Consider the following 57,671-nt stretch of genomic DNA (forward strand, 5'->3'; position numbering starts at 1 on the left):
ATGAGGTTATATCATAACATGAAGTTTTGAATATGTCCTGCATGCAGGACATATTCAACTTTGATACATTGAGACAATATCATATTTGAATCAGATTGAATCAGAAAAAAAGTCGGATAAGATTGAATGATATCAAAAAATAATGTATAATAAAAAATGATATAACTTTAAATAAGTTGTATAAGGAGGTGCATTTATGCAAATGGAAAAAGTTGGAAAAGTTGTACTTTCTTTAGGGATGATTTTATCATTATTAGCAGCCTATAATGTTAAAAATAATATTAAAGCTGAAGAAAGTGATACAAATACAATTGAAGAAAACAAGAACGGTCCTCAACAGAACCGTTATTATACAATCATTGATGAAAATGGACAGGTTATTGTTGAAGAATATGAAAGTGAAGATGATGAACCAAAAACTTTAGAATCCAATGATTATAAAGTTGTTAAGACAAGAGGTAATGATACTTATGAAGAAGCTAAAAAAAATGTAGATAAATTAAAAATGTATCGTAGTCCTGGTGAATATGATATTGAAGCAATTGCTGATACAAAAGATATTCAATATGGTGTCGCAAGAATTGTCGGTTACGTCAAGTATAAAGAATATGATGGTACTGGTAAAGGACGTAGTGGTTATACTCATGGAACATCAGCAAATGATGCAGCTTATATTTCTACAAGCAGTGATGGAAAAACAGTGAGAGTTAAACAAGCTGGAGTTTATATGGATATTCCTGCTTCAAGTGTCAAAGTGAGTGAATATACGAGTAACTCACAAGTAAGTTATTATTATGGGAAAGATGGCAATTTTTATCATTATTATTATACAGGAAGCTATGGGAGTAAATCAAAATTATCTGGAACTAGAGTAGGATATACGCCAAGTTATTTAAAGAATCAAACAAAATATTATAGTTATGATGGACATTATTTTTATAGTGATTACATATCAATGTTGAAAGATTATCAAACAGGTGTTAATTATCATAATCGTGCAATTAATGCATCCCAACCATATTATAACTATTATCAATATTTATCTTTTAGAGCAACAACACATTTTAGTGCTGCGAACTTTAATCAATTGATTGATAATGCAATTAAGAATTATGATAATGTAGATGATACTACAAAACTAAAAAATCAAGGACAAGCTTTATTAAATGCTCAAACTAAAAATGGAATCAATGCATCATTAATGCTAGGTGTAACGATTAATGAAAGTGCTTGGGGAATGAGTTATTATGCAAAAGATAGAAATAATTTATTTGGAATAGGGGCAGTTGATTCTGATCCAGATAAAGCCATACGTTTTGATTCAGTGGAAGAATGTTTTAAATATTTTTCATATAATACAATTTCATCTGGTTATTTGAATGGTATGGATTGGCGATATAGAGGCCCTCATTTAGGAGATAAGCTAAGTGGAATAAACGTACAATATGCTTCTGATCCATACTGGGGAGAGAAAGCTGCTTCTTTTAGTTATACTTTAAATGATAATAACAGCAATAAGGATTATCAAAAATATGATATAGCTATTTCTAAAAAAGGAGAATTAGATTTCTATAAAGACGAAGCTACAAAAACAAAGATTTATGATTCAACATCTACAAGTACTGTTAATTATTATGTTTATGAGGGACCAGCAACGATTATTGGAACTTCATCAAATAGTTATAAAGTTTTATCTGATACTGTTCTAAATGCTAAGAGAACTGGTCAAAATGCAAAAGGTTATTTTGATATAGATAGAGACTATGTTTACATAAAGAAAGCTGATGTCAATTTAAGAGGTGCAATTCATTCAAATTCACCTGATCCAACACCTACTTATAAAAAAGGTGATGTAAATATGGATGGAAAAATTACTACAAGTGACTTATTAAAACTCGAAAAAAGTATTGTATATCCAAATACTAATAAATTAAATAATACACAAATAGTTTTGGCAGATGTGAATAATGATGGAAAAGTAGATTCTAGAGATTTGTTAAAATTGGAAAAACATTTATTATATGGTACGGCATTATAAGAATAAAGGAGATTTTATGAAAAAAATTATATATATATTTATTTTAACTGCGTCATTTCTTCTTAATACAACGAATATAATGGCTGCTTCGTTAACAGCGAGTCTTTCTAGTAATAAATCTACTGTTACAGTAGGAAGTAGTGTTAAAATAACTGCAAAAGTTTCAGGAAGTAAGATTTATATAGTACAAGGAAATGTATCATCAAATAATCCATCTGTCTTATCTGGTGGGGGAACAATTTATAGAAAAGCTGATTTAGGAAGTGAGCCTAATGGTTTTTCGAGTACCAGTAAAACTTTTACATTTACTGCACAAAAAGTTGGGACAGCAACTATATCTATTTCAGATACAGGAATCGGGCTAACAGTAAATGATAGTCCATTAAGTTTTAGTGGTAAATCAATTGTGATTAATGTTGTTGAAAAAAATGATAGCTCTACAACAAATAATCAGAATTCAAACAGTAATACAAATACTAATAACAATAACAATTCAAATTCTTCTAATAGTGATTCATCAAAAAAAGAAGAAAATAAATCAAATGATAACAAGTTATCATCTTTGACGATTTCTAAAGGAACATTATCTCCTAAGTTTTCAGCAAATACAACTTCATATAAAGTTGATTTGACAAGTGATATAGAAACTGTTGATATTGCTGCTAAAGCGAATGATAGCAAAGCAAAAGTAACTGGTACAGGAAAAAAAGATCTTGTGATTGGCAGTCAAACTTATTCTGTGACTGTTGTTTCAGAAAGTGGTATAAAAAAAGTTTATTCTATTACTTTTAATGTAACAGAAAAACCAACAGTGTTTACTCAATTTGGTGATCAGAAATTAGGAATTTTAAAAGATGTAGCAAAAATTGAAGTGCCAGAGGGTTATAAGGAAACAACAGTAACTCTTGAAGGCGAAGAAATTCGTGGATGGAAAAATGATAAAACAGGATTAACTTTAGTTTATTTAGCAGATGAAAGTGGTCATAAAAGTTTTTATATTTATAGTGATGGAAAAGTTGCTAATAAATATGAATTGATAACTATAGCTGGTAAAAAATATACCCTTTTAGATATTCCATCAGATATGAAGGAACAAGAAGGATTGAAAGCTGATAAAGTAAAGATTGGTGATATGGAATTAGATGGCTGGTCTTATGAAGATAAAAATCATGCAAATTATGCGGTTGTTTATTTGATGAATGAGGCAGGAGAAAAGAATTTATATTCATACGAAAAAACTGAAGGAACATTACAAAAATATGTTGTAAGTGAAGAAAAGAAAGCAAATAATACTTTAACTTATGTTTTAGCTGGAACGACTGCTCTCTTTGCTTTGTCTACTTTAGGTGTATATATGATGTATACGAATTTTAAAAAGAAATCTATTGCGACAATTAAAGATTATTATGATAGAAAAAATCAAGGCTAATAAACCTTGATTTTTTAATACATTATGAAGTAGCATTTTTTTAATTAAAAAGTTTCATCTTCTTCAATATGCATCAGTTCATATTCTTTAAGAGTTAAAATGATATCATCATATATTTTTTTATCTAAATAGTTTTGTAAATCATCGATACTGACAAATTGATAGTCAGTATGTTCATGAGAAATTGTGACATGATCATTTGTTGGAATTGTTAAAAAACCAATGCCAACAGTTTGATAATCAGGACGAATAGCTGTAAATGTATAAACTGGCTTAATGATTTTAATATCAAGGTTTGTTTCTTCTTTTAATTCTCTAATTAATGCTTCGTGTGGTGTTTCTCCATATTCTAAACCACCACCAGGTAATTCCCAATACCCCAAACCATCACTAGAAGGGCGAATTCTTTTTAAGATAAGTATTTTGTGATGATAAACGACAATTGCTTTCACAGTAATATGAAATCTGATATTTTCCATTATAATTAATCCTCCATTTAATTTAATCATAGCACTTTTTTATAAAAAAGTATCGTTTTATTAAAATTTTTGATATAATAGTTTACGGGGTGATTTTATGATCGATTTTTTAGAAGAAGTTTATAAAAGAAAAGACGATATCATTGCTGATATTGAGAAGCTTTGTCGCATACCTTCAGTTTTAGATGAAGCAACTGCGAATGAAGGACAACCATTTGGTGCAGCGTGTAAAGAAGCATTAGATGCAATGTTGGAAATTGGTGAAAGAGATGGCTTTGTCTGCGAAAATGTTGACGGATATGCTGGTCATATTGATATTGGTGATGAAGAAGCTGCTTTTGGGATACTAGGTCATTTGGATGTAGTGCCATGTAATAAAGAGGGGTGGAATACTGATCCTTATGAAGTGACAATAAAAAATGGAAAACTCTATGGTCGTGGAGTTGCAGATGATAAAGGTCCTTTAATTGCGGGATATTATGCTGCTAAAATTATTCATGAACTAGATTTACCAGTGAAAATGAAAACAAGAATTATTTTTGGATGTAATGAAGAAAATGGTTCTAAGTGTATGAAATATTATTTTGCTAAGAAACCTTATCCAGCTATGGGATTTACCCCTGATGCTGAGTTCCCAGTTGTTTATGGTGAAAAAGCTGGGGTCAATTTTCAAATAACTGGGGAAATTGAAAGAGGTAATATTATAGGAATTTATTCTGGTACAAGATCAAATATTGTTCCAGAAGTTTGTGAAGTTTATATTGAAGGAAATTATAAGCAATATAAAGATTCTTTCCATCAATATTTAGCTACACATCATTTAAAAGGTTCTGTTGAAGAAGAAGGAAACCATACTAAATTAACTTTAGTCGGTAAGTCTGCACATGCTTCAACACCTGAACAAGGAATAAATGCTACAACAGCAATGTGTCATTATTTAATCACAGTAAGTGAAAATAAACTTGTTCAATTTATTGATGAATGTTTCTATCAAGATCATTATGGTGAAAAGTTAGGAATTGCTTATACTGGTTTGATGGGGCCTTTAACTGTGAATTTAGGTGTTTTAAATTATAAAAATGGTCATGTTTCAATGATTGTAGATATGCGTGTTCCTCATGAAGTCAATGATGAACAATTAACAAAACCAATTCAAGCACATCTTGATGGATATGGTTTATTAGAATCACATGAATTAGGAAAGGCATTATATATTGATCCACAAAGTGATTTGGTTCAATCATTACATAGTGCTTATGTTGAATTTACTGGAGATCATACGCATCAACCACAAGCTATTGGTGGTGGAACTTATGCCAAATCAATGCCAAACTGTGTTGCTTTTGGAGTGGAATTTCCAGGTACTGACAACAAAATTCATCAAAACAATGAAGAAATCGCAATTGAAGATTTATTAAAAGCTACTGCAATTTATGCGAAAGCTATTTATAATTTAATAAAGAAATAGGGAAACTCCCTATTTCTTTATTGCCTAATGAAATTATTTTGTGCTATAATATAAAAGCAATATGCGGACGTGGTGGAATGGTAGACACGCCATCTTGAGGGGGTGGTAGACGTATGTCTGTGTGAGTTCAAATCTCATCGTCCGCACCATTTTTTATTAAAATGAAAATTATATTGATTTAATCAGAATAAAATGTGATTTTATGAACTGTTTTTGAGTGGTTCGTATATAAATTTATGATTAAAGTGACATCAGAGTGATTGTAATATTGATTATGATCATTTTTTATTTAGAAGATATTTGTTGAATATTTAAAAAAGATGAAATACTTTATGGTTATTAAAATTTATTTTTGAAAGAATATACATTTTGTGTGAAGGCATTATCATCTCAATTATTGATTATTTTACTTTTTTATGCTATACTTTTAACGAAAATAAATGGTATCCAATTAAAACAAGATGTAATTTGGTAAAAAGTAATTGTTGGGACTATTTATATAAATGATGCAGCTGTGGTGGAACTGGTAGACACGCTATCTTCAGGCGGTAGTGGATTTATCCATGTGAGTTCGAGTCTCATCAGCTGTACCAAATGAATGCAACATTGTGAAACAATGTTTTTTTTTGGAGGAAAATATGAATACTGAAATTATTAAAACAATGGCTAATGAATTAGCTATTAGTGAAAAACAAATTGAAAATGTATTATCTTTATTAGAAGAAGGTGCAACTGTTCCTTTTATTGCTCGTTATCGTAAAGAGAAAACTGGTGGATTGAATGAAGATCAAATTCGTGAAATTTCTAAGGTTTATGAATATCAGGTGAATCTTCAACAAAGAAAAGAAGATGTTATTCGTTTAATTGATGAAAAAGGTTTATTAACAGAAGAATTAAAGAATAATATTTTAAAGGCACAAAAATTAAGTGAAGTGGAAGATTATTATCGTCCATTTAAAGAAAAGAAGAAAACCAAAGCTTCTATTGCTAAGGCAAAAGGCTTAGAACCATTTGCCTTAAGTATCTTAAAATTACCAAGAGAATTTCATTTAGAATTAGAAGCTCAAAAATATTTGACAGAAGAAGTTTTAACAATAGAAGATGCTATTCAAGGAGCCAAAGATATTATTGCTGAACAAATCAGTGATGAAGCACGTTATCGTAAATATACCAAAGATATGATTTATAAAACTGGTTTAATGACAACGCATGTGAAAAAGAAAAATCCTGATGAAGATGGAGTTTATCAAATGTATTATGAGTATCAGGAAAAAGTTCAATATATAGCTTCACATCGTATCTTAGCTATTAATCGTGCAGAAAAAGAAAAAGTATTAACAGTTGCTATTGAAATTGATCAAGAGCGTTTTATGACATATATTTATAATGGTGTTATGCGTAAAAGAGAATCAACATTAAGTGAATTGATTATGGAATGTGTAAAAGATGCATTTAAGCGTTTGATTTTTCCTTCAGTTGAAAGAGAAGTGAGAAGTGAATTAACTGAAAAAGCTCAAGAACAAGCTTTAAAAGTCTTTTCTATTAACTTAGAAAAACTCTTATTACAAGCACCACTTAAAGATCGTTATGTTTTAGGTGTGGATCCTGCATTTAGAACAGGTTGTAAACTAGCAGCTATTGATCCAACTGGTAAAGTCTTAGATATTAATAAAGTTTTTATTACTTTACCAAAAGCTGATTATAGTAAAGATGAAAAGGTTCTTTTATCAATGATTCAAAAGTATAAAATTGAAATCATTGCGATTGGAAATGGAACAGCAAGTCGTGAAACAGAAAGCTTTATTGCTGAGTTTATTAAGAAATATCAATTAAATGTTCAATATGTGATTGTTTCAGAAGCAGGAGCAAGTGTTTATTCAGCAAGTGGGATCGCAAAAGAAGAATTCCCAACATATCAAGTAGAAGAAAGATCAGCAGTTTCGATTGCTCGTCGTTTACAAGATCCGTTAGCAGAACTTGTTAAAATTGAACCTAAGGCGATTTCTGTAGGACAATATCAACATGATATGAATCAAAAGAAATTAACCGAACAATTAGACTTCGTAGTAGAAAAAGTAGTCAATCAAGTCGGGGTTAATATCAATACTGCTTCTCCATCACTTCTGCAATATGTTTCTGGTTTATCAATGTCATTAGCAAAAAATATTGTTAAATATCGTGAAGAAAATGGAAAATTTACATCAAGAGAACAAATTAAAAATGTTAGTAAACTTGGTGATAAGACATATGAATTATCAGTTGGGTTCTTAAGAATCTTAGCTGGTCAAGAAAAATTTGACGAAACAAGCATTCACCCAGATAATTATCAAGATGCTTCACGTTTACTTCAATATCTTCATTTAACTAAAGAAGATATTGGAACATCATCGGCAAAAGAACAAATTAAAAAATTAAATCGTGAACAAGCGCAAATTGAATTAGGTTTAGACGAATATCTTTTCAATGATTTATTAGATGCTTTTGTCTCACCACATCGTTCACCACGTGATGAATATAATGCCCCAATTTTAAGACAAGATGTTTTAAAGATTGATGATTTAAAAGTTGGTATGAAATTACAAGGGGTTGTTAGAAATGTTGTTGATTTTGGAGCCTTTGTTGATATTGGTTTAAAGAATGATGGTTTGGTCCATATCTCTAAAATGGCTCATCATAAAGTACAACATGCTTTAGATGTTTGTAATGTTGGAGATATTGTGGATGTTTATGTTTATGAAATTGATCTAAAGCGAAAAAGAGTTGCTTTATCAATGATTGAAAATGCTTAAGGAGAATCGTTATGGAATTGATCTATTATCCAAAATGTAGTACATGTATGAAAGCTTTAAAACATTTAGAATCAAAGAACTTATCATTTGAAAAACGTCATATTGTTGAACAAACTCCAACTGCTCAAGAATTTCAACATTGGATTGAACAATATGGACAGGGAATAAAACCTTTCTTTAATACTTCAGGTCAAGTTTATCGGGCAATGAATCTTAAAGATAAAATAAATGATCTATCAGTAGAAGAAGCTAGTCAGCTGCTCTCATCCAATGGAATGTTAGTGAAAAGACCATTACTGATTTTAGATGATCAAATTATTATTGGTTATAAACAAGAACTCTATGAGAAATTATAGAGTTCTTTTGTATTTCATAGGGAGAATAATGCAACTAAACGATATTCGATAGTAAAAAATATAAGATATGTTATACTGCAAAAAGAGGGGTGGGAAATTATGAAAATTATTATTGAAGAATCTGATGATTATCAAGAAAATGAAATCCTGATTAAATGTCAAAATCAAAATGATGAAGAAATTCAAAGAATCATACAAAATATCCAATCTTTACAAACATCACTTATTTGTAAAAAAGAAAAAGCTTATCTACGTATTTATTTAGAAAACATTTTATATATTGAATCCATTGATGAAAAAACATTTCTTTATACAATAGATGATGTCTATGAAGCTTCACAAAAGCTCTATGAATTAGAACAAAATCTTCAATCACAAGGATTTTTAAGAATTAGTAAATCATGTATTTTAAATCTTGAATATTTACAACATGTACGAGCTTTATTTAATGGAAAGTATGAAGCAACATTAACTAACAATGAAAAATTAACTATTAATAGAAGTTATGTACCAGCTTTTAAGAAAGCTTTTGGCTTATAGGAGGGTTTTATGAAAATATTAAAATATATTCTTTTAGTGACATGCTTTTCTTTTACATTGGTTACTCTTTGCAATGCAGGTTTGATAGGTTTATCAATGAGTCATCTCTCGTTTACACCAATCTATATTTTTGAAATCTTTATTGTCTGTTTGATTATTGCTATTTTCATTGTCATTGGAGCACAATGGAAGATAGTGAGAAAGTATTCATTTCTTTATAATTATTTTGTTGTTTTGTTGGTTGCTTTATTTGGGGTATGGATAAGTTTTGATAATATTTATTGGATGAATTTGCTTGTTGAAGTTGTTTTTTTAACAATTATTTATCTAGGCGTTTGTGGCATGATTTATGTGATTGATTATAAAGATGCTAAGACAATTAATAAAATCATTGAAGAACGAAAGAAAAGAAAGTAAAAGTTGCTGGTTTGCAACTTGAAGGTGGTAGTAGGAAACTTGATGGAAGGATATGATAAAGATGAGGAGGAAGTCTTATGAAAAATGTAATTGAAATTAATCATTTAACGAAATGTTATGGGGATGTAAAAGCTTTAGATGATTTTCATTTAGAAGTGAAAGAAGGAGAAATATTAGGTTTGTTAGGGCCTAATGGAAGTGGGAAATCAACGTGTATTCATACGATTTTATCGTTGTTGTCATTTGATGAAGGGGATATTCGTATTTTTAATCAAGAAATGTCACCCTCGGCTTATTCGATTAAAGCAAAGATTGGGGTGGTTTTTCAAGATGTTGCAGTTTTTGATGAACTTAATGTTGTGGAAAATATTGATTATTTTTGTGGGTTATATATCAAAGATAAAAAAATTAGACAACAATATATCAAAGAAGCAATTGAATTGGTAGGATTAGAGGAATTTAAAAAGTTCAAACCAAAACAATTAAGTGGGGGTTTGTTAAGACGATTAAATATTGCTTGTGGGATTGCTCATAAACCATCTTTAATATTTTTAGATGAACCTACTGTTGCAGTTGATCCCCAAAGTCGTAATCATATCTTAGAAGGTATTAAAAAATTAAATGAGCAGGGGGCAACGATTGTTTATACAACACATTATATGGAAGAAGTTGAACAGCTTTGTCATGAAATAGTGATTATGGATAAGGGACGTGTCATTGCAAGAGGGACGAATGATGAATTGAAAAATAAGATAAGTCTAGGTGAAAAGATTACCATCGTCTTAAATCAAAAAGAGGAAGAACTCATTTCACTTTTAAAAGCAGATCAACAGGTGATAAGTATTCAAAAAGAAAATCTTACTTTGCATATTGCTTATCAAGGAAAAGGAAATCATTTAGCTGATTTGATAGATGTTTTAAGGGAAAGCAACATTCAATATCAGACTTTGTTTAGTGAAAGACCAACTTTAAATGATGTCTTTTTAGAATTGACAGGAAAGCAGTTAAGAGATTAGTATGCAGATTTTTAAGTATCAGTTAAAACTTCTCGTTAGAGATCGCTCCATGCTTTTTTGGACAATTTTATTTCCCTTAATTTTAGCAACATTTTTTAATTTAGCTTTTGCTAAATTAAGTCGTACAGAAAGTTTTGAAGTCAGTCATGTTGCAATTGTTGAAGAAAAAGTTAATCTTAGCTTCAAAACTGTATTGAATGCTTTATCCCAAGGGGATGAGCCTATTTTATCAGTACAATATACATCTATTCAACAGGCTAAAGACCTTTTAAAAAATAATGATATTGATGGTTATATTCTTGTAAATGATGAACTTAAGTTAATCATTCGGGATAATGGAATTTCACAGACCATTCTTCAAAGTGTTATGGATAATTACCAACATAAAGAAAAAACTATGCAGTCAATTTCATTACTTAAACCACAAGCTATTAAAGATATTGTTGTTCAACAAAATCAAGATTATTTTAAAAGTCAAAAGCTTTCTTCATTAGATGTAACAGTGATTTATTTTTATACTTTGATTGGAATGACTTGCTTATATGGTGGTTTTTGGGGATTAAAAATAACCAATTTCACAGAAGCTAATTTATCACGTCAGGCAACACGTTTACAAATTGCTCCTACATCAAAATTAAAAGCAAGTTTAACAGGTGATTTGGCAGCTTTTATTTGTCAATATATTGCGATTGTGATTCTCTTGCTGTATTTGTATTTTGGCTTAGGGATAGGCTTTGGGAAACAAATTGGATATATTTTATTGATGAGTGCAATTGGTAGTTATGTAGGAATTGTTATAGGTCATTTGATTGGACGTTTATTTCATTGTCAAGAAAACACCAAAACAACAATATTAAGTTCATTTTCATTATTTTGTTCTTTCTTATCAGGAATGATGGTTGTTGATTTAAAATATCTTATTCAAGAATATGTTCCTATCTTAGCTTATATCAATCCAGTCAATTTAATAACTGATGGTTTATATGCTTTATATTATTATCCAACATATGAACGCTTTTTCTTGAATCTAACAATCCTTTGCTTCATTGGCTTTATTTTAACGGTTTTCAATATTCTTATTGCAAGGAGGAAAGTTTATGACAGTCTTTAAAAACTATTTTAAAATTGCAAAATCTTTCCTTCCAACAATTTTAATTTATACACTTATTTTTATGAGCATTACAACAATTACTTCCACCAGTGGTGCTAACCAGCAAGACTATCAGGCAAGTCGCAGTAAAGTAGCTTTCATTAATCATGATTGCTCATCGCCATTGTTAGACAGTTTTCAAAATTATCTTGAAGATCATGCTGATTTCGTCAAATTAAACGATACACAAGATGAACTTTTAGATGCACTGTTTTTTAGAAAAGTTGATTTTATTATGATTGTCCCAGCACATTTTACAGTAGATTTTTTAAAAGGCAAAGATGTTCATATTGAAACCATGGATGTTCCAGATTCCTATTCATCCATCTATGCTAAAAACCTATTTAACGAATTTTTCAATACTGCCCATTTATATTTACAAGCCGATATTGATGAAAAAGTTATGTTACAACAGATTGAAAGTGATTTACAAAGTCATGTTGATGTAGAACTGACAAATCAATCCTCTAATCATCAATTATCCCAGGTAAAACAATTTTACAATTTTGCAAATTACACATTACTAGCCATTATCATTTCAGTCATGTCAATGATTATGCTTTCCTTTCACAATGAAAACATTCAATTACGTCATTTATCTTCAGCTTTATCTTATCGACAAATCAATATTCAATTACTTTTAGGCAATATTGTTTTTACTCTAGCAATTTGGCTATTATATGTCATGATTAGTTTTATACTTTATCATCAAACAATGTTTTCAATCACTGGCTTACTCTTTATGGTTAATTCTCTAATCTTTTCAATCTTTATTCTCATTTTTGCTTTCTTTATTACAACCTTAACAAATAATCGGGAAATCGTTGGGATGGTTTCTACAGTCTTTAGTTTAGGAAGCAGTTTTATTGCAGGCGCTTTTGTTCCTCAAGAATTATTATCGTCTTTTGTTTTATCAATAGCTCAATTCACACCATCTTATTGGTTTATTTCAAATAACAATTTGATTGCTCAAATAAGTGAATACAATTTATCTTCATTACAACCAATATTCTTACAAATGGGCGTTATTCTAGCTTTTGCTTTCTTATTTTATATTTTATTACAAATTGTTTTTTATCTGAAATTAAAACGTTAAAGTTCAAGAGTTATCTTTTGAACTTTTTGATTATGTAAATAAATATTTCCAATTTGTTTTTTTTCGGTTATACTTAAGATAAGATGTAAAGGAGTTGGAAAGATGAAGGATATAGAAAACGTTATCGGGGAAATCAAAAAAGCGGTCATTGGGAAGGATGAAGTGATTGAAAAAATAATGATGACTTTATTAGCGAGAGGTCATGTTTTATTAGAGGATATTCCTGGAGTTGGGAAAACAAATTTAGCTTTGGCTTTATCTAAAAGTATGAGCTTGGATTATCATCGTATTCAATTGACAACGGATGTGTTACCTAGCGATATTGTTGGTTTTACAATGTATAATCCACAAAAAAATTGCTTTGAATACAAAGAAGGTATTGCTTTTTGTCATTTGTTATTGGCTGATGAAATCAATCGTACTTCAAGTAAAACCCAAGCTGCTTTATTAGAGCTAATGGAAGAAGGAAGAATGAGTGTTGATGGCACAACTTATGAATTACCTCAACCTTTTTTTGTCATAGCGACCCAAAACCCATTTGGTTCAGCAGGAACCCAATTGTTACCAGATTCACAATTAGATCGGTTTATGGTTCGTTTAAGTTTAGGTTATCCTAGCATTGTTGATGAAGTTGAAATTATGAAAACCCGTCAATTAAATAATCCATTAGAAAGTATTGAAGCAATCTTATCACCAGAAACAATGTGTGAATATCAAAAACAAGTGGATCAAGTTTTTATGAGTGATGAAATTTATTATTATATTGTAGCAATTGTTGATGCTTCTCGTCATCATGAATTGGTTGAACAAGGAGCAAGTCCTCGTGGTTCTTTAGCTTTAATGAAATTAGCTAAGGCATGTGCTTTTATGCATGGTAGAGATTATGTGATTCCTGGTGATGTTAAAGAGGTGGCACCAATGACATTGGCGCATCGTTTGATTTTAAATTATGATGCCAAAATGAAAGAAATGAATGCTTTGTCAATTGTTGAGGATATTCTTTTAAAGCTTAAAGAACCAGGAATACAATGATGTATAAGGGATTAATTCGATACATATTGATTGTTGTTTTTCTTTATGTTTTATGGAGTATTGTTTTAGGTTATTTTTCATTTCTTTTGTTTATTTTAGCGTTATTGTTATTTGTGTTTTCATGGCTTGTCAGTTTAACAAGTATGAAACATACAACTGTATCTATTGATATTGAACATCATATTTTAGAACGTCAACAATCATTTTATTTATCTTTTTTAAGACAAGATCAAAGTCGTTTTCGTTGTGGTCAGATTATTATTGATTATCATATTGAAGATTGTTTAGGACAAAGTGTTTATCAATCACGACTAACTCTATATGATGACATTTCTATGGATCGAATTGATTTTAAACATAGTGGCTGTTATTGGGTGATGATTGATAAAATCTATTGTTTTGATATTTTACAATGTTTATTTAAGAAAAATATTTGTTCATGTCATGAACAAATCTATGTTTTTCCTAAGATGATCCCTTTACAGATTAATTTATCTCAAATTGCTAGTTTTCATCAAGAATCACAAGAATACTCACCTTATCATAAAGGGGATGATTATTCTGAATTATTTGATTTACGTAGTTATCATGAAGGGGATTCATTGAAACATATTCATTGGAAAGCATCATTAAAGAAAAATGAATTGTTTGTTAAAGAAGGAAGTCAACCGATAATTAAAAAACTTCTTTTAACTGTTGATTTAAATCAAAATGCTTCCTACAATGATAAAAGTTTAGATACATTTTATTCATTATGTTTAAATTTATTACATAGACAAACACCATTTGAAATCATTTGTCCACAAACCTATCATCAGCCAGCAAAAGAATTAATAAGCAATGTTTCTCATCTTCAAACATGTTTAAAAAGGATTCTTAAAACACCAAACTTTTCTTATCAAGATGTTTATCAAAAAATGAATGGGATGAGTCTTTATGTGGTTAAGGGTGATAAGATTGAGGTGATTGAGCAATGAGATTATTAAAAGAAAAATTAAATATTGGTTTTGATTTTTTAGCTTTGATATTAGGAATCATAGGTCTTGTTGGTGGATTATTTCATGCGCTTTATTTTCCTTATCGGGTTATAGGTATTCTTTTGTTTTGTATTTATGGTTGCGGATTACTTTATTTTTCTCAAAATAATAATATTCATTATCGAAGATTAATGAGTATTGTATGTATTAGTGGGGTTGTTTTTATATTCATTCTATTTTCTAATGAAAGTCAAAATATTTTAAGATTACTTAAAGATGTTATTAGGTATGATTATTTTTTGAAATTTGATGAATTATTTAAGCAAGGAAAGATTGATAATGTCTTATTATCACTTGCTTTCATGTCTATTATTGGCATTCCATTGACTCATTTGATAGTTTCATTTTTTTATCAAATAAGAGGAAAGATTTTGAAAATGATTTTCTTTATTATATGTTTTGTATTTCCAATTCTTATCCATCATCAATTAGAAATCTATACAAGTTATTGTTTTTTAGTGTTTTTGATTTATATTTTTATATTTCATTATTGTTTAAAATATCAAAAACAAGTCTTTTCTTTAAAATGCCTTGTTTTATCTTTAGTGACAATCTTTTTAGTTGGTTCTCATTATTTCTTAGAGCCTAATCCAATTTTTAAACAGGGAACATCAACCGTTTTAACGAATATTACTAACTGGTTTGATCATCCTTATTTAGATGATGTCTTTGGTAATCATAATATCACAGGTATGAGTTCTTCGATTAGTGGTAGTCTACCAAATAATGATATTACTTTAGATAAAAGTATTGCCTTAACAGTTGAATCAAAGGCCTCCTTTACAGGTTATTTACGGGGGTATTCTCTTGCCCATTATCAAAATAATAAATGGCATGCTGTTAATGAGAATTATGATGATTTTGATTCTGGAAGTCTTGTAGGAAAAGCTTTAGATGAATATCATGTGATTTCTTCACTTGAAGTTTCAATTGAAACAATGAAACCGACCAGATATCAATTTGTCCCTTATTTCTCTTATAAAACATTAGATATGAAAGATGACTCTTATTATCCTAGTGATAATCAAAAGATATCTATAGCCAATATCGATATTGAAAATTGGGATATTTATGATGGTTTAAATAGTCCTATAGGTTTACAAAAATACAATGAATATGTCAAAGATGAATATTTAGATGTTCCAGATAATTTGAAAGATGAATTAACTCATTTGATTGAAGAAAAAACTTCAACAATGGGATTGAATATTAATGAATTACAAAATTATTATACACCTATTCAAAGAGCAAACATTATTAAAAAAATTTTAGATAAACAAGCTGTTTATAGCTTAAAAACTGGAAAATTACCAAATGATAAAGATTTTATTGAATATTTTCTTTTTGAAAATAAAAAAGGAAGCTGTACCCACTTTGCTTCTTCAGGAGCAATGTTGTTAAGATGTTTGGATGTGCCAACACGTTATGTGAGTGGGTATATTATTAAATCGTCAGATTTTGAAAATGGGAAAGCAGAAGTTTCGAATACGCGTTCACATGCTTGGATTGAAATATATGTTGAAGATTTGGGTTGGATTCCTGTTGAAATGACACCAGCTTCTTCAATTCGTTCACAAGGAACAATCCTTGATAATCTGGTGGAAAATAATCAGCCAGCTACGGATAACCAACCAACTCAGAATCCTCAAACCAATCAACCGACAAATCAAGATCAAAATAATGATATACAAGACAGCCAACAAGTTGTAGAAAAAGAAAATCCATTGATTGAATTTTTCAATGAAAATAGTCAAATCATCTATACTGTTGGAATTGTAGTCATTTTACTTGCTGGTTATCGATTAATAACAACACATCTATTGAAACTGAGATTAAAACGTCGTCATAACAATGAAAAGATTATTCTTTATTACAAACAGATGAAGAAGTTTAAACATTCATATGTGAAAGTGTATGATGATGCACTCTCTTTAGCAAATAAAGCAAAATTCTCACAACATCAAATAGATGATTTAGAAGTTGAAAAAATGGCAGAACTCTATCAAAGATATGTAAAAGAAACATATCAAAGTTTACCATTCTATTTAAAATTCTTATATAAATATATTTATGGGTATATTTAAGAATCAATTGTTTTTATAACTCTTTAAAATTCGATATTATCTGATTTTTTAAGGCATGAGTTATAGCACCAATAAAGCTAATTTAAAAAGGAAAAATCAATTCGTGATGAAAAGATTTTTCCTTTTTGTTATTGAGAATATTATAAGCTGTAATAAGTTACTCTTGAAAGTTAACTCATTACAGCTTTTTTTAGTCATTCTTTAAATGATTGATATTGGCATATTGAGGAATACCATTTTCATAAGAAATTGTGACTTCACCTTGAATAAGTGGGAATAAATAATCATAAAGTTCTTGAGTGATGTCATTATGTGCTTCATTAATCCAATGAATTGGAATACGCTGTTCAAGATTAGCAATTGAAGATACATCTTTGCTATCACAGCTAATTTCATAAGGGTAATTGTTAACACGGTTAAAGACCATCATAACTCCTGTTTTACCAGCCATTGATGTTTCAACTGCACAACGTCCAATTTCAAATGATTCATCTAAGTCAACTTGTGAAGCAATATGCATAGCACATCTTTGTAAAACATTTAATTCAATACTTCTTACTTTACATTTAAATTCTTGATAAACCATTGTTTCTAAGACTTTCCCTGTCCCTGAGTGAAGAATATGTCCAAAGGCATCACGTTTTGCATATTTAGAATCTGAGTCAAGGAATTCTCCGTTTTCATCTCTGATTCCTTCACTTACAGCAATAATGACACTTCTTTTTTTCTTAAATACTTCACGGATATCATTTAAGAAGCTTTCTTTGTTGAAAGGAACTTCTGGTAAATAAATCAAATCAGGGGCTTCGTTATATTGAGTTCTTGCAAGGGCACTAGCGGCTGTTAACCAACCAGCATTTCTTCCCATGATTTCAACAATTGTAACGGCATTTAATTTATAGATAGAACTATCATAGGCGATTTCTAACATGGATGTCGCAACATATTTTGCTGCAGAACCAAATCCTGGCGTATGGTCAGTTCCCATTAAGTCATTATCAATTGTTTTAGGAATTCCAATGAAACGAATAGGGGATTGAATTGTTGCAGCATAAGTTGATAATTTAGCAACGGTATCCATAGAATCATTTCCCCCAATATAATAAAAGTCAGTGATTTCTAATTCTTCAAAAGTACGGAATAATGATTCGTAGCTTTGTGGATCTTCTTGATATGTAGGTAATTTATAACGACAAGATCCTAAATACATCGCAGGTGAATGTTTGAGATGATTAATGTTTTCTTCAGTTTTAAAGATATCTAATAAATCCATATATTTATGTTCAATAAGACCTTTAATACCATTAATCATTCCATAGACATGTTCAAATTCTTGAGTTTCTATACACTTGGCAATAATCCCAGCTAATGAGGCATTAATAGCTGTTGTAGGACCACCAGATTGTCCAATAAAACAATTTCTTTTTTTCATGATTCGACTCCTTCTTTTCTATTCCACCATATTCTATCATCTTTTGCAGCATAAAAAAAGATGAATTTTTTTGAATTTGCACGATTCTATACAATTTTGAAAATGATGTTGAATTGTCATAGAAAAATCAAGAATAGATATGGAAATTTAGCTTAAAGAAGTGTATACTATACAATATAGGAGGAAAGAAAATTATGTCTAAAAAGTATTTATCTATGGATGGGAATACTGCTGCTGCACACGTAGCGTACGCTTTTAGTGAAGTTGCAAGTATTTATCCAATTACCCCATCTTCTCCAATGGCAGAAAATGCTGAAACTTGGGCTGCACAAGGGAAGAAGAATATTTTTGGGTCTGCTGTAAATGTTATTGAAATGCAATCAGAAGCTGGAGCAGCTGGGGCTGTTCACGGAGCTTTACAAGGTGGTGCCTTAGCAACTACATTTACTGCTTCACAAGGTTTATTATTAATGATTCCAAACCTTTATAAAATTCAAGGTGAATTATTACCTGGTGTATTCCATGTGGCTGCAAGAGCACTTGCAACACGTTCATTAAATATTTTTGGTGATCATCAAGATATCTATGCATGTCGCCAAATCGGAGCACCTATGATTTGTTCTCATAGTGTTCAAGAAGTTATGGATTTAGGTGGAATTGCTCACTTAACTGCAATTAAAGCAAGTGTACCAGTTATCCATTTCTTTGATGGATTCAGAACTTCTCACGAAATTCAAAAAGTAGAAGTTATGGATTATGATGTATTAGCTAAATTATTAGATAGAGATGCATTAAAGAAATTTAAACAAAATGCTTTAAATCCACATACAAATCCAGTTGAACGTGGTGGCGCTGAAAATGATGATATCTACTTCCAAGGTAGAGAAGCACAAAATAAACATTATGAAGCTGTTGTTGAAATCGTTGCTGATTACATGAAGAAAATTTCTGAAATCACTGGTAGAGAATATGCTCCATTTACATATTATGGTGCTGAAGATGCTGATAGAGTTATTATTGCCATGGGATCAGTTACTGAAACAGTAAAAGAAACAATTGATGAATTATTAAAACGTGGAGAAAAAGTTGGTTTAGTAAAAGTTCATTTATATCGACCATTCTCACCAAAATATCTATTAGATGTATTACCTGAAACAGTGAAGAAAGTAGCTGTCTTAGATCGTACAAAAGAAATGGGTGCAACTGGTGAACCATTATACTTAGATGTTGTCTCTGTATTAAAAGATAAAGACATCACAGTTGTTGGTGGACGTTATGGTATGGGTTCTAAAGATACAACTCCTCGTCAAATCAAGGCTGTTTATGATCATTTATTAGAAGAAAATCCATTTACTTCATTTACAATTGGTATCAATGATGATGTAACTCATTTATCATTAAAAGAAGATGCTGATTTCACTGTAGAAGCTGATTACACTTCATGCTTATTCTATGGTTTAGGATCTGATGGTACTGTATCTGCTAATAAATCATCTATTAAGATTATTGGTGACCACACTGATTTATATTCACAAGCATATTTTGCTTATGATAGTAAAAAAGCAGGTGGAGCAACTCGTTCTAACTTAAGATTTGGTCATTCACCAATTCGTGCAACTTACTATGTAAATAATGCTGATTTCATTTCATGTTCATTAGATAACTATGTATTAAAATATGATATGTTAAAGAACCTTAAAAAAGGTGGAACATTCTTATTAAATACAGAATTTAATGAAACTGAAATTATTGATTATTTACCAAATAAGTTAAAGAAACAATTAGCTGATAAAAACGCTAAATTCTATATCATTAATGCAACTAAATTAGCTGCTGAAATTGGTATGGGAAGAAGAACAAATACAATTCTTCAATCTGCATTCTTTGCTTTAAACCCACAAATTTTACCAATTGAAAAAGCTGTTGAATATATGAAAGCAATGGCTAAGAAAACATATGGTAAAAAAGGTGATGCAGTTGTTGAATTAAACTATAAAGCAATTGATGCTGGAAAAGATGCAATTGTTGAAGTTAAAGTTGATTCTGCTTGGTCTGAATTAACAGTTAATGAAACACGTCAACGTACTGGTGATGATCATTTTGATAACTTCGTATCTGTTATTAATTCATTAGATGGATATGATTTACCAGTATCTGCTTTCATGGATAAACTTGATGGTTCTATGCAATCAGGTGTTGCAATTAAAGAGAAACGGGCAATTGCGATTGAAGTTCCTCGTTGGGAAAAAGAAAACTGTATTCAATGTAATAACTGTGTAATGGTTTGTCCTCATGCAACAATACGTGCATTCTTACTTGATGATGAAGAAATGAAAGCTTTACCAGAAGATATTTCTAATGATGTATTAAAACCAATCGGTAAAAATGTTGATGGTTTAGTATATCGTATTCAAGTTTCACCTGATAACTGTGTTGGATGTGGTTTATGTGTAACTGAATGTCCTGGTAAGGGTGGAAAGAAAGCTTTAACTATGGTTCCTGTTAAAGAAGAATTAGAACATGCTCCTTTAGCTGACTATATGTATTCTAAAGTATCTTATAAAGCTGATCGTTATCCAACAACAACTGTTAAAGGTGTTGGATTCATGAGACCATACTTTGAAGTATCTGGTGCTTGTGGTGGATGTGGTGAAACTCCATATTATCGTTTAGCATCACAATTATTTGGTAAAGACATGAGAATTGCTAATGCAACTGGATGTAGTTCAATTTATACAGGATCAACTCCATCAACTCCATGTACTGTTGATGAAAATGGAGAAGGACCTGCATGGGCTAACTCATTATTCGAAGACAATGCTGAATATGGATTTGGTATGAAATTAGCTGAAAATTATATGTCTAAACGTATTTTAGAAATTATTGAAGCTCATAAAGCTGATTGTGAAGCTGAACTTCAAGAAGTTTTAAATGAATATGTTGCTGTGAAAGGTCAAAGAGTTGAAGAAAGAAAATTATATGATCGTTTAGTATCATTAGTAGAAGCTTCAGCTAATGAAGGTATTAAAGAATTATTAGATATGAAAGGTGAATTAGTCACTAAATCTCAATGGATCGTTGGTGGAGATGGTTGGGCTTATGACATCGGATACGGTGGAGTTGACCATGTTTTAGCAAATGATCAAAATGTTAATATCTTAGTTCTTGATACAGAAGTTTACTCTAATACGGGTGGACAATCTTCTAAATCTTCTCAAGCTGGTTCTATCGCTAAGTTTACAGCTGGTGGTAAAGCAGTTGCTAAGAAAGATTTAGCTCAAATTGCAATGGCATATGGACATGTTTATGTTGCTCAAGTAGCAATGGGAGCTAATCCAATGCAAACAATTAAAGCCTTTAAAGAAGCAGAAGCTTATGATGGACCATCATTAATTATTGCTTACTCTCCATGTATGGAACATGGTATTAAAGGTGGTTTAGCAAATCATCAACAACAACAAAAACGTGCTATTGAATGTGGATATTTCAACTTATTAAGATATGATCCTCGTTTAGAAGATGCAGGAAAGAACCCATTACAAGTGGATTCTAAAGAACCTGATTTCACTAAATTCAGAGAATTCTTATTAAGCGAAAATAGATTTGCCCAATTATCAAAAGTTAATCCAGAACATGCTGAAGCATTGATGGAAAAATGTGAAAAAGATGCTAAGAAACGTCGTGCTCGTCTTGACACAATGGCAGCTGAATAACAAATCAATGAAGAACAGTCGAAAGACTGTTCTTTTCTTATACAACCCAATCATAACAAAAACAGATAGGTGAGATTTCATGAATCTCATCTTTTTCTTTGACAATTTTTTTGACCATTTTTTTCTATAATAGAGAAGGGGTGAAATCATGGAGGTCTATTTAGAAGTGACTTATTTAATTAATGCATTAATGATTTTATTAACATTTGAATTATTATGTTATTTATTAAATATACAGATGAGTCAAAAAGAATTATTGAAATATGTGCTTACCTATAACCTTTCAGTTCTTTTTCTTTATATAGATTTCTTTGATGGGTTCCTCTTATTGTATGACTTACTCTTGAGTATTTTTTATTTTAAAAAGCTTACTTACATTTATTATCCTTTGTATCTTTTTATTTATATCTCATTGCTTTCTTTTTTGAGCTGGATTCTTCCTTCAGCAGTTATCTTTCAATCTGTTTTAATTGTTGAAGGAATCCATTTTATATCTTTACTAATCATTGGTATATTATGTCTTTTGATTTTTTATTTTTATATTTCTTTTTGTCAGCATAAGATTCATTCAGATGAATATGTAGATGTCAAAATTGAAAATCATCAATGTTTAGGTTTTATTGATAATGGTAATAAAGTTTTTTATAAGGGATATCCAGTTATTTTTATATCAAAGGAATTCTTAGGAGAATATCAAAAGATTGATAGAATTCTCATTGAAACAGCAAATCAAAAAGAATGGATAGATTTGATTATGATTGATGATATTGAAATTAATCATCAGCTTTTGCATCATGTTTATGTTGGAGTGATGTCATCTCATGAGTATGATTGTATTTTAAATTCGCAGTTATTAGGAGGCTTATTATGATTTTACAGAAATTAAAGGAATTGTTTTATCGTAGAAAGACACTTTTTTATATTGGCAGACATGATGTTTTAAAAGCACCTTTAAAAGGGAAAGAGGAAGAAGATGCTTTAACACGTTTGAAAAATGGGGATGAACAGGCGAGAGATTTGTTGATTGAACATAATTTGAGATTGGTTGTTTATGTGGCTAAGAAATATGATTCTTTGCAAAATGGGAGTATTGAGGATTTGATTAGTATTGGGACAATTGGATTGGTAAAAGCTGTTAATACATTTAAAATGGATAAAAATATAAAACTAGCGACTTATGCATCACGTTGTATAGAAAATGAGATTTTAATGTTTTTAAGGAAGAATAATAAATTAAGGCAGGAGATTTCTTTGGATGAACCATTGAATGTTGATTATGATGGAAATGAGCTGTTATTATCAGATATCATTGGTACTGATAAAGATATTGTTCAAGATGAAATAGAACATAATGATCAAAAGGAAAAGTTTTATAAAGCTTTACATCATTTAAATAAACGAGAACAACAAATTTTAATGATGCGTTATGGTTTAATTGGACATGAAGAATTAACTCAGAAGGATGTTGCGGATATTTTAGGAATTTCTCAGTCTTACATTTCGAGATTAGAGAAAAAAATTATCAAAAAATTAAGAATGAAATTAAATGATGATGAATAATGTCAAATAAAATGGTGAGACTTTATCTAAAGGAGTCGAAACTATGTCAAAGTACAAAGTTGAAATGAATGGATTTCAGATTCAGGATTGTGAAAAATTATCTCATCAACAAACAATGCAATTATTAGATGATTATCATCAAAGTCATGATGAAAAAATAAAAGAACGATTGGTTCTTGCAAATTTAAAATTAGTGTTATCATTAGTCCAAAAATATCATCAAAGAGTCTCTAATTTAGATGATTTATTTCAAGTAGGCGTTATTGGACTTATTAAAGCAATAGAGAATTTTGATACATCTTTAGATGTTCGCTTTTCTACTTATGCTGTTCCATTGATTATTGGAGAAATAAAACGTTATATTCGTGATAATTCATCGATGCGTATTCCGCGTTCGATGCGTGATATTGCTTATAAGGCTTTAATGGCAAATGAAGAATTTATGAAGAAAAATCAGCGTGAAGCTTCTACAAAAGAATTATCAAAACTTTTAAAGATTGATGAATATTTGTTAGTAGAAGCTCTCTCATCGACAAATAGTGTAACATCTTTATCACAGGAAGTGCAAAATGATGGCAATGGTCAAATTGACTTAGAAAGTCAGATTCCTGATCGTAAAAATCAGATGGAAGATATGCAAAATCGTATTGATTTACATTCTGCGATGAATCATTTAGATGAAAAAGAATTACAAATTATTTTAGAAAGATATTTTCTTGACCATACGCAAAGCGAAATTGCCAAAGAATTATTTATTTCTCAAGCCCAAGTTTCACGCTTAGAAAAACAAGCATTATCTCATTTAAAGAAATATATGAGCTAGTTTTTGCATATATTATAGGGGTGATATGATGCGATTTGTAACAATTCAAAGTAAAGATGTCATTAATGCGGCAACAGGATCGAAAATAGGCTATGTGTCAGATATAGAAATTGATCCGTTTTGTCGGACAATTCAAGCAATCATTGTTGAACGTTTTAATGCATTTAAGTTAGTTTGTGTATTCAAAGGTCCGCCGTGTTTAGTGATTCCAATTGAAAATATTATAACCATCGGGGAAGATGTGATTTTAGTAAATGTAGATTGTGATATTTAAAAAGAGTTTGATGAAGGAGGACAATTTCCTCTTTTTTTCATAGTTATGTTATGGTATAATAATAGAAGAAATATAAGGAGGTTACCTCATGGGATACGGACAAAAAGTAAAAAAATGGTTTTTTGAAGAAGAAGACGATGAAGATGACGTTTATGAAGATGTACAAATAGATAACGAAGAAGAAGCTGTGAAATCAACAAGTATGTTTGAAAAAGCTAAATCTACAAAAACAAGTGATGCAGTTAAGGCTTTAAGTGCCAATAAAGATAGTCATTTGGTTTTATTTGAACCAAGAGCTTATAGTGAAACACAGGAAATTGCTATTTATTTGAAACAAAAAAGAGCTGCTGTTGTAAATTTACATCGTTTACAAAAAGAACAATCTAAGCGTGTTATTGATTTCTTAAGTGGGGTCATCTTTGCGATTGAAGGAGATATTCAACAAATTGGACCTAAGATTTTCTTATGTACACCTAAAAATATTGGTGTTTCTGGAAATATCACAATGGATCCTACAGAATCAGAAGAATAATATGAGTATTAGCAATTGCTAATACTTTCTTTTTGGTTATGTTAGAACACTTTAAGGGTGATGAAATCTTTGTTAAAAAGATTTTAGATTACCAATTTCAAGCCCTCAATCATCAAAGAATGATTTTAACCCCTTTTTATAATCCACATGAACAAGAGATTGTTAGAAAAGTTATTGGTCATGAATTACAAGTTTTATCTGATGGCGGATTGATTCATGCAGAGAATCAAAGGATGATTATTTGTCCAGATTTTTATGAAGTTGTGCCAGATGATTTTGAAATATGTACTGTTGAAGTTGTTTATAATGCACAATTTGGTCGTTTACAACATAAAGACTTATTAGGAGCCTTAATGAATCTAGGCATCAAAAGAGAATGCATTGGAGATATTTATGATGGTTCATCTTTATATTTTGCTTGTACAAAGCAGACTTTTCCTTATATTAGAGATCATTTAACCCAAGTGAAAAAATCTAAGGTTAAGTTACGAGAATCGACGCAAAACGTGGAAATTATACATCAGTACACAACAAAAACATTTATTTTATCAAGTTTACGTTTAGATAAAGTTGTTTCAACAATTTTTAAAGTTTCTCGACAAACAGCATGTGATGCGATTCGGGCAGGAAATGTCAAAGTCAATCATAAAGAGGTTGAAGAAGTCAGCTTTTTGTGTCATAATAATGATATGATATCTTTTAAACGTCATGGACGTGTTAAAATTATTGATGAACAGCGTCAAACACGTCAAGGGAATTTTGTTGTAACAGGTTATTTTTATAAGTGAGGTGGAAGTTTTGGAAGAATTTGATAAACAATTTCGTGGCTACAATATTATTGAAGTTAATGATCGTATTGCCGAATTAAAGGAACAATTGTCTCAACAAAAAGAAACAATACAAACTCTTGAAAAAGAAATAAAAACCTTAAAAGAAGAAAAGACTTTACTTACGAAACAAATAACTGTACAAGAAAAGACAAATGAAGAAATTGCACGTTTGGCTTTAAAAGAAGCAAGTGAATTGATTGAAAAAGCCAAAAGAAATGCCAATATGATTTTAAAAGAATCAATGGAATATGTTCGCGGATTATCGAAAGATATGGATACATTTAAGCAAGAAGCTATAGATTTTAGAAAAAATGTTGTAAAAATGAGCGAAGATATGCTAGAAACTATTGACAAATCTGAAATTTTTAGTTTAATAAGAGAAGAAAAAGAAAATAAATACAATGACGGAGACAGTTTATAAAGAAAACTTCTAGAGAGCTTGTGGTTGGTGGAAACAAGTAAGTGGAATTTATAATGGATCACTCCCCAGTAGCAATCCTGAAATCATAGTAGGGTGCGCCGTGAATCGCGTTAAGATGTTAAGAGCATATCGCAAGATATGAATAAAGGTGGTACCGCGTTAACACGTCCTTTAATTAAGGACGTTTTTTTATTTCAGAAAGGAAGGATAAAATGAACTATAAAGATACGCTATTGATGCCAAAAACTGAATTTGAAATGAGAGGGAATCTTCCTAAAAAAGAACCAGGATATGTTGCAAGATGGCAAGATGCACATATGTATGAAAAAGTTATTCAACAAAATGAAGGTAAAGATGACTTTGTTTTCCATGATGGTCCACCATATGCTAATGGAAATATGCATGTTGGACATATGTTAAACAAAATCATTAAAGATGTTATCTGTCGTTATAAGAACATGGAAGGATATTATACACCTTTCATTCCAGGATGGGATACACATGGTTTACCAATTGAAAATGCTATTCAAAAATTAGGTGTCAATCGTAAAGAATTAAGCACAGCTGAATTTAGAAAAAAATGTTATGAATATGCTTTAGAACAAGTCGCAAAACAAAAAGAACAATGTATTCGTGTAGGAACATTTGCTGATTATGCGCATCCTTACTTAACATTGTTACCAGAATTTGAAGCCAATCAAATTGATGTCTTTGCGAAAATGGCAATGGATGGATTAATCTATAAAGGATTAAAACCAGTTTATTGGTCACCATCAAGTGAATCTGCTTTAGCTGAAGCTGAAGTTGAATACCATGATGTTAAATCACCAACAATCTTTGTTAAATTTGCTGTTAAAGATGGAAAAGGAATCTTAGATACAGATACAAGCTTTGTTATTTGGACAACAACACCTTGGACAATTCCAGCAAATCTTGCTATTTGTTTAAATCCTGATTACACTTATGCGTTAGTTCAAAGTGAAAAAGGAAAATTATTAGTCTTAGAAGAATTGGTTGATTCTTTATGGGAAAAATTCGGTTTACAACAAAAAGAAATCTTACAAAGATTCAGTGGTAAAGAATTAGAAATGATTACATGTCAACATCCATTATATGATCGTGAATCATTAGTTATCTTAGGAGACCATGTTACTGCTGATGCCGGAACTGGATGCGTTCATACAGCTCCTGGATTTGGTATGGATGACTTTATTGTTGGTCAAAAATATGGTTTAGATATTTATTGTAATGTTGATGAACATGGAAATATGATGGAAGATTGTGGTGAATGGTTAGCTGGTCAATATGTTGATGATGCAAATAAAACAGTCACAATGAAATTAGATGAATTAGGTGTTTTATTAAAACTTGAATTCATTACCCATAGTTATCCTCATGATTGGCGTACAAAGAAACCAATTATCTTTAGAGCAACTGATCAATGGTTCTGCTCAATTGATAAAATTAGAGAAAAATTATTAAGTGAAATTGATAAAGTCAATTGGTTAAATGAATGGGGACATATTAGAATCTACAACATGATTAAAGATCGTGGAGACTGGTGTATTTCTCGTCAAAGAAGCTGGGGTGTACCAATTCCTATTATCTATTGTGAAGATGGAACTCCGATTATGGAAGAAGCTGTTTTTGCTCATATTTCTAAGTTATTTAGAGAATATGGTTCAAATATTTGGTTTGAAAAAGATGAAAAATTCTTATTACCAGAAGGATATACAAATGAACATTCACCAAATGGTATCTTTAGAAAAGAAAAAGATATTATGGATGTTTGGTTTGATTCAGGTTCTTCACATACAGGATGTATGAGAGAACGTGGATATCGTTATCCAGTTGATTTATATTTTGAAGGTAGTGACCAATATCGTGGATGGTTTAACTCATCATTAATCATTGGTACTGCTGCTCATGGAGAAGCTCCATATAAAACAGTCTTATCACATGGATTTGTTTTAGATGGTAAAGGAAATAAGATGTCTAAATCTTTAGGAAATACTGTTGATCCAATTAAGCTGGTTAATCAATATGGTGCGGATATCTTAAGATTATGGGCAACTTCAGTCGCTTATCAATCAGATGTTCGTATTTCTGATGAAATTATGAAACAAATAGCTGAAAATTATCGTAAGATTAGAAATACAATGCGTTTTGTTCTTGGAAATTTAAGTGATTTTAATGCAACTGATATTGTTGATACAAAAGACTTAAAAGGTGTTGATCAATATATGTTAGTTGAATTAAATAACTTAATGAAAGGTTATCATGAGGCTTTAGATAACTATGATTTTGCTGAAGCAAATCAATTGATCTTAAATTGCTTTACAAATACATTAAGTGCTTTCTATATGGATTTTACAAAAGATATCTTATATATTGAAAAAGCTGATAGTTTAAGAAGAAGACAAGTTCAAACTGTTTTATATCATTATGCAAAAACAATGATGAAATTATTATCACCAATCTTAGTCTTTACAGCTGAAGAATTACATGATCATTTCCATTGTGATGAAAATAAAGCAGAATCAATTTTCTTAGAAGCAAAACCAGAAATGATTGAAGTTGAAAATGCTGATAGTATAAAAGAATATTATGATCGTTTCTTAACCCTTAGAAAAGATGCTATGAAAGCTTTAGAAGAATTAAGAAATGAAAAAGTGATTAAATCTAATATGGAAGCAAAATTAACTGTATGCTTAAAAGATGAATATCAAGATATGGCAAAATTAGCTGATGATTTAAAACAATTATTCATTGTTGCAAAAGTCAATTTAGTAACAGATACAACAGATTTAACTGAATATGAAACAGCTTATATCAAAGCTGAAAAATTCAATGGGGTACAATGCCCAAGATGTTGGAACTATTTTGAAGAATCAGAAATGGAAGGGGAATTATGTCCTCGTTGCCATGAAGTTATTAATGGTTAAAAAAGAAAATGGTACATATGTACCTTTTCTTTTTAGAAAGGGGAAGTTATGAGTCAAAAAGTGAGAGGTGGCTTGTTATTATTAACGGCAGCTTTAATATGGGGAAGTTCTTTTATTGTAATGAAAAGTGCAGTTGATTTTCTAACTCCAGCAGTCTTGTTGTTTGTCAGATTTACACTTGCTGCCATCTTTTTATCAATCTTATTTTTTAAACAATTAAAGAATTATCCTAAAGATAAAATTGTTGGTGGTCTGATAACGGGTTGTTGTTTATTTTGCGCATATTATGTACAAACATGGGGACTTAATTTTACAACTCCAGGAAAAAATGCATTTTTAACAGCAGTCTATTGTGCCATTGTTCCTTTCTTAGTATGGTTGTTTTATCATAAACGTCCTGATATCTATAATTTTATTGCTGCCTTTATTTGTGTTTTAGGGATTGGTTGTGTTTCATTAGATGGGAACTTATCAATGAATATTGGTGATTTTTTAACATTGTGTGGAGGCTTTTTATATGCTGTTCACATCTTGATGATTAAGAAGTTTTCTAAAGATGTAGATGGTGGGGCTTTTACAACATTTCAATTTATTGGTGGAGCTTTTGTAGCTTTGTTTATGGCCTTGTGTTTTGAAGATATATCAGTTGTGACACAGATTCGCTCATCAATTTTCTTACAAATATTTTATTTAGCATTCTTTGCTACAGCGGTTACTATGGTTTGTCAAACAATTGGTCAAAATTATACAAGTGAATGTAATGCTTCATTAATCTTGTCATTAGAATCAGTATTTGGAGTTGCTTTTTCAGTAATTTTTTATGGTGAAGTTTTAACTTTAAAGGTGATTTTAGGCTTTGTATTGATTTTTGTAGCAGTGATTATTTCTGAAACGAAGTTAGCCTTTTTAAAGAAAGGTGGAATGATTGATGAAGAAAATTGCTAGTTTATTATGCTTGTTCATTCTTTTTGTAACGATTCAACCAGTTCAGGCAAAAGAAATACAACTTTTCTCAAAATATTATTATCTTTATGATCGTAGTAATGAAATGGTTTATCTTGATGAAAAAAGTGATGAAAAAATTTATCCGGCGAGTATGACAAAAATTTTAACAGTCAGTTTAGCTTTGGATAAAATCCCAGATATCCATCAAAAAGTGACAATCACAAGTCAAGATATTGATGGCTTATTAGCCTTACAAGCAACAACTGCTGGGTTTTATGTAGGAGAACAAGTGACCTATGAAGATTTGCTTTATGGAGCTTTATTGCCTTCTGGAGCAGATGCATGCCTAGCGTTATCACGATTAACATATGGTTCAACCAAACAAATGGTTGCAGCTATGAATCAAAAGGTAAAATCTTTAGGTTTAACCCATAGTCATTTTCAAAATGTAACAGGATTACATGATGAAAATCATTATACAACAGTCAAAGATATGGCTCAGATTTTAAATCATGCTTTATCAAATAAAGAGTTTGTTAAAGTTTTTAATGCAAGGGAATATACAAGTTCCTCAAACCATCATTGGATTTCATCTTTACAAAGAGGAAAAGAATATAAAGGAATTGATATCTCTCATATTGATGGTGGTAAGAGTGGGTTTACTGATGAAGCCCAATTGACATTTGCAAGTACCATGACGATTGATCATCATCAATTGATTTTGGTTACAGCTTATGCTAAAGGGCAACATAGTCAAAATCATGTCAAGGATGCTGTTCACGTTTGTGATTATATGACTAAGAATTTTCATGAAATTGTTTTATATAAAAAAGATGAAACGATTCAAGATTATTGGATTTTTCCTTCTTTTCAATTCCAATATCATTATCCAGCCTATCAGCATATAAGTTTATTAGTATCTCGAGATATTTCAAAAAAAGATTTAAAATTTGAAGTTGAAGGGAAAAACTATTTACTATTACCTCAACATAAAAATCAACAAATTGGAAAGTTAAAAGTTCAATATCAACAAAAGACGATCTATGAGTATCCATTGATTCTTACTCATGATATTCAATCATCAATGATGGATACAATTGGAATTTATGGGATTCTCATTTGTATACCAGTTGCCTTAGTTGGAATAATTGTCATTATTAAAAGAAAAAAAGATAAACACGATTAATTCGTTGTTTATCCTTTTTTTTCTTGTTTTAATTCTATAATACGATCAATTCCATAACCAATTGTACGACCTAGGAAAATTATAATGACACCAATGAATGGTAATGCAGCATTCTTTTGTGTAAGAATATAATAAAAAATCAATCCAAATCCTAGAACATATCCAATATTTGTACAAATGTACATATATTTTGTAGTTTTTAATTTATTCATTTTTCCACCTCATTTTAGACATATTTTATTATAACATCTTTCATTATTTTTTCAATACTGTTATAATGTTAGTTGTTAAGGAGGGCTTATGAAAAAAGGATGTCTTTTTGATTTAGATGGGACATTGGTTGATTCATTGACTGATTTAGCCTTATCTACAAATCGTGTATTAGAGCTTCATCATCTACCTACACATGAATTATCTTGTTATAATCAATTTGTAGGAAATGGAGTAAAAAAGCTTATGGAACGAGCGTTAGGAAGTGAGCATTTAGATATTTTAGATGAGTGTTTAGCTGATTTTCATAAAATTTATGAGGAACATTGTCTTGACCATACATTACCTTATCCAGGGATTGTTGATTTATTAGAAACATTAAAAGCTCATGATATCGCTTTGGCAGTTGTGACCAATAAACCTCATCATTTAGCTATTAAGATTGTTGAACATTTATTTCCCGATACTTTTGTAACAATTTTAGGACAACAGGATTTATATCCGATTAAACCACATCCGCAAATTGTACATATTGCTTTAATGACCCTTAAAAAGGGACGTCAAGAATGTTATTTTATCGGTGATAGTAATGTTGATATAGATACAGGATATCAAGCTGATATGGAGACAATTGGCGTGACGTGGGGATTTAGAGGAAGAAAAGAATTAGAAGATGCAGGAGCGGATTTTGTTGTGGATGAACCTTTTGAGATTGGAGAAATCGTATTAAATGATAGGAGTTAGTGCTTGTTTGATTGGTGAAAATTGTACTTATAGTGGAAAAAATAATCTGGTTTTAGGACTCAAACGGCTATATGAATTAGGAGAAGTTGTTTGTGTCTGTCCAGAGGTCATGGGCGGATTATCAACACCGCGAAATCCTGCTGAAATCCAAAGTGTTGAACCACTTTTGATTACAACTAACCAACAAGTCGATGTTACAAAAGAATATCTTGAAGGAGCAAAAAAAGCAATGAGCATTTTTATAGCTCATGATGTCAAGGTTGCTATTTTAAAATTTAGAAGTCCAAGTTGTGGGTGTGATGGAATTTATGATGGAACTTTCAGCCATACACTTATTGATGGACAAGGCGTTTTTGCAAAGATGTGTGAAGAACATGGAATTAAGGTTTTTCATGAGAAACAAATAGAGGAATTCTTAAAATATATAGGAAAGGAAGATGAATATGGGACATATTTTAAAGATTCAACCAGTATTTAAAGAAATGATTTGGGGAGGACATAAACTTAGAGATATCTATGGTTATGATATTCCTAGTGATCAAACAGGAGAATGTTGGGCCATTTCTGGTCATAAAAATGGTGACTGTGTGATTGCAGATGGAGAATTTGCTGGAAAAACAGTGTCTTGGCTTTGGGAAAATCATAGAGAATTATTTGGAAATGTAGAAGGTGATCAATTCCCATTATTAGCAAAAATTATTGATGCGAAAAATGATTTATCAGTTCAAGTTCATCCAAATGATGAATATGCTGCAAAACATGAAAATTCATTAGGAAAAACAGAATGTTGGTATGTATTACAAGCTGATGAAGGAACAAAGATGGTCATGGGTCATCATGCCAAAACAAAAGAAGAATTTGTAAAAGCTATTGAAAATGATGATTATGATAACTTATTAAATTCATTTGAAATTAATAAAGGTGATTTCTTCTATATTCCTTCAGGAACATTACATGCAATTTGTAGTGGTTCTTTGATTTATGAAGCACAGCAATCATCAGATATTACATATCGTGTTTACGATTATCATCGTAAAGATAAAGATGGAAAAGAAAGACAATTACATGTTCAACAATCTATTGATGTGACAACTGTTCCATCAAATAATGATTCGAATAAATTATTTACAAATACTCATTTAGATCATGGCTCTAAAACACGTTATGTTGAAAGTGAATTCTTTACTGTGGATTGTTATCGTATGGAAGGTGAAAATATTGTTGTGAATGATAAACCTTTCCAAATGGTAAGTATCTTAGAAGGTGAAGGAACACTTGATGGACAAGCAGTTAAAAAAGGTGATCACTTTATTGTATGTAGTGATCAAAAAGAAGTCGTATATGATGGTGTGATGACTTTAATGATAACAACACTATAAGCAAAGCAGATTTTATCTGCTTTTTTTCAAAGGAGAAAATAATGGAACAAAAAGATTATGCTCTTTCATGTATGAAAGAATGGCTTTCACATGAAAATGAATTAGGGAAAGAACCTTATCAAATAGAAATGGCTGGAGAATTTGATTTACATGATTTACATTATTATATCTTTAAATTTAAAAAATCAATGCTTTCCCCTTGGCAAGTTGGTGTCTGTGGAGGATATCAGGGAGATGAGCTAGGACATTGTGGACATATTTTTAGTCAGTATGAAAAATATGATGAAAAAACTGCTCAACAAAAATGTATTGATATGGTAGAAATGATTCGAGAATATTGGATGAATGAAGCTAAAAAACAAGAAAAACCAGAACCTCGAACAACTTATGTACATTTTGTATTATTAGAAAATGATCAAATTGATTTTCAAAAGATTTTTGAATATTTAAAAAATCATTGGCAAATTGAGATTAAAGACATCAATGAAAATGAAGATGCCATATATGTTGGAAATGTGAAAGATTCAATGGTTTCTTTATCATTGATGAATGTACCCGTACCAGAAGGAGAAGCAGAATACTATGCACAGGGATGTTATATGTGGGAAGATGCTGTGAATCATGTTAAAAAGCACCAAGCACATCTCATTGTTTCAACAATGGGAAAGAATTTAACAGATCGTGAAGCATTGCTTTTACAAAGTCAGCTGATTGATGCATGTTTGCAAGCACCTCAGGCAATCGCTGTTTATGGTGATGAAATGGTCTGGCCAAAACATATTTATACAGATATTATGAATGATTATTATCAAAATCAAATTTATCCAGTTGCAATTTGGGTGTATTTAGGATTTGTTACAAATAGTGATGGTCATCATATTTATACAATTGGATTAAAGAATTTTGGACATTATGAAATTGAAACATTACCATCATCATTACCACTTAGTCAACTTCATGAATTTATGTTTAATGTTGTTTGTTATATTGTTGAACAAGGGGCAATCTTACATGATGGGGAAACAATTGGAATGAGTGAAACACAAAAGTGTCAAATTTCTTTAAGTCAAGGGATGTTTTTAGATGAACAAACTTTAAAAATAGAAATTGTTGATGATTTGAACTAAATTATTTGAATTATTTATATTATTAATCTATAATTGAATTAGAGGAGGGATAGTATGAATAGAAAAATGATTGGATCTCATAAACATGGATGGCTTGTTGATAATGAAAAAAGGGAATTTGTTTATTTTGATTTGTTGAGTTTATTTGAAAAAATGCAAGGGAAACCATCAAAGCATGTCATTTCTTATGCGGATATAGATTATATTCGTATTGATTATAGCTTGGTTGATCCAGTTAAGGGGATGGGTTCTACAACGCTTATTTTAGAAGTTCATAAAAATAATGGCGAGATTGAATCAGTTCCTATTTTTACTTTTGCGGTTGAAAGAAAGGATTATAATGAGTTTATCCAAGTCTTAAAGGATTCACAATTAAGAATCGTTGATCCTCAAAAATGTCTTGATCTCATTTTAGAAAGTCAAGAACTGATTGGAACAATTATTAGTCAATTGATAAAAAAGGCTAGGGAAGTCACTCCTTAGCCCTTTTCAATATAAGAAATTTATGGCATAATAGAAACGATGAAAAGAGGGAAAAAATATGTCAGATATATATCAAGATGCTTTAAAACTACATGCAGAAGCTAAAGGAAAATTAGAAGTTCAATTAAAAGTACCACTTAATGAAAGTCATGATCTTTCATTAGCTTATACCCCTGGAGTTGCTCAACCATGTCGTGAAATTGCGCAAAATAAAGACAATGTTTATAAATATACATGGAAGCAAAACAGTGTAGCAGTTGTAAGTGATGGAACAGCTGTTTTAGGATTAGGTGATATTGGACCAGAGGCTGCTATGCCTGTAATGGAAGGAAAAGCTATTCTATTTAAGAAATTTGGAAACATTGATGCGGTACCTATTTGCTTAGATACCAAAGATCCAAAAGAAATTATTCAAATTGTTAAAGCAATGGCTCCAACATTTGGCGGAATTAATTTAGAAGATATTAGTGCACCACGTTGTGTTGAAATTGAAAGAACTTTAATTCAAGAATTAGATATTCCAGTTTTTCATGATGACCAACATGGAACAGCTATAGTTGTTACAGCTGGACTTTTAAATGCCTTGAAAGTTGTTGGGAAAAAAGTTGAAGATATTACCGTTGTTGTAAGTGGAACTGGTGCAGCAGGAAGTTCAATTATTAAAATGATTCATACACTAGGTGTTAAAGAAATTTATGGTTTTAATATCAATGGAATTGTTACAAAAGAAGATTATGATCAATATGATTTCTTAACTCAAGAATTAACACAAATTACAAATCGTCAAGGAAAACGTATGACAATGGCAGAAGCAATGTGTGAAGCTGATGTCTTTATTGGGGTTTCTGCTCCAGGATTATTAACTCAAGATATGGTTAAAAGCATGAAAGCAAAACCAATTGTTTTTGCAATGGCAAATCCTGAACCAGAAATTAAATATGATGATGCAATTGCTGCCGGGGTAACAGTTATGGGAACAGGACGTTCAGATTTTCCTAATCAAATTAATAATGTCTTAGCTTTCCCAGGATTGTTTAGAGGTGCGTTAGATGTTCGTGCAAAAAAGATTAGTGAAGGAATGAAATTAGCAGCAGCAAAAGGGTTGGCATCACTCGTTAGTGATGAAGAATTATCACCTACATATGTGATTCCTAATGCTTTAGATCCTCGAGTTGCAAAAGTTGTAGCAGCTGCAGTTGCAAAAGAAGCTAGGGATGAAGGATTAGCAAGAATTTAAGACACGATTGTGTCTTTTTTTCTTTAATGTTATAATAGTGGGGCAAAGATAAAAACACAATGTATAATTTTATACAGATACGGTTGGTAGTCCGTACGTGAGTCTGACTCATAAGTAACCTTCCTCCTTAGGTCGTCCATTCTTTGTTTATACTTTTTTAAGGAGGACATATGATGGACAAAGTATCAATGACATTGACAATTTATTTTGAAAATCCTTTCTGGGTTGGAATTTTTGAAAGGGTAGTAGATGCAAATTTAATGGTGGCTAGAATTGTTTTTGGTAGTGAACCTAAAGATTATGAAATCTATAACTATATTTTAAAATATGATTGTCAATTACAATGGAGTCCGAGTGTTTCATTGGATGACAAAACAAAACATGTAAATCCCAAAAGATTACAACGTCTTGTGAAACAACAAACTCAAAATGTTGGCATTTCTACAAAATCTCAATTGGCTTTACAAAAACAACAAGAGTTAAAAAAGCAAATACATCAACAACTCAAACATCAAAACAAAGAGATGAATGCTAAAAAACGTTTTGAAATGAAACAACAAAAGAAAAAAATGAAACATAGAGGAAAATAATTTTCTCTATGTTTTATTTTATTGACAAATATATACTACAGATGTAGTATGATAATAGAGACTACAGTTGTAGGAGGTGGAAGAATGCAAAAATTATCAGATGCAGAATTAGCAGTTATGGAAGTTTTGTGGAGTGGTCATGAGTTTGTGTTAGGAGAACTTGTTGAGGCTTTAAAACATAAGAAAAAATGGAGTCGTAATACGGTTCATACTTATTTGACAAGAATGGAAAAGAAAGCGTTAGTTAAAATTAATCGTAGTCAGGAGCCACATTTATATTCTTATGTTTTAACAAAGGATGAATATCTTAAGGAGGAACGTAATCATTTGTTAAATCGAGCATATCAAGGCTCTGTAAGTGATTTGATTAGTGCATTTTTAAAAGATTCAAAAATAACACCTGAAGAAAAAGAAGAATTAAATAAAATTCTTGATGAAATGGAGGTCTAATGATGACAAGTATATGGGGATGGCTGATTCAAACGATAGAAGTATCAGTTGTTGCAGTTATGATCTTATTTTTAAAAAAATTGTTTCAAGATAAACTTCCTCCAAAATGGCAATATGGAATCTGGATTATTTTATTATTGAGTCTTTTATTACCTGCAGGGATGTTTGGCACATCGATTGTACCAACTTGTCGAACTTATATCGAAGCGATTAAAACAATCGTAGAAACATCCCTTCAATCAGCTTATGTTGATGTCTATTTGCCAATTAAGAATAGTTTTTTCTTTCTATTCATTATAGCTTTGCCTAAAAGCCTTACTGATTATCTTTTTATTGTTTATATAAGTGGTGGTTTATTTTATCTAGGAAGATATTGTTATCAATATTATCGTTTACGTACTTTATTGACATATGGACAAAAACCTCAGCCAGAAATTATCAGCCAACTCAATAGAATTTGTGAAACATATCATTTTCATCCATGTCAAGTCATTGTTATGCCAGAAATTCCATCAGCATTCGTTTGTGGAATTATGAAACCAATATTGGTTTTACCAACTCAAGAATTAATTGATGATAAGATAATTCTTCATGAAATGTTTCATTTAAAGTACAAAGATTCCCTTCAATGTGTGATTTGGTCATGTTTAAAATGTATTCACTGGTGTAATCCTTTTTTACATTATGTTTTTCATTATATCAGCAATGATATGGAAGCTTTATGTGATCAAAGAGTTTTAGAGGTATTAGAAGGAGAACAAAGACGTGATTATGGGAGAATCTTGCTTTCGATGACAAATCATCAATATCCTCATGCTTTTGCAACAACATCGCTATCAAATGGTACTAAGAATATAAAAAAACGAATTGAGGCAATCGCAAGATTTAAAAAATATCCACAAGGAATGTCAATTGTTTCTGTCTGTATTTATTTTTTACTTATTCCTGTTGTTATGGGAAGTGTGAGTTCTTATACATTACTTCACCATTCATTTTTACCTCATTCTTTTGCTTATCAGCTATCTATGGCATCAGCTCGTCTAAGTCAATGTGAAAGTGTAGAAGGGGCAATTGATACTTATGCAAAAGGATTACTCACATATAATGAGCAATACTTATTATCCGTTTTACCAAGGCGTTATTATTCATCATATCAGCAAGCTATGAAACAATTACCAACAAATATAACATCAACAGGAGTACCTTACTTATATGAAGTGAATTGTCTAAAAAAGATCAATGAAAATGAATATCATGCCTATCTATGTTTTAACAATTGTGAATTTCAAGAAGATCAACCAGCAAAATCTCATTATATGGTGATGCCTATTCAAGTGATTAAAGAAAATGGTTGGAAAGTTAAACAAACAAAAAAGATTTATGAAGAAGATGTTGAGTGTATAGATAATCTTATGGGAAGTGAGGTTTTTCAAACATCACTCTATAAAAAAATAATAAAGAAGTGCAAGAGCGGTCAATTAGAATTGACTATTAGAAATGCTAATAGCATCATAGATTCGCAAAATCAGACGAATTCTTTCTTAATGAATACACCATCTCATTCATTGAATTATCAACCACGAGCCCATTTTAATGCTGCTTATCAAAGTGTTGAAATTGATTATATCAATACACAACCAAAAGCTATACAAGATAAAATCAAAAATATATATATTGAAATTAAAAATCTTGATAATATTAATGATGAAGTTGAATTTGAAAAACATGACAATCCTAATCAATATGGTTCAAGTGGTGGAGCATCAGATACCGATGCTCATCATTTACAACATTTAGATAGTGATTGGAATCATTTAATCCATTTGACTCATTGTACATTTTACTATGAACATGGAGGTTTTCCAATTCCTCAAGCTTATGCTTTACAGATTGTAATCAATGGAGAAGATGAAGAAATCTTGAAAATAGATGTGAAAGATGGTGAATGGCATGTCCCAGAAGAATTATATCAGGGCGATTTATAAAATAGCTATTGCTAATGTTCTTATAATTTTTAACTTAAATATAGGGACAGTCAATCTTATACCAAATTGGTTGGGCTATCTCTTGTTTTATGATGCTGTTCATGTCATTGTTCAATATGAAGAAAGTACTCAACTTTTAAAACCTTTTGTGAAAATATTAGGAATCTATGAATTGATTGCTTGGGTCTTGGCATGCTTGGCAATTTCTACTGATTCTTATTCAATCATATATATTTTGATGCATATTATCGAAGTCTATTTCTATTTTCAATTATTAACGAATATTTCTCATATTGCCTTTATGCATCATTATGATCAACTTGCTAATCAGCTTAAAACATTAAGAACGCTTAAATTAATATCAATTACTTTATTTGCTTTATCATGGAATGAATATTTTAAAATTGGAATAAATATATTAAACATTATATTAATGCTTTGGGTTTGTGTTGTTTTGTTTCAATATGCTTATCTTGAAAAAAGCGAAGATCAAAAAAAAGAACTGGCAGATTAATGCCAGTTTTCTTCTTAATACATTCCAGGAGCACCCATTGCAGGAGTAGCAGGTGTATCTTCTTTAATTGGAGCAACACCAGCTTCAGTTGTAATAAATAAAGCTGAAATGCTTGCTGCATTTAATAAAGCACTACGAGTGACTTTGGTTGGATCGATAATACCTTTATCAAACATATCTACCCATTCACCATTTTTAGCATCAAAACCTTGACCATATTCTGCTTTCATTTGTTGTTCAACAATTTCATCACTGTTAAATCCAGCATTTTCAGCAATTTGTCCCATTGGTGCAAGTAATGCATCTAAAACAGTTTTAATACCTTTTTGTTTATCAACATTATCATCTTTTAATTGATCTTTTAAAGCAACATAGGCATTAACTAATGTCACACCACCACCCATAACAATTCCTTCGCTAACAGCAGCTTTTGTTGCATTTAAAGCATCTTCAATTCTTAATTTCTTTTCTTTTAATTCAGATTCAGTGGCTCCACCAACTTTGATAATGGCTACACCATTACTTAATTTACCTAATCTTTCAGCGTAATTTTTCTTATCATAATCACTCTTTGTATTATTCATTTGTTGAGTAATTTCATGAATACGTGCATCAATTGCTGCTTTTTCTCCAGCTCCACCAATCATTGTTGTATGATCTTTGGTAATATGAATTTTCTTAGCTGAACCTAAATCTTCAATCTGCATATCTTTTAAATTCATATTTAAATCTTTATTGAAGAATTTTGCATTTGTTAAAATAGCAATATCTTGTAGGATTTCTTTTTGGTTATCACCAAATCCAGGAGCTTTTGTAGCCACAACATTGAATGTTCCTCTTAATTTGTTGACAACTAAGGTAGAAATAACTTCTTGTTCAAAATCATCAGCAATCAACAATAAAGGTTTATTAGATTGCATAACTTGTTCTAGAATTGGTAAGATTTCTTGAATTGTATTGATTTTTTGATCAGTGACCATAATCAATGGATTATCTAAATCAACAGTCATTTTTTCTCTATCAGAAACCATGTATGGAGAAACATAACCTTTATCATATTGCATACCTTCAGCAACTTCTAATTCAGTATCAAAGCTATTTGATTCATCAACACTGATAACACCATCACGTCCAACTTTTTCCATCGCTTTTGCAATAATTTTTCCAATCTCTTGATCACCCGCAGAAATTGTTGCAACACTTTCAATATCATTACTTGTTTCAACAATATGTGATTTATCTAAAATGTATTTAGCAACTTCCTTACTTGCATAATCAATACCTTCACGCATTAAAACAGGATTTGCCCCTTTTTCAACAGCCTTTAAACCACTTTGAATCATACTTTGAGCTAAGATTGTCGCAGTTGTTGTTCCATCACCAGCAACATCATTTGTTTTATTAGCTACTTCATAAACTAATTTAGCTCCCATATTTTCAAAAGCATCTTCTAATTCAATTTCTTTTGCAATAGAAACACCATCATTTGTAATTAATGGAGAACCATATCCTTTATCCAAAACAACATTACGTCCTTTAGGACCAATTGTTACTTTTACTGCATCAGCTAAAGTATTCACACCATTTAACATCGCATCTCTGACATCTTTAGAAAAACGAATCTCTTTACTCATTTTGTATTCCTCCTATTCAATAATAGCCAAAATATCTTCTTCTTTTAAAATCATATATTCAGTTTCATCTTCTTTAAATTTAGTTCCTGAATATTCCTTAAAAATAACATTCATTCCTTCTTTTAAATTTTCATCACATTGAGCTCCTACTGCAACTACTGTTGCTTGATTGCTCGCTTGTTCTAATTGAGTCGTTAAAATAATTCCACTAGCAGTCTGACTTTCTGCTTTTTCTTTTTTTAAAATCACATAATCATGTAATGGTTTTAACATTTTTGAATCCTCCTTTATACTTAGCACTCGCAATCTTTGATTGCTAACACTGTTAATTATAATCTCATATGTGAACTGAATATGAACATTTAGCACTTCGTAAAAGAAAGTGCTAAATAGCTTTATTTTGAATTGAAGATTTAGTATAATAAGAAAAAGTGGGTGATAAAATGCAAAAAAGACAAGAAGTGATTGATTATTGTTTAAGATATAAAAATGTTTATGAAGATTATCCTTTTAGTGATCCTAATTGGACATGTATGCGGCATTTAGAAAATAAGAGAGTCTTTGCCTGGATTTATGAAAGACAAGGACATATTTGGGTTAATGTGAAAGGAAGTAGGGGATGGCTAGATTTTTTTAGAGAAAAGTATGAATCAGTTGTTCCTGGTTATCATTTAAGTAAAGAACATTGGAATTCTATGATTTTAGATGGAACGATTGCTTTAGAAGATATTTATGCAATGATTCAAGAAAGCTATGATTTAACCCTTCCTAAAAAATATCGTCAGTAATTGTTTTATTCATCGATTATCGCTATAATAGATGTGGGAGGAATCAATCTATGGCTAAAAAAGAAAATCGATTTGTAACGGTTTATGAACAGAAGTATTTTACTTCAGGTACAGAAATTCTTGTAGATAAAAAAACAGGAGTCAATTATTTGTTTCATCAAAGTGGTAATGGTGGAGGATTAACGGTTTTAGTAGATCGTGAAGGTCATCCCATCGTTACAACTATTTATCCAGATGAAGAATAAAGAAAGGAGATTTTATGAAAGCTATTTTTAATCATTGTAATATTAATGTTACAGATTTGAAAAAGAGTATTGCTTTTTATAAAGAAGCATTAGGTTTAGAAGTTGTTAAAGAAAAGGAAGCCAGTGATGGAAGTTTTAAACTCGTTTATTTAAGTGATGGGGTTTCACCATTTTCTTTAGAATTAACTTGGTTAAAAGATCATTCTCAAGCTTATGAATTAGGGGAAAATGAAAGTCATATTTGTTTGACTGTTGATGACTATAAAAAAGCTCATCAATTACATCAAGAAATGGGATGTATTTGTTTTGAAAATGAAGCAATGGGCTTATATTTTATTCATGATCCCGATGATTATTGGTTTGAAATCATTCCTAGCAAGTAATACATTTATTGTATTACTTCTTTTTTTATTGACAATATCGTTTAACGATAATATACTGAAATTGAAGGTAATATCGTTATACGATATAAGGAAGGTGAAAGAATGCCAAGAGTTCAATTGAAAACATTAACAGAACAAATGTACTATGTTTTATTAGCCCTTCAAGATGTTCGTTATGGTTCAGAAATCTCACAGTATGTTAAAGAATTAACCAACCAACGTATTCAACTTGGACCAGGAACCCTTTATGCCATTCTTTCTAAGTTTGAAGAAGAACAATTGATTGAAGAAGTCAATTGTGAAGGACGTAAACGTAGTTATGTGATGACAAACAAAGGGGTTGAAATGTTTTGTCATGAGTATCAAAGGTTACAATGGATGATAGAAGATACCAAGAGGGAATATCATCAATGATAGAAAAGAGGGATTCTTATGAAAAAGTATTTTAATTTAACTGGGTTTTATCCGTTTGAAAGAAAACAATTTGAAGATTTCTTAAATGATATGGCTAAAAAAGGATATCATTTAAAAAGCTTTAATAGTTTTTTTAGTGAATATGAAGAAAATAATGATGAAATTTATTATCATGTTGCAATTAAGGAAAAGAAAAACATGATTTTTAATGAACCATGTGATGAATCTTATATGACTTTTTTTGAAGATAATGGTTATCACTTTATTGATAAACAAGGAATCTTTTATGTTTTTGCTACGGATAAACCTTGTGAAATGTATACTGATGAACAAATTGATGAAGAAGTTATCAAAAAACAAAGTATTAATGGCTTTAAGAATTATATCATTAGTTTGGTTATTTTTCTTTTATTAGGGGGATTTTTTGGTTTTTTAACTTTATCTTTTGATGATTTATTATCAACAGAAAATATTCTTGATTTTTATTTTCTAAGAATAAATATTATATTTATAGGATGTTGTAGATTGTTTTTTATCTATTATTTTATGAAAAAAGAGGTTCATTATTCTTATCATCTTAGTCTTATCAGAGATTATTGTTTAACATTTGTAGTAATGTTGTTGATTGTGGGAAATGAGTTCTTTACCAGAAACTTTATTTATCTTCCGCTATTTTTATTGATATTGAGTTTAATACTTGCTATTGTTATTTGTATTTACGGATATAAAAAAAGCAATCCTATCTTATTACAAAAATATGCTCTTTTTCTTTTCATCATGTTTGTGGGTTTAGGAATCTGTGGACAAATGAAAAAAATCAATAACAAATCATCTTATATCAAACCAGCTTTTTCTTTGATTCAAGATTATCAAATAAGCAATGATAGTCATTCTATAGTTATAGATTATTATGAATATCAAAAAGAAAATAAAACAATCAAATATGTTAATATACTTGATCATCAAAAGAGTTTAGATATTTTAAATCTTTATCTTCAAGACCATTATACAAAATATCAAAAGCATCAAATCGATGGATATCTTATTTATCAAACACCGATTTCTACAATTATTTATAAGAATCATCAATTTATTGAAATGAAAAAAATAGAGAATCAACAATTCAAACAATTCTTAATCTATTTAAATTGGTAAAAAAAGAGATCTAAAAGATCTCAAAGGTTTCATCTCTATGATGAACAGGAATGATATGAGCTTGATAGGGATTATCAAGCTTTTCATTTTGTAATTGTTGAGTGATTGTATAATCACCAAAATAGTGAATAGGCATAATATATCTTGTTTTGACATGCTTTAAGAAATATTGTAAACCAAGTAAATAGCTTTCTTCTTGTCTTTTATCTACAATGACAAAAGCCAAATCAATAGGTTGTTGAATAGAATTGATTTCTTGCTGATAAATTTCTTTTTGCCAAAGGTTGTCTTTTTCTGGTTCACCTTCCCAATGCCACCAGTTTAAATCCCCGGCAAAGTAAATGGTTTGCTTTTCGGTTTCTACTAAGAAAGCACAGCCTTCATCAGTAGATAGTAAAGTTTTGACTTTGATATCATCAAAAATATATTCTTGATGAATATCAACATAATTGGCTTCATACTTATGACGTAAAGTATCAGAAAGAATATAAGTCTTGTGAGGATGATCGAGTTTGAAAATTTCTGGATTATAATGATCATAGTGACGATGAGAAACAAAGATATAAAGTGGTTTTTCTTTGTTGAGATTAAGCTTACCTTGATAGTAATCAAATAATAATAGATGATTATCAAGTTCAATCAAGACACCACTATGGAATAAATGTGTAACTAGCATATAAAAAAAGATAACATGAAAATCATGTTATTCTTCTTCTCCATCATCATAGTTAGAAACATTATGGAAAATTTGATCGACATCATCACAATCATTTAATAAATCCATTAATCTTTCAAATAACATCATATCATCACCTTCAAGTTCTACATATTCTTGAGGTGTTGTTGTAATGTCGTCAACATCAAACTCAACATCAGATTTTGCTGCTTCAATTGCAGTTTTAATTTTATTTAAATCAGTAGGTTCACCAGTAACTTTAATACGTCCATCTTCTAAAGTTGTAATATCCTTAGCATCAACTTCACCCATGATTAAAGCATCTAATGCTTCTTCTTCACTCATACCACCGAAAACAACTGTACTTTCTACGTCATATAAATAAGATACAGAACCTTCAGCTCCTAATTTAGATTTAGATTTTGTAAATGCTGGACGCACTTGAGAAATTGTACGGTTGATATTATCAGTTAAACATTTGACGATAAGTGTTGAATTGTTTGGTCCAAAACCTTCAAATTGAATTGGATCATAGTTTTCAGTGGCACCACTTTTAACCTTATCAATAGCACGTTTAATAACGTCAGCAGGAACTTGATCTTTCTTTGCTTTTTCAATTAAACGTCTTAATGTTAAGTTTCCATCTGGTTCAGGCCCACCAGCTTTCGCTGCTAAATAAATTTCTTTTCCATAGCGAGAATAAACTTTGGCTTTTTTTGCTGCAGTTTTGGCCATAGCGACCTTACGCACTTCGTGTGCTCTACCCATTTGTAATTCCTCCTTTTAAAATTCCTTCTGTATTATAAACATTTTTAGATGATTTTTCAATAAAAAATGGTATAATCGTTGTATTTCGTATAAAATAGTTGTAGAGGTGTATTGAAAATGCAAAAAATATTGATTGTAGGGGCTGGAGCTTCTGGGGTTTATCTGTCGGTTTTGTTAAAACAGAAATTATATGATTGTGATGTGATTGTTTTAGAACAAAATACAGCACCTTTAAAAAAGGTTCTTGCTACTGGAAATGGGAGATGTAACTTATCAAATAAAGATATGTCAATTGATTATTATCAAAGTGATAATAATCAATTGGTTGAAGAAATTATTTCTTCTTTTGATATGGTTCAAGCAATGAATGATTTAGGATTGTATTGTATATATCAAGGAAATTTATTATATCCTAAAAGTGAGCAAGCTTTATCTGTAAAACAGATTTTAATGCAAAGAGCAGAGGAATTAGGGGTTTTATTTTTATATGAACAAGAGGTTTTAAAGATTGAAAAAGGGTATCCTTATATTGTTAAAACAAATCAACAACAATTAAAGGCTGATTATGTTATTTTTGCAATGGGAAGCGAAGCAGGTCGTTTATCTGGAACACAGTTATCACGATATCAAATCTTAAGAAAATTACATTTAAATGTTGTTGAACCAAGACCAGCTTTAACACAATTTTTTACTCAACCTGTTTTAAAGTCACTAAAAGGGGTAAGAGTGAAAGGAACATTTACTTTATTAGAAAAAGGTAAATGTGTTCATCAGGAAAAGGGCGAATTGTTGTTTACTGATTATGGGGTCAGTGGGATTGCGATTATGCAGCTTTCGGCATTTTGCAAGCCACTGCATGATTATGAATTGTCAATTGACTTTTTTGATGAAGAAGATGCAAAGAAATTGTATGAATATATTGAACTTCGTCGCAAGAAGGGCTATAATCATTTCTACGATGGCTTACTCAATAGTAAAATATCGCTTTATTTTGAAAAACAGGCATTGAATTCAACCCAAGAAATTGTTTCAATGCTTAAAGATTTTCGTTTACATATTACAGGGCTAAGATCTTATGAAAGTGCTCAGGTGATGAAGGGTGGATTGTCACTGAATGAACTTGATCATAACTTAGAACTTAAAAAATATCCACATATCTATGCCATTGGGGAAATATTAAATGTGATAGGTTTATGTGGAGGTTATAATTTACATTTTGCTTTTGCAAGTGCAAGTCATGTCGCAAAAGCGTTAGAGAGGGAATGGAATGTTACGAATTCATAACGTGAAAGTAAAATTAGGTAAGATGGATGAACGTAAAATTGTTTCACAAGTCTTAAATGTTCGTGAAAAAGCAATTAGAAATGTTCAATTGTCTAAACAATCTATTGATGCAAGGCGACAAAATGTTCATTGGATATGTAGTTTTGATTTTGAAGTTGATGATGAAGATGCGTTTATAAAAACTCATCCTCAAGTTCAAAAAGTTAAACCATATCAGTATGTTTATAAACAAGCAAATGATAAAAAAGTTGTCGTTGTTGGAAGTGGACCAGCGGGCTTGTTTTGTGCTTATACGCTTGCTTGTGCAGGGCAGGATGTTACAGTCATAGAAAGAGGAAAAAAGGTTGAGGAAAGGGTTAAAGATGTTGATGCATTGATGCATGAGGGCATCTTGAATCCGATGAGTAATATTGCTTTTGGTGAAGGTGGAGCAGGAACATTCTCTGATGGGAAATTGACAACAGGAATTAAAAATCATCGCTTAAGATATATTTTAGAAACTTTTGTAAAACATGGTGCACCCAAAGATATTTTATATGCATCAAAACCACATATTGGGACTGATTATTTAAGAAAAGTATTGATTGATATGCGTCATTTTATGGAAGAAAAAGGGGTGTGTTTCATGTTTGAAACACAAATGATTGATTATTCTTCTAAGGCCCAAGGATATCAAGTGAAAGTGAAAAAAGATCAGCAAATTCAAACGATTGATACGGATGTCCTTGTTTTAGCAATTGGTCATAGTGCTAGAGATACCTATGAATTGCTTTATCAAAAAGGCTTGTCAATGGAAGCCAAAGCTTTTGCCATAGGATTACGTATTGAACAATCACAAGAAAAAATCAATCAGATACAATACAAGAAAAGTGCTCATTCACCATATCTAAAGGCTGCGCCTTATAAATTAGCAGTCCAAACAAGTGAAAAAAGAGGGGTCTATACATTTTGTATGTGCCCAGGTGGTTATGTTGTACCTTCACATCATGAAGCAGGAACTTTATGTGTGAATGGAATGAGTTATTATAGCAGAAATGCTAAAAATGCTAATAGTGCGATTTTGGTTAATGTCATGCCTAGTGATTTTGAAAGTGATCATCCTTTAGCAGGAATTGCTTTTCAACGTCAATTAGAAGAAAAGGCTTTTAAGCTAGGGGGAGAAAATTATCATGCTCCTGTGCAACTTGCGATGAATTATATCAATGGAACGAATTATCCATTAGGCAAGATTGAGCCAAGTTATTTACCAGGGTATACATTAACTGATTTAAATCAATTATTTCCTGCATTCATTAATCGTAATTTAAAAGAAGGCTTGATGTTAATGAATCAGAAAATGCCTGGTTTTATTGATGAAGATACATTATTAACTGGGGTAGAAGCGAGAAGTAGTGCTCCTGTTCGTATTTTACGTAATGAATATTTAGAATCTTCAAGTCAAGGAATTTATCCAATTGGCGAAGGAGCTGGATATGCTGGTGGAATTATGTCAGCAGCAGTTGATGGGATGGTTTGTGCAGAAATGATTTTGAGGGAGGATAAAAATGGAAGCTGTTGATTTTCATAAAGGAAAAAAGAAAAAAGTTTTTTCACCAACAAGGCGAATTGCTTTTAGTTTCTTTATGGTCATTTTTATAGGATCATTGTTGTTATCGTTATCAATTTCTAATAAAGGAGCAGTCATTCCTTATTTAGATCATTTATTTATTGCCACTTCGGCAACTTGTGTAACAGGACTTGTACCCATTGTTGTTGCTGATCAATATACACTTTTTGGTCAATTGGTGATTCTTGCATTGATTCAAATTGGTGGATTAGGTTTTTTAACACTTTTAAATATGATGTTAGTTGCCTTTAAAAAGAAACTTTCTTATACCAATAAGATTATTATGCAAGAGGCCTTAAATCAAAGCTCAATGCGAGCAATGGGAATATATATTAAAAGGGTTATCAAATATACAGCAATCTTTGAATTGACTGGATCAGTGTTATTAAGTTTTGTCTTTGTTCCGGAATTTGGTTTGATAAAAGGAATATATTATGCTTGTTTCCATTCTATTTCAGCTTTTTGTAATGCCGGATTTGATGTTTTAGGTTCTAATTCTTTGATTAACTATCAGACAAATCTGTTAGTGAATTTAGTAGTAGCTGGTTTGATTATTGCTGGAGGACTTGGATTTATTGTATGGGTTGATTTAAGGATGGCTTGGAAAAATTATAAAGATAATTTTAAAGTCTTTAAATTACGTAAATTTATGGCTTCATTGTCATTACATACTAAGATTGTTTTATGGATTACAAGTATTTTACTCGCTTTAGGAACAATCATTATTTTAGCCTTAGAGTTTACAAATATGAAAACTCTTGGAGCTTTACCTTTACCAGATAAAATTTTAGCCAGTTTCTTCCAATCAACAACCTTGAGAACTGCTGGTTTTGCCACTGTTGATATTGGTGCATTACATGTTTCTACAAAATTAATTATGTCAATGTTTATGTTTATTGGTGGGTCACCTGCTGGAACAGCTGGGGGAATTAAAACAGTCACTTTCGTCATGATGCTTTTATATGTGCATGCGCTTGTTCAAGGGAGTGATCGTATTAAAATCATGAAGCGTTCTATTTCTGATCAAGTTGTTAAACGTGCTTTAACTATTGCTATGGTGAGTTTCTTTATTTGTGTCACAGGTTTATTTGTTTTAGCAATTAGTGAGAAGTTAAATTTTATAGATTTGGTTTTTGAAGTATTTTCAGCCTTTGCGACAGTTGGATTAACGGCTGGAGTGACACCAATGTTGACAAGTGTCGGAAAAGTTGTCATTATTATATTGATGTATATTGGTCGTATTGGTCCAATAACAATGATTTTAATTTTTGCAAAACGATATAATCAAATGAAAGGGAAAGACATCGTCTATCCACAAGCTGATGTCTTAATAGGTTAGAAGTATGAAAAATAGACAATATGTTGTTTTAGGTTTAGGAGTCTTTGGGTCAACCATTACCAAAACATTATCACAATTTGGTTGTGAAGTTTTAGCTATTGATAAAGATCCTGAATGTGTTCAAAGGGTTTCTGAATTTGCAACCAAAGCAGTTATTGGTGACATTACTGATCAACAATTCTTAATTGATTTAGGGGTTGAAGAATTTGATGTTGGAATTGTAGCGATTGGGAATCACTTAGAAGAAAGTTTATTAGGAGTTTTAAATTTAAAGGAAATTGGTGTTCCTTATATTATCGCTAAAGCTAAAAACAAACGTTTTAAAGTTGTCTTAGAAAAAATTGGTGCTGATCGTGTTTGTCGTCCGGAAAAGGAAATGGGAGAAAGAGTTGCACGTTCATTACTTAGAAAGAATATTACTGACTTAATTGAATTGGATGATAATTATAGTGTTGTTGAAATGAAAGTTCCACAAGCTTGGGTTGGACATTCATTACAAGGATTAAATCTAAGAAAAAATTATGGAATTAATATCTTAGGTATTCGTGATGAAAAGACACATAAACTTGAATTATCAGTTGATCCTCAATATTCAATTCGTATGGATGATCATTTCTTGATGATTGCTGAAACTGAAACAATTGAAAAATTTGATTACTTAGTTGAAGTATAAAAAATAGGAGAGTTCATAGAGAGCTCTCCTATTTTTTCCCTTTGGTTGGTTGTGGGACAACGATTTCTTCTAATGTTGGATAATCATAAAAATGAGTTTGACGAGTTACTGTATCATAAATAGCGTAGGTTCTATGTCTTGGGTAATTTCTTGGTAAGGCAAGACTACCAGGATTGATAAGGGTCACATCATCGACTTCATTAAAGTAAGGAATATGGGTATGACCAAAACAAAAAACATTGGCAGGATAATCTTTACGTAAGTTTAAAAACTCTAATGGTTCATAAGAAAGATGATTGATATGTCCATGAGTAATATAAAATAAGGTTCCATCAATTTCAAATTGAAGGGTTTGTTCAAGATTGGCAAAATCATTATTACCACGACAAATATAAAGTGGTTTAGGAGCATGAAATGTTTTGGGATCAAAGCCTAAAAATATATCTCCACAATGAATAATTGCATCATATCCTTTAACTGTATTAAAAAATTCTTCAAGGTCATGCTCACGTAGAAAATGAGTATCAGAAATGATTAATATTTGACTCATATTGAACCTCCTTATGTTCTTTTTTATGAATTTGTGTTACTATTATTATAATAACAGATAAAACAAAGGATGGTAAGAGAAATGTGTGCTTTGATAGAATTTAAAAATATCATTAAAAGTTATACAATGGGGGATATTACAATTCATGCTAGTGATGGTGTGAATTTTGAAGTGAATAAAGGGGAATTTGTTGTGATTGTAGGAGCTTCTGGAGCTGGTAAGACAACCATCTTAAATTTACTTGGAGGGATGGATTCTCCAACCAGCGGAACGATTTTAGTAGATGGACAAAATATTGCCTTATATGATGAGAAACAATTAACAGAATATCGTCGTGATGATATTGGGTTTGTTTTTCAGTTTTATAATTTAATTCAAAATCTAACAGCTTTAGAAAATGTTGAATTGGCTTCTCAAATATCTAAAAATCCATTAGATGCAAGACATGTTTTAGAAAGAGTTGGTTTATCTGAGCGTATGGCTAACTTTCCTGCTCAAATGTCAGGCGGTGAACAGCAACGTGTAGCAATTGCTCGAGCCATTGCTAAAAATCCTAAGCTTTTATTATGTGATGAGCCAACTGGCGCATTGGATTATCAAACGGGGAAATCAATTTTAGGTTTACTTCGTGAGATGTGCGAAACATATCAGATGACGGTTATTGTGATTACACATAACTCTGCATTGGCACCTATGGCAGATCGTGTTATCCATTTAAGAAACGGGAAAGTTTATGGCGTAGAACTTAATGAAAATCCTAAACCAATCGAGGAAATTGAATGGTAAAGCAAAAGAAATCAATGTATTGGAGAAATTTATGGAAATCTATTTTTGCTTCTAAAGCACGATTTTTATCAATTTTTTCAATTGTTTTTCTCGGTGCTGCTTTTTTTGCCGGATTAAGAAATACGCCAGGAACAATGACCAAAACAATGGATGCCTATTTGGATAAACATAATTATTCTGATTTAACTTATATTGCCTCATTAGGTTTTTCGCAGGATGATATTGCTGCGATTAAAGATATTGAAGGAATTGATAAGATTGAATATGGTTATCAGTTTGATGCTTTGAAAAAGACTCATGATCAATTAGAAGGGGTTAAGGTCTATACGAGTCAAACATTTGATACAAAGATGATTAATCATCCTGATTTAATAGAAGGACGTTTCCCTAAACAAAGTGATGAATGTGTTATTGATAATGAACTTGCAAAATCAGGGACAAAGATTGGTCAAAAAATTGATATTTCTAATAAACAAGGAGAAAAATCTTTTACTGTTGTAGGAATTATTAATGATGTGAGATATATTGCTAAAACTAATCGGGGAACCAATTCATTAGGGGATGGAACCAATTCTGGTTTTATTGAAATTTTAAATACAGATAATGCTTTTTTAGCAATGCCTGATGAACTTTATGATTTAAGAGATGAAGGTGTTTTATACAATCAAATCTCAATTACTGTTAAGGGGGCAAAGAAGGAAAATGTCTTTACGCAAGCTTATGATGATTTTATTGAAACATTAAATACGAAAGTCAAAAGTACATTATCTTTACGTATGAGTAATCTTTATGAAAAGCTTACACGTGATGCACAAAAGAAGCTAGATGATGCAAAAAAAGAATATGATAAAGGTTATAAAACTTATACAGAGTCGAAGAATACTTTTGATAGTAAAATTTTAGAAGCAAAAATTCAATTAATTAATGCAAAAATTACTTTAGCAGATAAAGAAATGGAATATATCAAAGCTCAATCAATGGCTTCATCACAAGCTCAGGATATGCTTGATACCATGAAAAAAACAAGTGATGAATTAAAGAAGAACTTAGAAGATTTGAAAAAACAATTAGAAGGATATCAAGAAAATCCTCCTGAAAAAATTCCTCATGAAGTTATTGATGAAGTGAATAAAACAATTAAAGAAATACAAGATGTTCAAACATCATTAAAAACAGCTACTTCATCAATTGATGGAATGTTTCAATTAAATGAAGCATCTATTCAAATCCAAAAAGCAAAACTTCAAATTCAACAAAATGAAAACAAATTAGCTTTAGAAGAATTAAAAACCAATCAACAATTAACTCAAGCAAAAGATAAATTAGATAAAGCTCATAGTCAAATTAGTGAAGCTCAAGATAAAGTCAATGAAATTCCTAAAGGAAAACTTTATACTTTAACAAATCATCAAAATGCAGGATTAGTGAATTACGAATCAAATAAAGATTCAATCTCATCAATTGCTGATATCTTTCCTTTAATGTTCTTTTTGGTCTCAGCCCTTGTCTCATTAACAACAATGACAAGAATGGTAGAAGAACAAAGAAGCCAAAGTGGAACATTAAGAGCTTTAGGTTATTCAAAATGGGATGTGATTAAGCAATATATTGTCTATGTTATTTTTGCAACATTTTTTGCCTGTGCTTTAGGAATTGTTTTAGGAACACAATTCTTTCCACGCATTATTTATTATTTATATAATTTAATGTTATTCCAAGTCGATGCTAAGACATTGATTTATTCAAGTCAGGCTGTTGCCTTTCAAACTTTCTTTATTTCTGTCTTTGTCACAATGGCAGCAACATTGTTTGTTTGCATGAGTGAACTGAATTTAATGCCAGCAGTTCTGATGCGACCAAAGGCACCAAAATTAGGAAAAAGAATTGTTTTAGAAAGAATAACATTTATTTGGAAACGTTTATCTTTTAATCAAAAAGTGACAATGCGTAATATCTTTAGATATAAAAAACGTTTCTTTATGTCAATTATTGGGATTGCTGGATGTACTGCTTTGATTATTACTGGTTTTGGTGTTAAGCATTCAGTTTCAGCAGTTGTTGATAAACAGTATCATGATGTTTTAAAATATGATGCTTTGGTTCGTTTAGATGACTCTATTTCAACTAGTGAAGCTAAAAAATATCAAAAGAATCTTTTACAAAGAGACGCTGTCAATAATGTTGAATATGTCTTGAATCAAAGTATTGATATTTTAAAGAATAAAGAGGATTTATATGGAACATTGGTGGTTTATCAATCAATGGAAAATATTTCTAATTTTGTAAACTTTAAAGACTATAAAACAGGGAAAAAACTTGTTTTGGATGATGATGGGGTTATCCTATCAGCAAAAACAGCGGAATTATTAGATGTTGAAGTCAATGATACGATGGATATAGAGTTATCAGGAACAAAGTATAATGTAAAGATTTCTGGTATCATGGAAAATTATTTCATGAATTATGTCTATATGTCACAAAATCTTTATGAGAGTGTAACAGCACAAGATTTAAAGGTAAATAATGCTTTTTTAACAATGAAGAAAATGGATCAATCTTATAAAACAAGTTTAGAAAAATATATGAAAGAAAAGAACTATGGAAATCTTTCTTATATCAATAACATTGGTGAAGAATTTGATAATCAAGTTCAAAGTGTTGATTTGGTCATTATTATCTTAATCGTATGTGCAGGAGCCTTGAACTTTATTGTCTTATACAATTTAACCAATATTAATATTCAAGAGCGTAAAAGCGAAATAGCAACGATTAAGGTCTTAGGCTTTAGGCGTAAAGAAGTCTATGATTATATCTTTAGAGAAAATGTTATTTTATCGATTATTGGCTCATTGCTAGGAACAGTTTTTGGTTATTTATTGCATCGTTTTATTATTCGTACAGTTGAACTGGATGTGACAATGTTTGTTCGTTCATTGAACTTTACAAGTTATATTTTTGCAATTATTATTACATTAGGATTTACTTTATTTATTGATTTTGTAATGCGTAGAGTTTTAAATCGTGTCAATATGGTCGAATCTTTAAAGAGTATTGAATAGAAAAGATGGTCTTGATTAGTGAATATCAAGACCATCTATTTTTTTGATTTGAAGGCAATCAATATAGGCTTTTAATAAAAATGATAGATAAATTAAAGCAATTAGACAATTGGTATCATTAATCAAATGTAAAGAAACAAAGAAGGGATGAATATATTGAATAAAGCATAGACTTAAAAAACACCACATTAGAAAATAAAACAAACAAATACGTCCTTGGTAATGAAAATGATGTTTTGAATAATCCCAGCATTTTGTTTGAAAGCTTTTTTCAATATAATGACTTGCAAGATATTCTAACAAAGTCATAGCTATACCACCAATGAAAAAAGAAAGTAAGAAGGAATTTTTAAGATAAGGGGATAAAACAATAAGTAAACATGCACCAAAACCATAAAGTGGAATAAAAGGACCTTTGAATAGTCCTGAAGAAATGACACGACGAGATAAAAGCGAGACATAGATAGATTCCATCAGATAACCTAAAAAACAATAAATCGAAAAATAAATAATCATATGATTCTCCTTTTTGTACACTCTATGAATTTCTTAAGAAATTATGACTAAATTTGACAAATTTGGCTATAATACAGCTATAAAATAATATTTATGAAAAAATATACAAAAAAAGTTAAATAAAAAAGTATTGATATAATCAATGTAATTTGAATTTCTTAAGAATTTCTTAAGAAAGTTGTGGACTTTTTGTGAACGTTGTCTTATAATACTAAGTGGGTATATTATTGAAAGGAGGAAACGAATGGATAGTAATATTAAGGCGAACTTATTAGAAAATTTGCAAGAACATGTTATTAATCGTAAAGCCATGTTTATTCCAATGTTGTTTGTTTCAACATTTGGTTTAGTTGGTTATGCCGCTGTTGATAAAGAAGCTCCTGTTATTGATTCTAATAAAGTAGAGGTTCTTTATGGAACAAAACTTGATAAAAGTATGTTTGCTATTTCTGATAATCGTGATACCCTAGACAGTATTGATGTCAAAATCAATGATAAGTCATATGATCCTTATCAGTTGGGTATATATAACGTTGAAGTAAGTGCAACTGACATGTTCTCTAATACGCAATCAAAGGTTGTTCAAGTTGAAGTTGTTGATAAAACTGCTCCAGAATTGAAGCCTGTCGGAAAGAGTAATGGATATGTTGTAAATGTTGAAGTTAATGGCAGCAAAGATATTACAAAATACATTAAAGCAACAGATAATGTTGATGGTGATGTTACTCCGTTCATCGAAACAAACAAGAAGCTTGATACGTCTCGTTTAGGGACTCAAACAATTCAATTGAATGTTTCTGATGCAGCTGGAAATCAAACCCAAAAGACATTTGAGTTCTATGTATCTGATACAATTGCACCAAAGATTCAACATAAAAAAGGGTCAACAGTAACTGTTGACTATGGTTCAAAGTTTAGCTATTCAGATTATGTTGGTATTACTGATAACTTTGATAAGAAGGTAACATCTATTAAAGTAGATGGTAAAGTCGATACAAAGAAAATTGGTAAGACAACATTGAATATCACTGCTGTGGATTCATCTGGTAATGAATCTAAGGCAAAATTAAATGTAGAGGTTAAAGATATTAGTGCTCCAAAATTAAGCTTATCTAAGAGCTCAGTTACAATTACAAAAGGTAAGAGTTTCTCAGCTAAGAAATATTTGGAAAGTGCCATTGATAACAAAGATGGAAATTTAACTTCAAAAGTAAAAATTAGTAGTTCTGTCAATACAGACAAAGCTGGTAAGTATACAGTCAAATATACCGTCGCTGATGCTGCTGGCAACAAAACAACTAAGACATTAAGTGTCAAAGTAGAAAATCCAATTCCTACTCATGCAGGTGTTGCATCTAGTGCATTAAGCCGAGTTGGAAGTAGATATGTAACTGGTGGTAATGGACCAAGAGCATTCGATTGTTCTGGCTTAACACAATGGGCTTATAGACAAAATGGAATTTCTATTCCAAGAACAGCTGCTG

Annotated in this window: 55 protein-coding genes, 2 tRNA genes and 1 other annotated feature (1 of these 58 running past the window's edge); of the genes, 48 read left to right on the forward strand and 9 right to left on the reverse strand. The window is 30.6% G+C overall.

Annotated elements, in window-relative coordinates:
- Positions 1–196: 196 nt before the first annotated feature.
- Positions 197–2,038, forward strand: a complete 1,842-nt coding sequence (locus tag EDD60_RS08000; protein ID WP_132226357.1) for a glucosaminidase domain-containing protein — start codon at positions 197–199, stop codon at positions 2,036–2,038.
- A 16-nt stretch (positions 2,039–2,054) separates the two neighbouring features.
- Positions 2,055–3,467: a cadherin-like beta sandwich domain-containing protein gene (locus EDD60_RS08005; RefSeq protein ID WP_066445250.1), complete on the forward strand. Its 1,413-nt coding sequence runs from the start codon at positions 2,055–2,057 to the stop codon at positions 3,465–3,467.
- Between the two features lie 44 nt (positions 3,468–3,511).
- Here EDD60_RS08005 and EDD60_RS08010 read toward each other — a convergent pair whose 3' ends face one another.
- The gene (locus tag EDD60_RS08010) at positions 3,512–3,946 is read right to left on the reverse strand and encodes an NUDIX hydrolase (RefSeq protein WP_066445258.1); all 435 of its coding nucleotides are present in this window, start codon (positions 3,944–3,946) and stop codon (positions 3,512–3,514) included.
- Between the two features lie 97 nt (positions 3,947–4,043).
- On the opposite strand from EDD60_RS08010, the gene pepV reads away from it, so the two are divergent.
- From pepV to EDD60_RS08075, 13 genes are all read left to right on the forward strand, one after another.
- Complete coding sequence (pepV, locus tag EDD60_RS08015) at positions 4,044–5,414, forward strand: dipeptidase PepV (RefSeq protein WP_066445261.1); 1,371 nt, start codon at positions 4,044–4,046, stop codon at positions 5,412–5,414.
- 63 nt (positions 5,415–5,477) lie between these two features.
- Positions 5,478–5,563 (forward strand) — tRNA-Leu (locus EDD60_RS08020).
- 359 nt (positions 5,564–5,922) lie between these two features.
- Positions 5,923–6,007: transfer RNA gene (locus EDD60_RS08025), tRNA-Leu, on the forward strand.
- 45 nt (positions 6,008–6,052) lie between these two features.
- Positions 6,053–8,203, forward strand: a complete 2,151-nt coding sequence (locus EDD60_RS08030; protein ID WP_066445263.1) for a Tex family protein — start codon at positions 6,053–6,055, stop codon at positions 8,201–8,203.
- Positions 8,204–8,214: 11 nt separating this feature from the next.
- Positions 8,215–8,559 carry an arsenate reductase family protein gene (locus EDD60_RS08035; protein WP_066445267.1) on the forward strand — a complete coding sequence of 115 codons (345 nt, stop codon included), beginning with the start codon at positions 8,215–8,217 and terminating at the stop codon, positions 8,557–8,559.
- Between the two features lie 99 nt (positions 8,560–8,658).
- On the forward strand, positions 8,659–9,099 hold the full coding sequence (locus tag EDD60_RS08040) for a LytTR family DNA-binding domain-containing protein (RefSeq protein ID WP_066445269.1): 441 nt from the start codon (positions 8,659–8,661) through the stop codon (positions 9,097–9,099).
- 9 nt (positions 9,100–9,108) lie between these two features.
- A complete protein-coding gene (locus EDD60_RS08045; protein WP_066445276.1) occupies positions 9,109–9,516 on the forward strand; it encodes a hypothetical protein in 408 nt (135 codons plus the stop codon).
- A gap of 77 nt (positions 9,517–9,593) precedes the next feature.
- Complete coding sequence (locus EDD60_RS08050) at positions 9,594–10,532, forward strand: ABC transporter ATP-binding protein (protein ID WP_066445278.1); 939 nt, start codon at positions 9,594–9,596, stop codon at positions 10,530–10,532.
- A 1-nt stretch (position 10,533) separates the two neighbouring features.
- The gene (locus tag EDD60_RS08055; RefSeq protein WP_066445280.1) at positions 10,534–11,643 is read left to right on the forward strand and encodes an ABC transporter permease; all 1,110 of its coding nucleotides are present in this window, start codon (positions 10,534–10,536) and stop codon (positions 11,641–11,643) included.
- A complete protein-coding gene (locus EDD60_RS08060; RefSeq protein WP_066445282.1) occupies positions 11,630–12,778 on the forward strand; it encodes an ABC transporter permease in 1,149 nt (382 codons plus the stop codon). The genes EDD60_RS08055 and EDD60_RS08060 overlap by 14 nt, the downstream gene beginning before the upstream one ends.
- 102 nt (positions 12,779–12,880) lie before the next feature.
- Positions 12,881–13,810, forward strand: coding sequence for an AAA family ATPase (locus tag EDD60_RS08065; protein WP_066445285.1), 930 nt, complete (start codon positions 12,881–12,883; stop codon positions 13,808–13,810).
- Complete coding sequence (locus EDD60_RS08070) at positions 13,810–14,787, forward strand: DUF58 domain-containing protein (protein WP_066445288.1); 978 nt, start codon at positions 13,810–13,812, stop codon at positions 14,785–14,787. The genes EDD60_RS08065 and EDD60_RS08070 overlap by 1 nt, the downstream gene beginning before the upstream one ends.
- The gene (locus tag EDD60_RS08075; RefSeq protein ID WP_066445291.1) at positions 14,784–16,931 is read left to right on the forward strand and encodes a transglutaminase-like domain-containing protein; all 2,148 of its coding nucleotides are present in this window, start codon (positions 14,784–14,786) and stop codon (positions 16,929–16,931) included. Before EDD60_RS08070 ends, EDD60_RS08075 begins: the two co-directional genes overlap by 4 nt.
- A 190-nt stretch (positions 16,932–17,121) precedes the next feature.
- Here EDD60_RS08075 and EDD60_RS08080 read toward each other — a convergent pair whose 3' ends face one another.
- On the reverse strand, positions 17,122–18,363 hold the full coding sequence (locus EDD60_RS08080; RefSeq protein ID WP_066445293.1) for a 6-phosphofructokinase: 1,242 nt from the start codon (positions 18,361–18,363) through the stop codon (positions 17,122–17,124).
- 194 nt (positions 18,364–18,557) lie between these two features.
- On the opposite strand from EDD60_RS08080, the gene nifJ reads away from it, so the two are divergent.
- The 11 genes from nifJ to EDD60_RS08135 all read left to right on the forward strand — a co-directional run bounded on the left by nifJ (position 18,558) and on the right by EDD60_RS08135 (position 31,592).
- Positions 18,558–22,076: a pyruvate:ferredoxin (flavodoxin) oxidoreductase gene (gene nifJ, locus EDD60_RS08085; RefSeq protein ID WP_066445294.1), complete on the forward strand. Its 3,519-nt coding sequence runs from the start codon at positions 18,558–18,560 to the stop codon at positions 22,074–22,076.
- 148 nt (positions 22,077–22,224) lie between these two features.
- Positions 22,225–22,947: a hypothetical protein gene (locus EDD60_RS08090; protein WP_066445296.1), complete on the forward strand. Its 723-nt coding sequence runs from the start codon at positions 22,225–22,227 to the stop codon at positions 22,945–22,947.
- On the forward strand, positions 22,944–23,636 hold the full coding sequence (gene sigK, locus EDD60_RS08095; RefSeq protein WP_066445298.1) for an RNA polymerase sporulation sigma factor SigK: 693 nt from the start codon (positions 22,944–22,946) through the stop codon (positions 23,634–23,636). The genes EDD60_RS08090 and sigK overlap by 4 nt, the downstream gene beginning before the upstream one ends.
- A 43-nt stretch (positions 23,637–23,679) precedes the next feature.
- Positions 23,680–24,459, forward strand: a complete 780-nt coding sequence (locus EDD60_RS08100; RefSeq protein ID WP_066445301.1) for a sigma-70 family RNA polymerase sigma factor — start codon at positions 23,680–23,682, stop codon at positions 24,457–24,459.
- Positions 24,460–24,487: 28 nt separating this feature from the next.
- Positions 24,488–24,733, forward strand: a complete 246-nt coding sequence (locus tag EDD60_RS08105; protein WP_066445305.1) for a YlmC/YmxH family sporulation protein — start codon at positions 24,488–24,490, stop codon at positions 24,731–24,733.
- An 88-nt stretch (positions 24,734–24,821) separates the two neighbouring features.
- A complete protein-coding gene (locus EDD60_RS08110) occupies positions 24,822–25,265 on the forward strand; it encodes a cell division protein SepF (protein WP_066445308.1) in 444 nt (147 codons plus the stop codon).
- 38 nt (positions 25,266–25,303) lie between these two features.
- Positions 25,304–26,053: a YlmH family RNA-binding protein gene (locus EDD60_RS08115; protein WP_066445311.1), complete on the forward strand. Its 750-nt coding sequence runs from the start codon at positions 25,304–25,306 to the stop codon at positions 26,051–26,053.
- A gap of 10 nt (positions 26,054–26,063) precedes the next feature.
- A complete protein-coding gene (locus EDD60_RS08120) occupies positions 26,064–26,516 on the forward strand; it encodes a DivIVA domain-containing protein (RefSeq protein WP_066445313.1) in 453 nt (150 codons plus the stop codon).
- Positions 26,488–26,691: a binding site (T-box leader), on the forward strand. (Overlaps the previous gene by 29 nt.)
- 37 nt (positions 26,692–26,728) lie before the next feature.
- Positions 26,729–29,461: an isoleucine--tRNA ligase gene (gene ileS, locus EDD60_RS08125; RefSeq protein ID WP_066445314.1), complete on the forward strand. Its 2,733-nt coding sequence runs from the start codon at positions 26,729–26,731 to the stop codon at positions 29,459–29,461.
- A gap of 48 nt (positions 29,462–29,509) precedes the next feature.
- Positions 29,510–30,406, forward strand: coding sequence for a DMT family transporter (locus EDD60_RS08130; RefSeq protein WP_066445315.1), 897 nt, complete (start codon positions 29,510–29,512; stop codon positions 30,404–30,406).
- A complete protein-coding gene (locus tag EDD60_RS08135) occupies positions 30,390–31,592 on the forward strand; it encodes a D-alanyl-D-alanine carboxypeptidase family protein (protein WP_066445317.1) in 1,203 nt (400 codons plus the stop codon). The genes EDD60_RS08130 and EDD60_RS08135 overlap by 17 nt, the downstream gene beginning before the upstream one ends.
- 8 nt (positions 31,593–31,600) lie before the next feature.
- Here the strand turns inward: EDD60_RS08135 and EDD60_RS08140 are convergent, their stop codons facing one another.
- Entirely contained in the window at positions 31,601–31,804 is a 204-nt protein-coding gene (locus EDD60_RS08140; protein ID WP_066445321.1) for a hypothetical protein, read from the reverse strand.
- An 88-nt stretch (positions 31,805–31,892) separates the two neighbouring features.
- Here EDD60_RS08140 and EDD60_RS08145 point away from each other — a divergent pair, with 88 nt between their 5' ends.
- From EDD60_RS08145 to EDD60_RS08190, 10 genes are all read left to right on the forward strand, one after another.
- A complete protein-coding gene (locus tag EDD60_RS08145; RefSeq protein ID WP_066445323.1) occupies positions 31,893–32,546 on the forward strand; it encodes an HAD family hydrolase in 654 nt (217 codons plus the stop codon).
- The gene (locus tag EDD60_RS08150) at positions 32,533–33,024 is read left to right on the forward strand and encodes a DUF523 domain-containing protein (protein ID WP_066445324.1); all 492 of its coding nucleotides are present in this window, start codon (positions 32,533–32,535) and stop codon (positions 33,022–33,024) included. The genes EDD60_RS08145 and EDD60_RS08150 overlap by 14 nt, the downstream gene beginning before the upstream one ends.
- Complete coding sequence (locus tag EDD60_RS08155) at positions 32,990–33,925, forward strand: type I phosphomannose isomerase catalytic subunit (RefSeq protein ID WP_066445333.1); 936 nt, start codon at positions 32,990–32,992, stop codon at positions 33,923–33,925. The genes EDD60_RS08150 and EDD60_RS08155 overlap by 35 nt, the downstream gene beginning before the upstream one ends.
- A gap of 41 nt (positions 33,926–33,966) precedes the next feature.
- On the forward strand, positions 33,967–35,052 hold the full coding sequence (locus tag EDD60_RS08160; RefSeq protein WP_066445335.1) for a DUF4261 domain-containing protein: 1,086 nt from the start codon (positions 33,967–33,969) through the stop codon (positions 35,050–35,052).
- Positions 35,053–35,106: 54 nt separating this feature from the next.
- Positions 35,107–35,535, forward strand: a complete 429-nt coding sequence (locus EDD60_RS08165) for a hypothetical protein (protein ID WP_066445338.1) — start codon at positions 35,107–35,109, stop codon at positions 35,533–35,535.
- A gap of 58 nt (positions 35,536–35,593) precedes the next feature.
- Positions 35,594–36,772: an NAD(P)-dependent malic enzyme gene (locus tag EDD60_RS08170; RefSeq protein ID WP_066445341.1), complete on the forward strand. Its 1,179-nt coding sequence runs from the start codon at positions 35,594–35,596 to the stop codon at positions 36,770–36,772.
- Positions 36,773–36,945: 173 nt separating this feature from the next.
- On the forward strand, positions 36,946–37,362 hold the full coding sequence (locus EDD60_RS08175) for a YjdF family protein (RefSeq protein ID WP_066445343.1): 417 nt from the start codon (positions 36,946–36,948) through the stop codon (positions 37,360–37,362).
- A gap of 84 nt (positions 37,363–37,446) precedes the next feature.
- Complete coding sequence (locus EDD60_RS08180; RefSeq protein ID WP_066445346.1) at positions 37,447–37,812, forward strand: BlaI/MecI/CopY family transcriptional regulator; 366 nt, start codon at positions 37,447–37,449, stop codon at positions 37,810–37,812.
- Between the two features lie 2 nt (positions 37,813–37,814).
- Positions 37,815–39,797 carry a M56 family metallopeptidase gene (locus EDD60_RS08185; protein WP_207905306.1) on the forward strand — a complete coding sequence of 661 codons (1,983 nt, stop codon included), beginning with the start codon at positions 37,815–37,817 and terminating at the stop codon, positions 39,795–39,797.
- The gene (locus EDD60_RS08190; RefSeq protein ID WP_066445349.1) at positions 39,763–40,311 is read left to right on the forward strand and encodes a hypothetical protein; all 549 of its coding nucleotides are present in this window, start codon (positions 39,763–39,765) and stop codon (positions 40,309–40,311) included. Before EDD60_RS08185 ends, EDD60_RS08190 begins: the two co-directional genes overlap by 35 nt.
- 14 nt (positions 40,312–40,325) lie before the next feature.
- Here the strand turns inward: EDD60_RS08190 and groL are convergent, their stop codons facing one another.
- Both groL and EDD60_RS08200 read right to left on the reverse strand, forming a co-directional pair.
- The gene (groL, locus tag EDD60_RS08195; protein WP_066445351.1) at positions 40,326–41,945 is read right to left on the reverse strand and encodes a chaperonin GroEL; all 1,620 of its coding nucleotides are present in this window, start codon (positions 41,943–41,945) and stop codon (positions 40,326–40,328) included.
- A gap of 12 nt (positions 41,946–41,957) precedes the next feature.
- Positions 41,958–42,218, reverse strand: a complete 261-nt coding sequence (locus EDD60_RS08200) for a co-chaperone GroES (protein ID WP_066445355.1) — start codon at positions 42,216–42,218, stop codon at positions 41,958–41,960.
- A gap of 170 nt (positions 42,219–42,388) precedes the next feature.
- Here EDD60_RS08200 and EDD60_RS08205 point away from each other — a divergent pair, with 170 nt between their 5' ends.
- The 5 genes from EDD60_RS08205 to EDD60_RS08225 all read left to right on the forward strand — a co-directional run bounded on the left by EDD60_RS08205 (position 42,389) and on the right by EDD60_RS08225 (position 44,930).
- Positions 42,389–42,733: an MmcQ/YjbR family DNA-binding protein gene (locus tag EDD60_RS08205; protein WP_066445357.1), complete on the forward strand. Its 345-nt coding sequence runs from the start codon at positions 42,389–42,391 to the stop codon at positions 42,731–42,733.
- A 50-nt stretch (positions 42,734–42,783) separates the two neighbouring features.
- Positions 42,784–42,978: a DUF6440 family protein gene (locus EDD60_RS08210; protein ID WP_066445360.1), complete on the forward strand. Its 195-nt coding sequence runs from the start codon at positions 42,784–42,786 to the stop codon at positions 42,976–42,978.
- Between the two features lie 14 nt (positions 42,979–42,992).
- Positions 42,993–43,361 (forward strand): VOC family protein, encoded by a 369-nt coding sequence (locus tag EDD60_RS08215; protein ID WP_066445363.1) that lies wholly within the window; start codon positions 42,993–42,995, stop codon positions 43,359–43,361.
- 102 nt (positions 43,362–43,463) lie between these two features.
- A complete protein-coding gene (locus EDD60_RS08220) occupies positions 43,464–43,775 on the forward strand; it encodes a PadR family transcriptional regulator (protein WP_066445365.1) in 312 nt (103 codons plus the stop codon).
- A gap of 18 nt (positions 43,776–43,793) precedes the next feature.
- The gene (locus tag EDD60_RS08225; RefSeq protein ID WP_066445367.1) at positions 43,794–44,930 is read left to right on the forward strand and encodes a DUF2812 domain-containing protein; all 1,137 of its coding nucleotides are present in this window, start codon (positions 43,794–43,796) and stop codon (positions 44,928–44,930) included.
- 10 nt (positions 44,931–44,940) lie between these two features.
- On the opposite strand, the gene EDD60_RS08230 is transcribed toward EDD60_RS08225, so the two are convergent.
- Together EDD60_RS08230 and EDD60_RS08235 are read right to left on the reverse strand one after the other, a co-directional pair.
- Positions 44,941–45,606: an MBL fold metallo-hydrolase gene (locus EDD60_RS08230; RefSeq protein WP_066445368.1), complete on the reverse strand. Its 666-nt coding sequence runs from the start codon at positions 45,604–45,606 to the stop codon at positions 44,941–44,943.
- A gap of 27 nt (positions 45,607–45,633) precedes the next feature.
- On the reverse strand, positions 45,634–46,374 hold the full coding sequence (locus tag EDD60_RS08235) for a YebC/PmpR family DNA-binding transcriptional regulator (protein ID WP_066445370.1): 741 nt from the start codon (positions 46,372–46,374) through the stop codon (positions 45,634–45,636).
- A 117-nt stretch (positions 46,375–46,491) separates the two neighbouring features.
- Between EDD60_RS08235 and EDD60_RS08240 the strand changes: the two genes are divergently transcribed.
- The 4 genes from EDD60_RS08240 to EDD60_RS08255 are packed head-to-tail and all read left to right on the forward strand — an operon-like array spanning position 46,492 to position 51,276.
- Positions 46,492–47,658: an aminoacetone oxidase family FAD-binding enzyme gene (locus tag EDD60_RS08240; protein ID WP_066445373.1), complete on the forward strand. Its 1,167-nt coding sequence runs from the start codon at positions 46,492–46,494 to the stop codon at positions 47,656–47,658.
- A complete protein-coding gene (locus EDD60_RS08245; RefSeq protein WP_066445375.1) occupies positions 47,642–49,216 on the forward strand; it encodes an NAD(P)/FAD-dependent oxidoreductase in 1,575 nt (524 codons plus the stop codon). Before EDD60_RS08240 ends, EDD60_RS08245 begins: the two co-directional genes overlap by 17 nt.
- Positions 49,203–50,603 (forward strand): TrkH family potassium uptake protein, encoded by a 1,401-nt coding sequence (locus tag EDD60_RS08250; protein WP_066445387.1) that lies wholly within the window; start codon positions 49,203–49,205, stop codon positions 50,601–50,603. Before EDD60_RS08245 ends, EDD60_RS08250 begins: the two co-directional genes overlap by 14 nt.
- A gap of 4 nt (positions 50,604–50,607) precedes the next feature.
- On the forward strand, positions 50,608–51,276 hold the full coding sequence (locus EDD60_RS08255; RefSeq protein WP_066445389.1) for a potassium channel family protein: 669 nt from the start codon (positions 50,608–50,610) through the stop codon (positions 51,274–51,276).
- A gap of 28 nt (positions 51,277–51,304) precedes the next feature.
- Here the strand turns inward: EDD60_RS08255 and EDD60_RS08260 are convergent, their stop codons facing one another.
- On the reverse strand, positions 51,305–51,826 hold the full coding sequence (locus EDD60_RS08260; protein ID WP_066445391.1) for a metallophosphoesterase family protein: 522 nt from the start codon (positions 51,824–51,826) through the stop codon (positions 51,305–51,307).
- A gap of 81 nt (positions 51,827–51,907) precedes the next feature.
- Between EDD60_RS08260 and EDD60_RS08265 the strand changes: the two genes are divergently transcribed.
- Positions 51,908–52,612 carry an ABC transporter ATP-binding protein gene (locus tag EDD60_RS08265; RefSeq protein WP_066445393.1) on the forward strand — a complete coding sequence of 235 codons (705 nt, stop codon included), beginning with the start codon at positions 51,908–51,910 and terminating at the stop codon, positions 52,610–52,612.
- The gene (locus EDD60_RS08270) at positions 52,606–55,671 is read left to right on the forward strand and encodes an ABC transporter permease (RefSeq protein WP_066445395.1); all 3,066 of its coding nucleotides are present in this window, start codon (positions 52,606–52,608) and stop codon (positions 55,669–55,671) included. The genes EDD60_RS08265 and EDD60_RS08270 overlap by 7 nt, the downstream gene beginning before the upstream one ends.
- Positions 55,672–55,686: 15 nt before the next feature.
- Here the strand turns inward: EDD60_RS08270 and EDD60_RS08275 are convergent, their stop codons facing one another.
- A complete protein-coding gene (locus EDD60_RS08275; RefSeq protein ID WP_066445399.1) occupies positions 55,687–56,187 on the reverse strand; it encodes a putative ABC transporter permease in 501 nt (166 codons plus the stop codon).
- 244 nt (positions 56,188–56,431) lie between these two features.
- Here EDD60_RS08275 and EDD60_RS08280 point away from each other — a divergent pair, with 244 nt between their 5' ends.
- Positions 56,432–57,671: the 5' portion of a C40 family peptidase gene (locus EDD60_RS08280; RefSeq protein ID WP_066445401.1), read on the forward strand. It continues 221 nt past the right edge of the window; the window shows 1,240 of its 1,461 coding nt (coding positions 1–1,240); the start codon lies at positions 56,432–56,434; the stop codon falls past the right edge of the window.

The sequence above is a fragment of the Longibaculum muris genome, assembly GCF_004343035.1.
Taxonomy (GTDB): Bacteria; Bacillota_I; Bacilli_A; order Erysipelotrichales; family Coprobacillaceae; genus Longibaculum; species Longibaculum muris.

Bases quoted from the DNA above. Each gene is read 5' to 3' on its own strand.
- EDD60_RS08155 (WP_066445333.1), top strand. From the start codon at position 32,990: ATGGGACATATTTTAAAGATTCAACCAGTATTTAAAGAAATGATTTGG.
- EDD60_RS08175 (WP_066445343.1), top strand. From the start codon at position 36,946: ATGGACAAAGTATCAATGACATTGACAATTTATTTTGAAAATCCTTTC.
- EDD60_RS08190 (WP_066445349.1), top strand. From the start codon at position 39,763: ATGTCCCAGAAGAATTATATCAGGGCGATTTATAAAATAGCTATTGCT.
- EDD60_RS08265 (WP_066445393.1), top strand. From the start codon at position 51,908: ATGTGTGCTTTGATAGAATTTAAAAATATCATTAAAAGTTATACAATG.
- EDD60_RS08050 (WP_066445278.1), top strand. From the start codon at position 9,594: ATGAAAAATGTAATTGAAATTAATCATTTAACGAAATGTTATGGGGAT.
- EDD60_RS08210 (WP_066445360.1), top strand. From the start codon at position 42,784: ATGGCTAAAAAAGAAAATCGATTTGTAACGGTTTATGAACAGAAGTAT.
- EDD60_RS08170 (WP_066445341.1), top strand. From the start codon at position 35,594: ATGTCAGATATATATCAAGATGCTTTAAAACTACATGCAGAAGCTAAA.
- pepV (WP_066445261.1), top strand. From the start codon at position 4,044: ATGATCGATTTTTTAGAAGAAGTTTATAAAAGAAAAGACGATATCATT.
- EDD60_RS08235 (WP_066445370.1), bottom strand. From the start codon at position 46,374: ATGGGTAGAGCACACGAAGTGCGTAAGGTCGCTATGGCCAAAACTGCA.
- EDD60_RS08030 (WP_066445263.1), top strand. From the start codon at position 6,053: ATGAATACTGAAATTATTAAAACAATGGCTAATGAATTAGCTATTAGT.
- EDD60_RS08035 (WP_066445267.1), top strand. From the start codon at position 8,215: ATGGAATTGATCTATTATCCAAAATGTAGTACATGTATGAAAGCTTTA.
- EDD60_RS08230 (WP_066445368.1), bottom strand. From the start codon at position 45,606: ATGCTAGTTACACATTTATTCCATAGTGGTGTCTTGATTGAACTTGAT.
- EDD60_RS08135 (WP_066445317.1), top strand. From the start codon at position 30,390: ATGAAGAAAATTGCTAGTTTATTATGCTTGTTCATTCTTTTTGTAACG.
- EDD60_RS08130 (WP_066445315.1), top strand. From the start codon at position 29,510: ATGAGTCAAAAAGTGAGAGGTGGCTTGTTATTATTAACGGCAGCTTTA.
- nifJ (WP_066445294.1), top strand. From the start codon at position 18,558: ATGTCTAAAAAGTATTTATCTATGGATGGGAATACTGCTGCTGCACAC.
- EDD60_RS08205 (WP_066445357.1), top strand. From the start codon at position 42,389: ATGCAAAAAAGACAAGAAGTGATTGATTATTGTTTAAGATATAAAAAT.
- EDD60_RS08005 (WP_066445250.1), top strand. From the start codon at position 2,055: ATGAAAAAAATTATATATATATTTATTTTAACTGCGTCATTTCTTCTT.
- EDD60_RS08240 (WP_066445373.1), top strand. From the start codon at position 46,492: ATGCAAAAAATATTGATTGTAGGGGCTGGAGCTTCTGGGGTTTATCTG.
- EDD60_RS08010 (WP_066445258.1), bottom strand. From the start codon at position 3,946: ATGGAAAATATCAGATTTCATATTACTGTGAAAGCAATTGTCGTTTAT.
- EDD60_RS08110 (WP_066445308.1), top strand. From the start codon at position 24,822: ATGGGATACGGACAAAAAGTAAAAAAATGGTTTTTTGAAGAAGAAGAC.
- EDD60_RS08260 (WP_066445391.1), bottom strand. From the start codon at position 51,826: ATGAGTCAAATATTAATCATTTCTGATACTCATTTTCTACGTGAGCAT.
- EDD60_RS08275 (WP_066445399.1), bottom strand. From the start codon at position 56,187: ATGATTATTTATTTTTCGATTTATTGTTTTTTAGGTTATCTGATGGAA.
- groL (WP_066445351.1), bottom strand. From the start codon at position 41,945: ATGAGTAAAGAGATTCGTTTTTCTAAAGATGTCAGAGATGCGATGTTA.
- EDD60_RS08105 (WP_066445305.1), top strand. From the start codon at position 24,488: ATGCGATTTGTAACAATTCAAAGTAAAGATGTCATTAATGCGGCAACA.
- EDD60_RS08055 (WP_066445280.1), top strand. From the start codon at position 10,534: ATGCAGATTTTTAAGTATCAGTTAAAACTTCTCGTTAGAGATCGCTCC.
- EDD60_RS08090 (WP_066445296.1), top strand. From the start codon at position 22,225: ATGGAGGTCTATTTAGAAGTGACTTATTTAATTAATGCATTAATGATT.
- EDD60_RS08270 (WP_066445395.1), top strand. From the start codon at position 52,606: ATGGTAAAGCAAAAGAAATCAATGTATTGGAGAAATTTATGGAAATCT.
- EDD60_RS08045 (WP_066445276.1), top strand. From the start codon at position 9,109: ATGAAAATATTAAAATATATTCTTTTAGTGACATGCTTTTCTTTTACA.
- EDD60_RS08220 (WP_066445365.1), top strand. From the start codon at position 43,464: ATGCCAAGAGTTCAATTGAAAACATTAACAGAACAAATGTACTATGTT.
- EDD60_RS08060 (WP_066445282.1), top strand. From the start codon at position 11,630: ATGACAGTCTTTAAAAACTATTTTAAAATTGCAAAATCTTTCCTTCCA.
- EDD60_RS08065 (WP_066445285.1), top strand. From the start codon at position 12,881: ATGAAGGATATAGAAAACGTTATCGGGGAAATCAAAAAAGCGGTCATT.
- EDD60_RS08165 (WP_066445338.1), top strand. From the start codon at position 35,107: ATGAATAGAAAAATGATTGGATCTCATAAACATGGATGGCTTGTTGAT.
- EDD60_RS08150 (WP_066445324.1), top strand. From the start codon at position 32,533: ATGATAGGAGTTAGTGCTTGTTTGATTGGTGAAAATTGTACTTATAGT.
- EDD60_RS08200 (WP_066445355.1), bottom strand. From the start codon at position 42,218: ATGTTAAAACCATTACATGATTATGTGATTTTAAAAAAAGAAAAAGCA.
- EDD60_RS08145 (WP_066445323.1), top strand. From the start codon at position 31,893: ATGAAAAAAGGATGTCTTTTTGATTTAGATGGGACATTGGTTGATTCA.
- EDD60_RS08080 (WP_066445293.1), bottom strand. From the start codon at position 18,363: ATGAAAAAAAGAAATTGTTTTATTGGACAATCTGGTGGTCCTACAACA.
- EDD60_RS08245 (WP_066445375.1), top strand. From the start codon at position 47,642: ATGTTACGAATTCATAACGTGAAAGTAAAATTAGGTAAGATGGATGAA.
- EDD60_RS08075 (WP_066445291.1), top strand. From the start codon at position 14,784: ATGAGATTATTAAAAGAAAAATTAAATATTGGTTTTGATTTTTTAGCT.
- EDD60_RS08255 (WP_066445389.1), top strand. From the start codon at position 50,608: ATGAAAAATAGACAATATGTTGTTTTAGGTTTAGGAGTCTTTGGGTCA.
- EDD60_RS08040 (WP_066445269.1), top strand. From the start codon at position 8,659: ATGAAAATTATTATTGAAGAATCTGATGATTATCAAGAAAATGAAATC.
- EDD60_RS08115 (WP_066445311.1), top strand. From the start codon at position 25,304: ATGTTAGAACACTTTAAGGGTGATGAAATCTTTGTTAAAAAGATTTTA.
- EDD60_RS08180 (WP_066445346.1), top strand. From the start codon at position 37,447: ATGCAAAAATTATCAGATGCAGAATTAGCAGTTATGGAAGTTTTGTGG.
- EDD60_RS08140 (WP_066445321.1), bottom strand. From the start codon at position 31,804: ATGAATAAATTAAAAACTACAAAATATATGTACATTTGTACAAATATT.
- EDD60_RS08225 (WP_066445367.1), top strand. From the start codon at position 43,794: ATGAAAAAGTATTTTAATTTAACTGGGTTTTATCCGTTTGAAAGAAAA.
- EDD60_RS08160 (WP_066445335.1), top strand. From the start codon at position 33,967: ATGGAACAAAAAGATTATGCTCTTTCATGTATGAAAGAATGGCTTTCA.
- EDD60_RS08070 (WP_066445288.1), top strand. From the start codon at position 13,810: ATGTATAAGGGATTAATTCGATACATATTGATTGTTGTTTTTCTTTAT.
- sigK (WP_066445298.1), top strand. From the start codon at position 22,944: ATGATTTTACAGAAATTAAAGGAATTGTTTTATCGTAGAAAGACACTT.
- EDD60_RS08215 (WP_066445363.1), top strand. From the start codon at position 42,993: ATGAAAGCTATTTTTAATCATTGTAATATTAATGTTACAGATTTGAAA.
- EDD60_RS08100 (WP_066445301.1), top strand. From the start codon at position 23,680: ATGTCAAAGTACAAAGTTGAAATGAATGGATTTCAGATTCAGGATTGT.
- ileS (WP_066445314.1), top strand. From the start codon at position 26,729: ATGAACTATAAAGATACGCTATTGATGCCAAAAACTGAATTTGAAATG.
- EDD60_RS08250 (WP_066445387.1), top strand. From the start codon at position 49,203: ATGGAAGCTGTTGATTTTCATAAAGGAAAAAAGAAAAAAGTTTTTTCA.
- EDD60_RS08185 (WP_207905306.1), top strand. From the start codon at position 37,815: ATGACAAGTATATGGGGATGGCTGATTCAAACGATAGAAGTATCAGTT.
- EDD60_RS08000 (WP_132226357.1), top strand. From the start codon at position 197: ATGCAAATGGAAAAAGTTGGAAAAGTTGTACTTTCTTTAGGGATGATT.